Origin of the sequence: Butyricimonas sp. BSD2780061689_150309_C8, from assembly GCF_015560935.1 — a bacterium.
Taxonomy (GTDB): domain Bacteria; phylum Bacteroidota; class Bacteroidia; order Bacteroidales; family Marinifilaceae; genus Butyricimonas; species Butyricimonas paravirosa.
Window position 1 is genome coordinate 57672 of record NZ_JADMSV010000014.1, and the last position, 57671, is coordinate 115342.

General features: G+C 42.3%; 50 protein-coding genes, 1 tRNA gene and 1 pseudogene (1 of these 52 only partly in view). 26 read left to right on the top strand and 26 right to left on the bottom strand.

Features of this window, described 5'->3' with window-relative positions; genetic code table 11:
* The first annotated feature begins 49 nt into the window (after positions 1-49).
* Together I2I33_RS11765 and I2I33_RS11770 are read left to right on the top strand one after the other, a co-directional pair.
* Positions 50-358, top strand: coding sequence for a hypothetical protein (locus tag I2I33_RS11765; RefSeq protein WP_002560966.1), 309 nt, complete (start codon positions 50-52; stop codon positions 356-358).
* A 122-nt stretch (positions 359-480) separates the two neighbouring features.
* The gene (locus I2I33_RS11770) at positions 481-702 is read left to right on the top strand and encodes a hypothetical protein (protein WP_004356138.1); all 222 of its coding nucleotides are present in this window, start codon (positions 481-483) and stop codon (positions 700-702) included.
* A gap of 64 nt (positions 703-766) precedes the next feature.
* Here the strand turns inward: I2I33_RS11770 and I2I33_RS11775 are convergent, their stop codons facing one another.
* The gene (locus I2I33_RS11775; protein ID WP_002560968.1) at positions 767-2224 is read right to left on the bottom strand and encodes an ATP-dependent nuclease; all 1458 of its coding nucleotides are present in this window, start codon (positions 2222-2224) and stop codon (positions 767-769) included.
* Between the two features lie 161 nt (positions 2225-2385).
* Positions 2386-2595 (bottom strand): annotated as a pseudogene (locus I2I33_RS11780) (lysozyme); the annotation flags it as partial.
* A gap of 130 nt (positions 2596-2725) precedes the next feature.
* Here I2I33_RS11780 and I2I33_RS11785 point away from each other — a divergent pair.
* The 3 genes from I2I33_RS11785 to I2I33_RS11795 are packed head-to-tail and all read left to right on the top strand — an operon-like array spanning position 2726 to position 6286.
* Positions 2726-3940, top strand: coding sequence for a tyrosine-type recombinase/integrase (locus I2I33_RS11785; RefSeq protein ID WP_005642464.1), 1215 nt, complete (start codon positions 2726-2728; stop codon positions 3938-3940).
* Entirely contained in the window at positions 3937-5256 is a 1320-nt protein-coding gene (locus tag I2I33_RS11790) for a tyrosine-type recombinase/integrase (RefSeq protein ID WP_005642462.1), read from the top strand. The genes I2I33_RS11785 and I2I33_RS11790 overlap by 4 nt, the downstream gene beginning before the upstream one ends.
* Positions 5246-6286, top strand: a complete 1041-nt coding sequence (locus I2I33_RS11795; RefSeq protein ID WP_005642461.1) for a tyrosine-type recombinase/integrase — start codon at positions 5246-5248, stop codon at positions 6284-6286. Before I2I33_RS11790 ends, I2I33_RS11795 begins: the two co-directional genes overlap by 11 nt.
* A gap of 88 nt (positions 6287-6374) precedes the next feature.
* Here I2I33_RS11795 and I2I33_RS11800 read toward each other — a convergent pair whose 3' ends face one another.
* The 5 genes from I2I33_RS11800 to I2I33_RS11820 all read right to left on the bottom strand — a co-directional run bounded on the left by I2I33_RS11800 (position 6375) and on the right by I2I33_RS11820 (position 13446).
* Positions 6375-6599, bottom strand: a complete 225-nt coding sequence (locus tag I2I33_RS11800) for a VF530 family DNA-binding protein (protein WP_195666811.1) — start codon at positions 6597-6599, stop codon at positions 6375-6377.
* A gap of 151 nt (positions 6600-6750) precedes the next feature.
* On the bottom strand, positions 6751-7953 hold the full coding sequence (locus I2I33_RS20475) for a FecR family protein (protein ID WP_140402573.1): 1203 nt from the start codon (positions 7951-7953) through the stop codon (positions 6751-6753).
* Positions 7954-8011: 58 nt separating this feature from the next.
* Positions 8012-8608 (bottom strand): RNA polymerase sigma factor, encoded by a 597-nt coding sequence (locus I2I33_RS11810; protein WP_087420813.1) that lies wholly within the window; start codon positions 8606-8608, stop codon positions 8012-8014.
* A 57-nt stretch (positions 8609-8665) separates the two neighbouring features.
* Entirely contained in the window at positions 8666-11275 is a 2610-nt protein-coding gene (locus tag I2I33_RS11815; RefSeq protein ID WP_087420812.1) for a hypothetical protein, read from the bottom strand.
* A gap of 17 nt (positions 11276-11292) precedes the next feature.
* Positions 11293-13446, bottom strand: a complete 2154-nt coding sequence (locus I2I33_RS11820) for a cation:proton antiporter (protein ID WP_087420811.1) — start codon at positions 13444-13446, stop codon at positions 11293-11295.
* 118 nt (positions 13447-13564) lie between these two features.
* Between I2I33_RS11820 and I2I33_RS11825 the strand changes: the two genes are divergently transcribed.
* Positions 13565-15937, top strand: a complete 2373-nt coding sequence (locus I2I33_RS11825) for a GH92 family glycosyl hydrolase (RefSeq protein ID WP_087420810.1) — start codon at positions 13565-13567, stop codon at positions 15935-15937.
* Positions 15938-15992: 55 nt separating this feature from the next.
* Here I2I33_RS11825 and I2I33_RS11830 read toward each other — a convergent pair whose 3' ends face one another.
* Positions 15993-17009 carry a 2-oxoacid:ferredoxin oxidoreductase subunit beta gene (locus I2I33_RS11830; protein WP_087420809.1) on the bottom strand — a complete coding sequence of 339 codons (1017 nt, stop codon included), beginning with the start codon at positions 17007-17009 and terminating at the stop codon, positions 15993-15995.
* A 2-nt stretch (positions 17010-17011) separates the two neighbouring features.
* Complete coding sequence (locus I2I33_RS11835; protein ID WP_087420808.1) at positions 17012-18856, bottom strand: 2-oxoacid:acceptor oxidoreductase subunit alpha; 1845 nt, start codon at positions 18854-18856, stop codon at positions 17012-17014.
* Positions 18857-19249: 393 nt separating this feature from the next.
* Here I2I33_RS11835 and I2I33_RS20315 point away from each other — a divergent pair, with 393 nt between their 5' ends.
* Complete coding sequence (locus I2I33_RS20315) at positions 19250-20788, top strand: mechanosensitive ion channel family protein (RefSeq protein ID WP_204247536.1); 1539 nt, start codon at positions 19250-19252, stop codon at positions 20786-20788.
* A 60-nt stretch (positions 20789-20848) separates the two neighbouring features.
* Positions 20849-21910 (top strand): magnesium/cobalt transporter CorA, encoded by a 1062-nt coding sequence (gene corA / locus I2I33_RS11845; protein WP_087420807.1) that lies wholly within the window; start codon positions 20849-20851, stop codon positions 21908-21910.
* Positions 21911-21964: 54 nt separating this feature from the next.
* Here corA and I2I33_RS11850 read toward each other — a convergent pair whose 3' ends face one another.
* From I2I33_RS11850 to rpsU, 14 genes are all read right to left on the bottom strand, one after another.
* The gene (locus I2I33_RS11850; protein ID WP_087420806.1) at positions 21965-22279 is read right to left on the bottom strand and encodes a DUF3467 domain-containing protein; all 315 of its coding nucleotides are present in this window, start codon (positions 22277-22279) and stop codon (positions 21965-21967) included.
* 64 nt (positions 22280-22343) lie between these two features.
* On the bottom strand, positions 22344-26588 hold the full coding sequence (gene rpoC / locus I2I33_RS11855; RefSeq protein WP_087420805.1) for a DNA-directed RNA polymerase subunit beta': 4245 nt from the start codon (positions 26586-26588) through the stop codon (positions 22344-22346).
* A 90-nt stretch (positions 26589-26678) separates the two neighbouring features.
* Positions 26679-30491, bottom strand: coding sequence for a DNA-directed RNA polymerase subunit beta (gene rpoB, locus I2I33_RS11860; protein ID WP_087420804.1), 3813 nt, complete (start codon positions 30489-30491; stop codon positions 26679-26681).
* A gap of 93 nt (positions 30492-30584) precedes the next feature.
* The gene (gene rplL / locus I2I33_RS11865; RefSeq protein WP_087420803.1) at positions 30585-30962 is read right to left on the bottom strand and encodes a 50S ribosomal protein L7/L12; all 378 of its coding nucleotides are present in this window, start codon (positions 30960-30962) and stop codon (positions 30585-30587) included.
* 42 nt (positions 30963-31004) lie between these two features.
* Positions 31005-31523, bottom strand: a complete 519-nt coding sequence (rplJ, locus tag I2I33_RS11870; protein ID WP_087420802.1) for a 50S ribosomal protein L10 — start codon at positions 31521-31523, stop codon at positions 31005-31007.
* 29 nt (positions 31524-31552) lie between these two features.
* Positions 31553-32248 (bottom strand): 50S ribosomal protein L1, encoded by a 696-nt coding sequence (rplA, locus tag I2I33_RS11875; protein ID WP_027200808.1) that lies wholly within the window; start codon positions 32246-32248, stop codon positions 31553-31555.
* A 24-nt stretch (positions 32249-32272) separates the two neighbouring features.
* Complete coding sequence (rplK, locus tag I2I33_RS11880) at positions 32273-32710, bottom strand: 50S ribosomal protein L11 (protein WP_027200807.1); 438 nt, start codon at positions 32708-32710, stop codon at positions 32273-32275.
* A 23-nt stretch (positions 32711-32733) separates the two neighbouring features.
* Positions 32734-33282: a transcription termination/antitermination protein NusG gene (gene nusG / locus I2I33_RS11885; RefSeq protein WP_087420801.1), complete on the bottom strand. Its 549-nt coding sequence runs from the start codon at positions 33280-33282 to the stop codon at positions 32734-32736.
* Between the two features lie 18 nt (positions 33283-33300).
* Positions 33301-33492, bottom strand: coding sequence for a preprotein translocase subunit SecE (gene secE, locus I2I33_RS11890; RefSeq protein WP_027200805.1), 192 nt, complete (start codon positions 33490-33492; stop codon positions 33301-33303).
* Between the two features lie 19 nt (positions 33493-33511).
* Positions 33512-33584: transfer RNA gene (locus tag I2I33_RS11895), tRNA-Trp, on the bottom strand.
* A gap of 97 nt (positions 33585-33681) precedes the next feature.
* Positions 33682-34869: an elongation factor Tu gene (gene tuf / locus I2I33_RS11900; protein ID WP_087420800.1), complete on the bottom strand. Its 1188-nt coding sequence runs from the start codon at positions 34867-34869 to the stop codon at positions 33682-33684.
* A gap of 172 nt (positions 34870-35041) precedes the next feature.
* Positions 35042-35338, bottom strand: coding sequence for a ribosome hibernation-promoting factor, HPF/YfiA family (hpf, locus tag I2I33_RS11905; protein ID WP_027200803.1), 297 nt, complete (start codon positions 35336-35338; stop codon positions 35042-35044).
* Positions 35339-35356: 18 nt separating this feature from the next.
* The gene (locus tag I2I33_RS11910; protein WP_087420799.1) at positions 35357-36268 is read right to left on the bottom strand and encodes a tyrosine-type recombinase/integrase; all 912 of its coding nucleotides are present in this window, start codon (positions 36266-36268) and stop codon (positions 35357-35359) included.
* Positions 36269-36334: 66 nt separating this feature from the next.
* Positions 36335-36526 (bottom strand): 30S ribosomal protein S21, encoded by a 192-nt coding sequence (gene rpsU, locus I2I33_RS11915; protein WP_027200801.1) that lies wholly within the window; start codon positions 36524-36526, stop codon positions 36335-36337.
* Positions 36527-37469: 943 nt separating this feature from the next.
* Here rpsU and I2I33_RS11920 point away from each other — a divergent pair.
* A complete protein-coding gene (locus I2I33_RS11920; protein ID WP_087420798.1) occupies positions 37470-37796 on the top strand; it encodes a DNA-directed RNA polymerase subunit alpha C-terminal domain-containing protein in 327 nt (108 codons plus the stop codon).
* Positions 37797-38235: 439 nt separating this feature from the next.
* Here I2I33_RS11920 and I2I33_RS11925 read toward each other — a convergent pair whose 3' ends face one another.
* Together I2I33_RS11925 and I2I33_RS11930 are read right to left on the bottom strand one after the other, a co-directional pair.
* The gene (locus I2I33_RS11925) at positions 38236-38511 is read right to left on the bottom strand and encodes a tetratricopeptide repeat protein (RefSeq protein ID WP_087420797.1); all 276 of its coding nucleotides are present in this window, start codon (positions 38509-38511) and stop codon (positions 38236-38238) included.
* A gap of 8 nt (positions 38512-38519) precedes the next feature.
* On the bottom strand, positions 38520-40193 hold the full coding sequence (locus I2I33_RS11930; RefSeq protein WP_087420796.1) for a M23 family metallopeptidase: 1674 nt from the start codon (positions 40191-40193) through the stop codon (positions 38520-38522).
* Positions 40194-40281: 88 nt separating this feature from the next.
* Here I2I33_RS11930 and I2I33_RS11935 point away from each other — a divergent pair, with 88 nt between their 5' ends.
* The 8 genes from I2I33_RS11935 to I2I33_RS11970 all read left to right on the top strand — a co-directional run bounded on the left by I2I33_RS11935 (position 40282) and on the right by I2I33_RS11970 (position 48358).
* Entirely contained in the window at positions 40282-40572 is a 291-nt protein-coding gene (locus tag I2I33_RS11935) for a hypothetical protein (RefSeq protein ID WP_087420795.1), read from the top strand.
* 2 nt (positions 40573-40574) lie between these two features.
* Positions 40575-40862, top strand: a complete 288-nt coding sequence (locus tag I2I33_RS11940) for a cell division protein ZapA (protein WP_027200797.1) — start codon at positions 40575-40577, stop codon at positions 40860-40862.
* 272 nt (positions 40863-41134) lie between these two features.
* Complete coding sequence (rny, locus tag I2I33_RS11945) at positions 41135-42670, top strand: ribonuclease Y (protein ID WP_087420794.1); 1536 nt, start codon at positions 41135-41137, stop codon at positions 42668-42670.
* 195 nt (positions 42671-42865) lie between these two features.
* Positions 42866-43744: a nucleoside phosphorylase gene (locus tag I2I33_RS11950; protein WP_087420793.1), complete on the top strand. Its 879-nt coding sequence runs from the start codon at positions 42866-42868 to the stop codon at positions 43742-43744.
* Positions 43745-43757: 13 nt separating this feature from the next.
* Positions 43758-44219: a DUF4293 domain-containing protein gene (locus I2I33_RS11955; protein WP_087420792.1), complete on the top strand. Its 462-nt coding sequence runs from the start codon at positions 43758-43760 to the stop codon at positions 44217-44219.
* A gap of 32 nt (positions 44220-44251) precedes the next feature.
* Positions 44252-45949, top strand: coding sequence for a dipeptidase (locus I2I33_RS11960; RefSeq protein WP_087420791.1), 1698 nt, complete (start codon positions 44252-44254; stop codon positions 45947-45949).
* A 148-nt stretch (positions 45950-46097) separates the two neighbouring features.
* Positions 46098-46451 (top strand): 50S ribosomal protein L19, encoded by a 354-nt coding sequence (gene rplS, locus I2I33_RS11965; protein WP_027200792.1) that lies wholly within the window; start codon positions 46098-46100, stop codon positions 46449-46451.
* A 164-nt stretch (positions 46452-46615) separates the two neighbouring features.
* Positions 46616-48358, top strand: coding sequence for a phospho-sugar mutase (locus I2I33_RS11970; protein ID WP_087420790.1), 1743 nt, complete (start codon positions 46616-46618; stop codon positions 48356-48358).
* A 187-nt stretch (positions 48359-48545) separates the two neighbouring features.
* Here the strand turns inward: I2I33_RS11970 and I2I33_RS11975 are convergent, their stop codons facing one another.
* The gene (locus I2I33_RS11975; RefSeq protein WP_087420789.1) at positions 48546-49967 is read right to left on the bottom strand and encodes an ATP-dependent RecD-like DNA helicase; all 1422 of its coding nucleotides are present in this window, start codon (positions 49965-49967) and stop codon (positions 48546-48548) included.
* 184 nt (positions 49968-50151) lie between these two features.
* Here I2I33_RS11975 and I2I33_RS11980 point away from each other — a divergent pair, with 184 nt between their 5' ends.
* From I2I33_RS11980 to I2I33_RS12020, 9 genes are all read left to right on the top strand, one after another.
* Positions 50152-50796 (top strand): hypothetical protein, encoded by a 645-nt coding sequence (locus I2I33_RS11980; protein WP_087420788.1) that lies wholly within the window; start codon positions 50152-50154, stop codon positions 50794-50796.
* 26 nt (positions 50797-50822) lie between these two features.
* Positions 50823-51665, top strand: coding sequence for a DUF3822 family protein (locus tag I2I33_RS11985; protein ID WP_087420787.1), 843 nt, complete (start codon positions 50823-50825; stop codon positions 51663-51665).
* On the top strand, positions 51653-52192 hold the full coding sequence (locus I2I33_RS11990) for an RsmD family RNA methyltransferase (RefSeq protein WP_087420786.1): 540 nt from the start codon (positions 51653-51655) through the stop codon (positions 52190-52192). The genes I2I33_RS11985 and I2I33_RS11990 overlap by 13 nt, the downstream gene beginning before the upstream one ends.
* Positions 52193-52314: 122 nt before the next feature.
* A complete protein-coding gene (locus I2I33_RS11995) occupies positions 52315-53301 on the top strand; it encodes a porin (protein ID WP_087420785.1) in 987 nt (328 codons plus the stop codon).
* 99 nt (positions 53302-53400) lie between these two features.
* Positions 53401-54462: a phosphate ABC transporter substrate-binding protein PstS gene (gene pstS, locus I2I33_RS12000; protein WP_087420784.1), complete on the top strand. Its 1062-nt coding sequence runs from the start codon at positions 53401-53403 to the stop codon at positions 54460-54462.
* A gap of 82 nt (positions 54463-54544) precedes the next feature.
* Positions 54545-55396 (top strand): phosphate ABC transporter permease subunit PstC, encoded by an 852-nt coding sequence (gene pstC, locus I2I33_RS12005; protein ID WP_087420783.1) that lies wholly within the window; start codon positions 54545-54547, stop codon positions 55394-55396.
* An 8-nt stretch (positions 55397-55404) separates the two neighbouring features.
* Positions 55405-56268: a phosphate ABC transporter permease PstA gene (gene pstA, locus I2I33_RS12010; RefSeq protein ID WP_087420782.1), complete on the top strand. Its 864-nt coding sequence runs from the start codon at positions 55405-55407 to the stop codon at positions 56266-56268.
* A gap of 78 nt (positions 56269-56346) precedes the next feature.
* A complete protein-coding gene (gene pstB, locus I2I33_RS12015; protein WP_027200782.1) occupies positions 56347-57114 on the top strand; it encodes a phosphate ABC transporter ATP-binding protein PstB in 768 nt (255 codons plus the stop codon).
* Positions 57115-57204: 90 nt separating this feature from the next.
* On the top strand, positions 57205-57671 hold the 5' portion of the coding sequence (locus tag I2I33_RS12020) for a phosphate signaling complex PhoU family protein (RefSeq protein ID WP_087420781.1). It continues 211 nt past the right edge of the window; only the first 467 of its 678 coding nucleotides appear in the window; it begins with the start codon at positions 57205-57207; its stop codon lies off the right edge, out of view.

The following is a 57671-nucleotide window of genomic DNA, read 5'->3' on the forward strand; positions in this document are numbered from 1 at the left end:
GTTGGCGGTGTCCGCACCGCCAGCACTTAAAACCCTAAAAACAACGAATATGATAGCACAGACGATATTACAGCAGATAGGTGGAAAACGCTTTACCGCCATGACAGGTAGCCGAGATTACATCAATATGGGCAACGGCTTACGGATGAGCCTTGCAAGGAACAAGACAAGTGCCAACCGCCTTGACATCATCTATGATGCGGGGGCAGATCTCTACAATATGCGCTTCTACCGCAGGACATTCAGCAAAAAGACATTCGAGTGCAGGACGAAGGACATTGCCGTACACGAGGGTATCTATTTTGATATGCTGGAGGAAATGTTCACGATGGTGACGGGACTTTACACACGCTTTTAAGAAGAGGAACGGGCGGTAAAATCGCCGCCCGCTACTTTTGTCAGTGAGCAGTGGGCGGCACAAAAGTAGCAAAAAGCCCAAGTTCCAATCTGTGATACAATTTACAAAAACAAGTTTTAATCATGGAAGCAATCAGACAGAACGGAAAAATCATCTTGCACAGCAACGACGGCATAAGCATAAAGATGATTTTCAGAAACCTTACGGGAAGGAATTTTCAAGGTCAGGAGTATGCGGACTATATTAGCCACATCGCAATTGGGAGCATGGGGTTTACGCCCGGTAGCATTGAGCATTGCAGGGACGGTGGCGTGATAGACACGGGAACAATCCCGAATGTATGAAAAGCGGAAAATCCAATGAAGTTGGCGGCTTCATCGGATTTTTCCGAAATAATCATTAAGTATTTTAATTTTGAAATGTTTTTTGTAAGAATGTTAGTAGTTTAGACATATCTTCCTTTCGATATATCATTTCACAAACTTTTTGAACAAATACATTTTCTTCTATTCCTTGTTCTTTTAAGTTTTTAATGAGGTAATTATAAAACGCCTTGTCGTCATTCTTTTTGATTAAACTATCCACCACTTCTTTTAGTGATTTAACTTTGAAAAAACGGTCACCTATTTCCTTGAAAAAATCAGCATCTTTATTTACAATAATTTTTTCATGTAGGTATTTTTCCAAACTATGTATTGGCAGAAAATTTATTGTTAAATTAGTATATAATCCCTTTTGCTTATATAGTTGTTCAAAATCCGGTTTTACATCACCATCAAGAACACTTAATACTTTTGTTCCAACCCCTGCTAAATTTGACTTACAAATATCATCTTGCATTTTTAACACATTCTCCCAACCACCACTTGGTAGAATATTAATCAATTTACTTTTATACAAGGCATTTTCATCAATTATATTCTCCAATATATATTTAGCCAACACATCCTCTACTAAAATAAGAAAATCGTATCCCGAATGTTGATAAATATCTCGTGTTGCATATGATGGATAACATGGATTTACAATAGCGATATTATCCAACTCCTTTTGTAAATGAAAAATATTTGAAGGCTTTATTTTCCTAAGTAATTCTATTGAATGACTTGAAAAATATATAGCAAGATTATACTCTGTAGCCAATTTTTGCAAAAAATCAACTAACCTCATGATTGCAGATGGATGCAATGCTAATTCAATTTCATCTATCAATATAAGCCGTACATCTTCAGACTTTGCAGGGCGAACAATGACAACATTCAACATATGCAATAAGCTAATCAACATATTTTCTCCTGCACTCATACAAAACTGATTAACTATTCCATTAGTTCCTTCAATGAAATATGGAATTCCTTTGAACGCTTTAAGTTGTGCTAATGTTCTATTTTTAATGCGTTTAAGATTTGTATAGAAATCATAATTTCCATGCAAAATATAACTTAAATTGCGCGAAACAAACGAATCTGCATCAGTTAAAATTGTATTATTAACTCTTTCAGCTTTTAGTAATGTATCATAATTTGCATCTATAAAACGCATTCCATGTATTATGCTACCTTCATAAAAACCTTTTAGAGATATTATATCAGTTGAACTACAACTCCATCCTCTACTGGCTTTTGTCCAAGAATTTTCTTTTCCATCATAGGATATTGTGATTTTACTATTAGATGAATAATCATGAGGTTGAAAAACATTGAATGCAGAGTTACGTACAACCTTAGAAATGACTGTCATGATAGTACTTTTGCCTGTTCCATTAGCTCCAGTTATAGCATAAAGTCCTGTTTCTATTGGTAGATTTAACTCAATATTATTGATGTTCTTTAATTGTTCTATTTTTATATTTAATTTATTATTCATAATTGTTCTGTCTTTGGACGCAAAATTAGGCATTTTATACTGAATGACAAAATGTTATCATAAAATAATACAACTAAAGTAATATTGAGGTGATACATAATTACCCCTGCTCTTGAATTATAAAACAGAGGTAATTATTTTTTTTACGAATTTTGCATCAATCACGGGATATACAGCAGCGCAAACTCCACCTTTCTCCGTGTGAGCAGCATGGCATGGCGTTTTCCCTTGTAACTGCAAAAAGCAATATATTCATGGTAGATGTTCCTGTCGCCAGCCTCCAACTTCTTTATCAAGGTGCTTTTGGGGATTGTCTTGCTACCCAAAAGCCGGTATGGACCCACGTTGTAGGCAAGCGTGGCGAGTAAAAGTTATCCAAACCCCAGCATTATCCTAAAAATATAGTTTTTTATTCTGTAAATCATTCTGTTATAGGATGAATAGGTTTGGATAATACATTCCTATATCTTTGCTAATGGCACTAAAGCCAATAGGAAGAATATGAATATAGCACAGTTAAAATTAAGCCAGAAGAAGTTACTGGACAACCTCGTTTCCCGTGGTTATGACATTCAGTACATCAAAGGAGTAAAATTTGTTTTAAGACTTCTTTTTGAACATGAAGGATGTTTTCATTCGTATGAACAGTTTGCAGAAAAGTTTATCCGTACAAGGGGATATACAAAAGCGACATTGGATCTTAGGATGATGCATTTACGTACTATCCAAGCATATGATGAATTTGGGCACTACCCGGACAAGAAGTCCTTTGTTCCGTTATGCTATCCTTCCAGGTATAATATGCTTAACCCCAGTTTTCGGAAAGTTATAGACATTTATCGGAAGCGTGCCGCAGAACATAAAAAGAAGTCCACAGTAAAAATGGAAACCGATGCCGTTACAATGTTCCTTTTTGAGATGCAAAAGTTCCACGTCTCTTCATTGGATGAAATCAAAGAAGAACATGTTTTGTCCTTTTTCCTTAAAGAAGAACAGCAAAAGCGTTCAAGGACATATTGCGGTCACATAGCGTCAGCCCTTAAAGAGTTGGGGGATTTATACGACATGAAAAAAGTATTAGGTTATTTCCCTGATTTGAAATATGAAAGGAAAAACTTCAACTATCTTAAGGATGATGAAATCAATGTGATAAAAAATGCTTTGTCAGACTCTAACAATATTTTGACTTTCAGGGAAAAAGCTATAGTTTCATTGGCTTTATATACTGGCATAAGAGGATGTGACATTGCCAACTTGAAATTGACAGACATAGATTGGAAGAAGGAACGAGTCAGCTTCGTCCAGGAAAAGACCGGTAATCCGATAGTGTTGCCCCTTCTTCCCCATGTTGGAAACTCATTGTTTGATTACATACGGAATGAACGGGACAATGAGGCCGGATCCGTGTATCTGTTTCCCAACAAGAAGAATACGACAGAAAGGTTGGAGAACAAAAGTATCGGCACCATTGTCAATACAGTCTTTGAGAAACTAAACCTTAGAAAAGGTGAATCCGGGCGTGGAGTCAGCGTATTTCGGCACAACCTCGCCTCTAAATTACTTGGTAAAGGTACCGAGATTAGGGTCATCAGCCATATTTTAGGACATATCTGTTCTTCATCTATAGTCCCATATATAGATGCTGACATCCCTCATCTGAGAGAATGCGGAATCAATATTGAATGTTATCCAATAAGAAAGGAGTTGTTCGAATGAAAACAGATTCACATCTACCCCAATTTGCAGATTTGATGTCTGAATATGTCAATTTCATCTCCGGTATCGGAAAATGTGACTATATAACCCGCATATACCTGAACTCTTTCGCCAAGTACTGTATGAATCATGGCGGAGTGCTGTCGGATGATATTATCTCCGGATGGGCATCAAGGACAGATAAGGAAAGCTATTATACAAACCGTAACAGATGCATTATTTTGAGGCGCTTCATCCGTTATATCCGGTCGAAATATGGGGCACCGTTCAAATTGCCATCATATCCTCCGGATATAAAATACACACCTAAGCCAAAGCGTATTCCTGTTTCAGAACAGCCATACTCTTATTCCGCAATATCCCATATAGTCAAGAAATATGAACTTTACAAAAGAGCTTCTGGGAAATTCAGTAGGCGGACAATGGACAAGATTCGCCGTTTCAATGACTTCTGCGCTCAAAATTATCCGTCAGCCGAAGTTCTTACAGAAGAAATTGTCCTTGATTATTGCAAGAAGAAAAAAACGGAATCCGCAAAGTCATGCAATAACAGAATTGTAGGTGTCAGAGGATTTCTGAAATATGCGAATAGCCGTGGTTTTGTAAATATTCCTCTTCCATCCACCATTCCAAGAGTCAATGTCACATCATTCGAACCACATCCGTTTACTCCAGAAGAGCTTGCAAGATTCTTTAATGAAGCGGACAATCTCGAACCTCCAATAAATTGCCGTGACATGAGGGCTGCGCTTATGAAAGTGGAAGTTCCGGTCTTTTTCCGACTTTTGTACAGTACAGGGATGCGTACAACAGAAGCCCGTCTGCTCAGAGTAGAAGACGTAGACTTGCAATCCGGTGTTATAAATATAAGATACACAAAGAGCATAGATGAACATCGGGTTGCCTTGCACGAATCCATGTGGTCGCTATTGCAGATGTATAATGTCAAAATGGAAAATCTCATGCCCGGAAGAAAGACATTCTTTCCTAACGAGTATGACAAACCATATTCCGGAGAATGGGTAACGGCAAGTTTTAAGAAAGTATGGAAGAAAGTCAGTACGGCACACGCAAGAGCATATGATTTTCGCAGTCACTATGCGGTCGTGAACATAAACGGTTGGGATCACTGCGGCATTGAATGGATGGACAAACTCTTATATCTCAGCCGTTCCATGGGACACCGTTACATTCAAAACACATTATATTATTACAGGCTTGTACCGCTGTTTGCACACCAGTTGGAAAATCTGACAGGATGTGGGTATGAAGAACTTTTGCCTGATTTAAACGACTATTTTGAATATGAAGACTAAAGCAGAACATTCAATTATCGCCGATGCCATCCATGAGTGGCATACGGTCTATCTTCCGTGTATAAGGAATCTGAGCCATAACGCTTTAAAATCATACGGAGAGGGAATGGGAATCTATATAGACTTCCTTGAATCCTCAAAAGGAGTCACATCAAATACCCTTTGTGGGGAATGCTTCCGTAAGGACTGGATTGAAGAATGGATTGCGTGGCTGAAAGAAGTAAGAAAATGCAGCCCGCAAACATGCAATCATCGCCTCTCCATATTGAAAAATTTCCTCCGTTTCCTTGCGCACAAGAAAATCCAATTCATAAAATATGATTGTGATGCCGCTGAAATAAAAAGAATGCAGCAACCTAAAAAACAAGTGGAAGTAATCACAAAAGATACAATCAAACGGATTTTTGCAAGCATCAATACACGTACATTGATAGGTAAGAGGGATTTTGCCTTGTTCAATCTTCTATATAGTACCGGAACAAGAATAGATGAAATATTATCATTGAGGCTGTCGGCACTGCACCTGGATGAAACGAAAGGTTACATTCTTGTTTTGGGTAAAGGGAATAAACAACGTACCATTTATTTGTTGAACAGCATGGTAAGAATACTGAGACATTATGTGAAGTTGTTCCATCCGGCAAATCCGTTACCTTCTGATTTTGTATTTTTCCCCATATATGGCCATGCAAACAAAAAAATCACTTCAGAAGCGATTAGCAAGCGGTTGAAAATGTATGTTAGGATTGCGTCTCAGGGGCTACTTGAAATTCCTGTAGATTTTCATTGCCATAGTTTTCGGCATGCACGGGCTACCCATTGGTTGGAAGACGGTGTAAACTTGGCGCAGATACAAAAACTATTGGGGCATGAGAGCATTGAAACGACAATGAAATACGTAGGAGTTTCATCAGAACAAATGATACAAGCTTTATGCTCTATGGAAGACAATCTGACTTTAGGCGTTGAAAAGAAATATAAGAAAATCAGAAATAAAGATTCATTAGCAACAGTTCTTGGATTGAGATAATACTTAGTAATAAATGAGTGACTGTTCTTGAATAATGGAACAATCACTCTTTATTATCTGCTACCAAAATATAACAATTTACTGATATTCAATATAGTAAAAAGTCAAGTTGGGATAATATTTTGGTTTGGATAATTACCCCTTGCACATCTTGCTTGTTATACAAAATGTAATAACCGGATTGCACTTGCAATTCTTTTAACACCTGTTCCAGAGATACCCCTTGAACGTCCATCTTGATTTGTTTCTGACTATAAGCAGGTATTGCAAACGTAATAACAGGCAACAATACCATAAGTACCACAAATTTCATCACTAACATTTTTTTTCTACTCCATCGCCATAAATGGAAAATTAATTCATCTTTTTTCATATATTTGTTTAGTTATTATTTAATACTCGCATCAAACGCCAATCCGAGGCGAGTTTAAAAATTACAGCAGCCTGATAAGTCCTCGACAAACTTATCGGGCTTCTTTTATCACGATTCTCTTATTTTCAATGACATAATCTATATTTTGAGTTTTTTTCAGCATATCCAATATTTTCGAAATATTCTCATATTTACGAATTACCCCGTAAAACACTGATTTTCTCAATTTCGGAGATTCGATAACAATGTCCACATCATACCAACGTGCCAGCTTACGCATCATCGTCTCCATATTTTCATCATCAAACACGAAAAGTTTTTCCTTCCAACCGACAAAATTTGCCACGTTTACCTCATACATCTCCATCTTCCCTGTCAACGTATCCAATTGCACTTGATACCCAGGCTCCATTACGATCGACCCACCTGTCTCTCTTTCTGAGTTTACCTGCACCCGGCCGTTCACCAATGTCGTCTGTATGGCTGGCTCATCTCGATAAGCCATTATATTGAACGATGTTCCTAACACCTGCACGTCCATTCCCTTACAATGTACCTCAAACATTTTTCCCGTACGTGTCACCTCAAAATAAGCCTCTCCCTCTAGATACACTTCCCTTTTATCCCCGGAAAACGTTATCGGGTAACGTAAACGGGTCTGGGAATTCAACCACACTTGGGTCCCGTCAGCCAAGGTCAAACGATATTCCCCGCCCCGGGGAATAATAATGGTATTAAATTTCAACGAATCCGAGATCGCCCCCTGCACCCCCTCATAAGAAAGTACATTAGAATCATTCTTCAGCATTATACCTTCAATCTGTAAAGATTCAATTCCTCTGGCAGAACTTAAATCAACCCTTCGTCCATCAGCCATTTCCAATATGGCACATTCCTGCCCCGGCAAAATATCAGCCGTAGTAGGATTCTTAAATTCAACACCACTTTGCTCTCTCAACAACAACACACTACCAATAACCAAGGGGAGAATCAAAATAGCCGCAATTCTTCTCGACCAACGAATCACACGCATACGTTTTCCTTCTCTCCGAATAGAAGGTAACATCCGCTCCCGTATCGTATCCAGAGAATAATTCTTGTATTCATCCAAACGTTTTACGACATACTCCCGATCAACCATCCGTTCATAGAATTCCCGATGCGCCCCGCTTTCCGCAATCCAGTCCTCCAAAGCTTTTTCTTCTTCCGGCCGAATCTCGCCCTGCAAACGAGCCACTATCCATGAGGCTACTTTTATATTCTTTTCATCCAGCATACATTCAATTTCTTTCACACAAGAAACGACTGACCGGACAAAAAGAATGACAAGAAATACGTTTTTTTTGAAAAAATCAGATAAAAAAATCTGTCATCCCGAACATCACTAAAATAGTCCCTATCCCGAAACGCCGTTTCAACACGGACATTGCTCTTTGTTTTTGCGTCTTAACAGTATGAATGGATACAGATAACGTGTCTGCAATTTCCTGATTACTCAATCCTTCCAACCCCAATTTAAAAACACGGGCGCACTCTGTTGGTAGTTCTTCAATGGCTCGATAAAGTTGTCCCAACATCTCCTCTTCTATCATCTTTTCATCCAGAAAATCTTCACTAAGTTCCCGAACAATATCGGCCTCATACTTATGAACCACCTGTTCATGCTTTAATAGATCCAAACATTTATTTCGGGCCGTTTGATACAAGAAAACTCGAATAGGAAGTAATTGAACAAAATTTTTACGTCGTTCCCACAAACGAACAAAACTCTCTTGAACTATATCTTCAGCAAATGTGTCGTTCTTCAATATAGAATTACAGTAAAAATAAAGCGATTTCCCATAAGTATCCAACAAAAAAGCAAAAGCATTTTCGTCACTCTCCCGCAATCTCTTTACCAGATACTCCGGTTCCTCTCGAAATCTTTTATTTTGTACATGCAGATTCATTCGCACCGTATAATTCAACTTCCATACACGATGACAAATATGCGAATAAAAATTGAATTATTTCAATATCAGGGGAACACGTTTTCGACAAATCACTCCTCTTGAAGTTATTCCTTCCACGATAACAGAATATTTTCCGTACGTATCTGCCGTATAGAAAGACAATTTAGCCGGGGCATCTTTACTGATCTTGACAACCGGTTGCCAGTAAATTGTCGAGCGTTCGTCATAACGATTATCCCGACGCACGGAATCAATCTCGTATTTGGGCACGTAAAATTCGTCCGGAATCTGGTACCCCATAATTTTAAAAGGTAACACATTGGGACGTCCCAAATCCTTCGGTGTCCACCCCGGTTCTGCGGAGATAATTAATACTCCGTTAGCCCCCCGATCTCCGAAAAAGATTTTTCCTTGCATCTGATCTAGCAAAGATATATTCCGCAAAGCACCTACCGGAATCAAACGAATCTGGTCCATCGTTTCTTCAAAATCATTTACCAAAACATACAATTTCCGTCCGAATTGCTTGAAACAATCTTCCCCATCATCATCTTTTTCAAAAGTCACACCGGGCAGCTGTTGCACGATCCAAGTTATATCCAAGGCTGAATTTTCAGCAATACGGGCCGAATCCAACTGATAATTAGCGATATTATCGTAAAAAGAATAACTCTTTTTCTGTTTCCGACGGGACACAAGTACCTCATCTAGTACATATACTTTCTCCCCGTTCTCGTAATAGTAATCCTGCCCGAACTTCTTATAAAAATCATCCTCTTTTTTCTTTGCCTCCAACGTGTTAGGCAACGTATAATGCGGGGGTAAAAATTCATCCTGATCTATATTCACGGTTACACCCCGACGTCCTTTTGCACTCAATGCCTGAACCAAGAATGAAGTACTGTCATGGAAAGCCAAGCCATCAATTAAAAAATTCCCGGTCTCATCCGTTTCCGCCATCCGACATAACCCATAATTGGAAAGCAATACGATATTAGCTCCCTTCGACTTCTTTCCCCAGAAATTATTCACTCTCCCGGAAATCACCTGCCCGATCTCCAACGGGTATTTCAAATCATCAAACTCCCCCCTAGCCAACTTGGATACGTCAAAACGAGTCCATCCGTGTGTCATCATCACCAAATCCAAATTATCCGCAATCTCCGGTGTCGTATCATTGAAATAATAAGCCGGATTATCAATGTATCCCTTCAAATCCGAAGTTAATAACAAATTGGATAAAATATTGTCCTCCAAAGAATCCTGCACCACTTTTTGATCATCTGTCACAGATATTGAAAACGATCCATCTAACACGCCTTTATATGCCTCTTCAAAATCAATCTCCATTTCCACTAATTCTCTGGCAATATACGTCGGCTTATCTGTCGTAATTTTCAACTCTGGACGCTGATTGCGTTTCACGAAGAATAATCGTTGACTATACACGTTTCCCGCGGAGTCAAGTAACACAATATGCGAGATCCCTTCCGGCAAAATATTCAAATTCACACTTCCCCTTTGCAAACCATTTACCCGATTCATCCCGACAACGATACCCCGACAATGCACTACCGTGTACAATTCCTCCGGCAATATAGCATTCTCTCCTTTGATCACCCGATAACTCAAAATTGAATCCTTCCGGCTAACCGAAAGTCCCCATCCTGTCTCCGAAACTTCGGGCAAATCAAATCGTTTTTCAACCCCTTCCTCCGTTTTCATCACGGCATAAAACTTCTTTCCCGGATTCACGGGCAAACGGAATTTTCCCATTCCGTCATGCTGAGTATGAACCGTAGCAATCACGATCGAATCTTGATACACATCTCCCGAGGCCTCCACGGCTCTCCCGTCAGCCCCGATAGCCTTAAACGCCACTTGCTGAAAATTCCCCGATAACAAATTTCCTCCTTCCGGGAAAAACTGCACGTCAAAATCCTTTAATTGTGAGGGGATATAAATATAGCGTTTAAACGGGAAAGGTTGTCCATCCCGAAATTCCACTTCGATTGTTTTCATCGTGGTATCAATCTTCACTTCAAACTTCCCGTCTTTATCCGTTCGGGCCGGTTTCACCGAATACTGATCCTTCTTCACCCCGGCAATATAAGTTACCGATGTCCGGCTATATGGTTCTCCCTGCCCGTCTGACAAACGAATCGTTGCCGTGTAATTATTTTCCCGGTTCTTCGTGTATGTCACGTCTGTCCATACCCTTGAATCTTTCGGGTTAATCACCCGGATCTTCTTTTTGAAAAAATAATCCTCCCCTCCATTCTGCATATAATATGTAAAAGCCCGCAAAGAATAGTCCCCTTGCTGCAAATCCTTGGGGATCTCGATCTGCCCGAAAAAACACGAATCCCGTTCAGCAACTTTCACCCGCTGAATCACGGAATCCCGTCGATCGATCAAATCGACATAAATATAGTGACTATAAACCATGGGAAACACCGCTGCCGCATGTACTTGGTAAGCCCGAAACCACAACTTATCTCCCACCGTGTACACGCTTTTATCCGTGTGCAGGTACACTTTTTCCTGTTGCAACTCCCGGATCTGTGCCGTAAAATTAGTGATCAACTTCTTTTCAAAAGGAGAAAACTCGTTAAAAGCATATCCCAACAAAATAATACCCAAAAGAACGATCACTTTTTTCATAGGACAAACGAATTAAATCATTTATTTCTCTTGAACAACCCTCTCAGGACATCCGCCAGATCATCCAGGCTGTCATGAGAATCTGCATGAGGTATACTCTTTAACGCACCTAACTCCTGTTCGCCAATACCTATCTGCATCGGATAAACCAAAATACAACTATTTTTACAGAAATACTTGTTCAAATAAGTCGGGATCATCGTCATATTTCTCAAATAAGAGGGGTAATTCCTTCTACTCATCACGATCATCAAAGCATCATTTTCTTTTATATCACGGGATATGATCAGAAAATCATCCCAATTATTGAATTCATTAAACTCGACCTCGATATGATGTTTGGCATGTATATCCTGTAACACATTCAACACGGCAGTATCGGCATAAAACACGATCTTACTATTTGAATTCTTAGCCATATTCCACACCCGAATTACCCAGTAAGGGAAACCGATTTCTCTCTCTGCCCGGAACGGTACCACCACAACGTAACGTTTTATCGTGGATAAAGGCTGTGCCGGACGGTAAACTAATGTAGTCGTGGCACATTTTGATAACACCCGATCTGTCAGGTTCCCCAAAAAGGTATCAGAAATGACCCCTTCTTTGCGAAGTCCCAGTACTATATCAGTTATCTTATGCTCTTTCGTGGCATTTTTGATACCATTTACAATATCCTCATCATAACGCAAGGATGTCACCAACTCGTTATCTGTTGCCGCAGCAGCTTTCGTTGCCTTTTCCAGTAACAGATTCGCTTTCTTCTCCGCCATACTGTCTCCCTCGTCCGCTTGAATCACGTTCAAAGCTGTCATCACGGCTTTCGCCTTTTTGGATTTAATCGTTACAGCCAAACTAACCAACTCCTCCACATTCTCGATATTACTCAATGGAATCAAAATGCGATCTTCTACTTCTTCACTATCCACGCTCTCATCTTCTGCAAACTCGGCCAAAGCCACCTCCTGCGCTCCTTTTTGCGTGGCAAAAGAGGCAATAATACAGGTCACCAAAATCATCACGATCGTACCATTCAACACGCTTTCATTCAGTAAACGAATCGGTTCTCCTTCCGGAGTTGTCCCCAAAATAACGTTATACCCCACCAGAACTGCCGCCAAAGTAGCCGCCGCCTGAGCATTACTCAATCCAAAAATCAATGTCCTTTCAGAAGCTGTAAACCGGAAGTTTTTTTGTGCCAGCCAAGCCGGGATAAACTTCGATACGGTTGCCACCACACACATGATAACAGCCACCCATATCGTGGTCAAATCATACAAAAACACGTGAAAATTCACCAACATTCCGACCCCGATCAGGAAAAACGGAATAAACAAAGCATTCCCCACGAACTCAATCCGGTTCATCAATGCCGACGTATTCGGAATCAAACGATTTAATGCCAATCCCGCCAAGAATGCCCCGATAATAGCCTCCAACCCTGCCGCCTCTGCCAAGAAAGAGGCAAAGAAAACAAGGCCCAGAACAAATATAAACTGCCCCACGCGATCATCATATCGTTTGAAATACCAGCGTCCAACAAAAGGAAATCCCCAAAGCACGATAAAAGCAAACACGAGCGTTGATACACCCAAACGTATCCAGAACCCTTGAGTCAACTCTCCCGTGGACATTCCCACGATAACCGCCAACACGAGCAAGGCCAGCAAACAAGTCACCACGGTCCCGCCAATCGTCACGTTGACCGCCCGATTCTTTGTGATTCCATATTTACTCACGATCGGATAAGTCACCAACGTGTGAGAGGCAAACATACTCGCCAATAAAATGGAAGTAGGATAAGAGAAATCCAATAAATAAACCCCGGCAAATGTTCCCAAAATCATCGGGATAAAGAACGTGTAAAGACCGAATATCAAACTCCGTTTACTATTCTTTTTAAAATCCGCCATATCAATTTCCAGCCCTGCCACGAACATGATATACAATAAACCCACTGTCCCGAACAACACGATACTACTATCCCGATCCATGATATGCAAGCCGTAAGGCCCGATCAAAGCACCGGCAATAATCAGACCGACAATATCCGGAATCTTAAAACGATGTAATACAAGCGGGGCAAACAGAATAATAAAAAGAATTACAGAAAAGATTAACACGGGATTCGTTAATGGTAATGTAACACTTAGTATATTCAGATTCAACATAAAAGGAATATTTTAGCCGGGTTTCTACTCTTTACATTACAAATTTATTCTTTTTTAATGAATAAAGAAGTAAAAAAAGATAAATTTGTCAGCGAAATCACCTTAACCTAAAAATAAGATGCAAACTACAACCCGTCTCTTTAGCCTATGTTTATTAATTCTAGTTTTTTACTCGTGCCAATCTTCCCCGGGAAAGAAACAACCGGTAGATTGGGTAGATCCGCAAATCGGCTCGGTACATGGCCGTTGGTTTTTCTATACCCCGGCCGCACTCCCCATGGGAATGGCCAAACTGGCCCCGACCACGAATGCCTACGGTAGCTATGGTAGCTGGTTACCCTGTGGATATGATGATCGACATTCTTCCATTGAAGGATTCGCCCATTTTCACGAGTTCCAAATCGGGGGCGTTGTAACGATTCCCACCACCGGGGAACTAAAAACCTTACCGGGCACATTAGAAGATCCGGATTCCGGGTATCGTTCACGCATAGACAAGACAACAGAAGTTTCCACTCCCGGTTATTACGCCGTAACCCTCTCGGATTACAATATCAAAGCAGAAATCACGGCAACCACCCGGACGGGTTTTCACCGCTATACCTTTCCCCAATCCGCCACGTCAAGAATACTATTTGACATCGGACACAAACAAGGAGAAAGTGCCACCATCACGGATGCAGAAGTCACGTATCATCCGGAAACTAACGAAGTGACCGGATGGGTGGAAAACTACCCGATTTATGCCACATTCTGCCAGCCGGACGGGAAAATAAAAATCTACTTTGCTGCCAAACTGGACAAGCAACCACAAACAATAGGAACATTTATTGACGAGAAGGTACAAGAAAACTCCAACACGGTAAAAGGTCCCGGATGCGGGCTATATCTCACCTTCCCGACAAAAGCGCATGAACAGATACAAATGCAAGTCGGTCTATCCTATACCAGCATTGAAAACGCACGTAACAACCGAGATACAGAAGTTGCCGACAAAAGTTTCAATGACGTGAAAAATGCCGCCCGTCAAACCTGGAATGAAATGCTCGGTCGCATCCAAGTAGAAGGCGGAACCCCGGAAGATAAAACCAAATTTTATACCGGGCTCTACCATGCCCTACTCGGCAGGGGAATTGCCAATGACATAAACGGACAATACATTCGACATGATAAAACGATCGGCCAGATCCCTCTGGACAAAAACGGAATTCCCCTCTATTCCCATCACAATACTGACGGGATGTGGGGCGGTTTCTGGAACCTCACCCAAATATGGACATTAGCCTATCCTGAAATATATTCCAGCTACATAAAATCAAATCTGGACTTTTTCAAAAACTCCGGTTGGTTACACGACGGGGAGGCTGCCGGAGTATACACGAACGGAGTACAAACCAATTTCCAAGGATTAATCATATGTGCCGCCTATCAAGCCGGAATTCGTGATTTCAACATAGAAACAGCCTGGAGTGCCATCTGTAAAAACGAACTAGAATACAAAGGACGGGATATGGGGAACGGGAAATACGACAATGAATACTTTATCAAACAAGGCTTTGTTCCTTTGAAAGATTATCTGTATCCCAATAACTGGGTCTGCAACTTCGGGGCATCCCACACGCTGGAATACGCCTTCAGTTGTTACGCGGCGGCACAAATGGCCAAAGCTCTCGGGAAAACAGCCGCCTACAATACCCTTATACAGTACTCGTACGCCTATAAAAATCTATTCGACCCGGAAACAAAATATATGCGTCCCCGTGAAATGGATGGCAGTTTCATGAAAGACTTCGACCCTCTGAAAGGTTGGAAAGGATTCCAAGAAGGAAATGCCGCACAATACACCTGGTATGTTCCCCATGACATCCAAGGTTTGATAAACCTCATGGGAATCGATCTTTTCAACGAAAGACTGGAAAAAACATTTATCGAATCCCGGAAAACACAGTTTGGTGGAGGAAAAGAGATTGATAGTTTTTCCGGTGTCGAGAAATTATACAATCAAGGAAATCAACCCTGCCTACACGATGCTTGGCTATTCAACTATTCCGGCAAACCGTGGTTGACACAACTATACACCCGGTTAATCTGTGATGAGTTCTACGGTACCACACCGGAACACGGTTACGGCTACGGACAGGACGAAGACCAAGGACAATTGGGAGCCTGGTATGTCATGGCTGCCATGGGCTTATTCGACGTGCAGGGAGGAACCAACATCACCCCTTCTTACCAAATCGGTAGTCCTAAATTCCACAAAATCACGATCAAACTCGATCCCCGGTACTATTCCGGTAAAACACTCGTGATTGAAACAGAAAACAATGCTCCCGATCATTATTACGTGCAGTCCGCAACACTCAACGGGCAACCGTTAGAAGATTGCTGGTTCTATCGGCGGGAAATTATAAACGGCGGACACTTGAAACTACAAATGGATTCTACCCCTAATACCCGTTGGGGAATTGCATCCATGCCCCATTCCAAATAAACAAAACAAAAAAGTCCGAGCTTTAAACTCGGACTTTTCTACATATTAAAAACCATTATTTTACTTCCCAAACGTCTCCGCTGTTCAATAAATCTTCAACACAATGGATAGAAGATTTTGCCTTCACGTTCTCAATCTGGGCATCCAATGCATCATTATAAGTCGTACCTTCCACGTCACGGATCACACCTAAAGCCACGGGATATTCCGGAGCCTTCATGTGTACCAGCATCCAATGCATAGAAGGATTTTCGCTGTGAGCATCATGTACCATAATATCATCCAACGTGATACCATCCTTACCGATCTCAACAACTTTCAACTTACCGGCCTTCATATCAAACATGATACCTTTATCCTTGTTCTTTCCGAAAACCATCGGTTCGCCATGTCTCAAGATCAATTGACGCTCTTCCTTCATCTCTTTATCCGTGATAGCAGAGTGAACTCCGTCAGCAAAGATCACGCAATTCTGAAGAATTTCCACGACAGCAGTACCTTTATGACGCACACCGGCCTCGATAACTTCTGCACTCAAGTTGATATTCATATCCAACGTACGAGCGAAGAATCTTCCTTGCGCACCGATTACCAACTCTCCCGGGTTAAACGGAGTTTCGATTGTCCCGTAAGGAGAAGTTTTAGTTTTCGTACCCAACTTCGTGGTCGGAGAATATTGTCCTTTCGTTAGCCCGTAGATCTCGTTATTGAACACCAAAGTGGTAATATCGATATTACGACGAATAGCATGAATAAAGTGGTTACCACCAATAGCCAAAGCGTCACCGTCACCGGAAACTTGAAGGACATTCAATTTCGGATTAGCACTTTTAGCCCCGGATGCGATAGCAGCAGCCCGCCCATGAATCGTATGAAAACCATAAGTATTCATGTAATAGGGGAAACGGGAAGAACATCCGATTCCGGAAATAACTGCCCACGATTCTTTCGGGTACCCCAATTCAGCCATGGCTTTCTGTACGGAGTTAATGATACCATGGTCACCGCAACCCGGACACCAACGAATTTCCTGGTTGCTCTTAAAATCTTTCGGTGTATATTGTTCTGCCATGATTATTTTCCTAATAATTCGGTTATTTTTTCTTTCAGCTCAACTACCGTGAAAGGTAATCCGGCCACTTTGTTATATTGATAATACGTGTAATGCGGGAATTTAGCTCTCAAATACTGTGCAAACTGTCCCAAGTTCAACTCGCAAACGATAATCTTCTTGAATTTACCAAGAACCTCATCCGTGTTCTTCGGAAGCGGGTTGATAAAGTTGAAATGAGCCAAGCTCACGTCTTTACCTTCTTCTCTCAATTCACGAACGACCGAGTACAAGTGACCGTAAGTACCACCCCATCCAACAACAAGAACATCTCCACCATCTTGATTTCCGAAAATCTCCTGTTGAGGAATACTGTCAGCGATCTTAGCCACCTTAGCATCACGTAAATCCGTCATAATTTGATGGTTTTCCGGCACGTAACTAATCTCTCCCGTTACATTTACCTTCTCCAAACCACCGATACGGTGTTCCAAACCTTTCGTTCCCGGTAAAGCCCACATTCTGGCCAAAGTCTCCGGATCACGTGCATACGGTTTATAATCATCACCTTCTTTAGCCACTCTCGGGGTAATAGAAGGATAATCTTTCAATGAAGGAATCTTCCACGGTTGAGCGCCATTACCCAAGAACCCGTCTGTCAACAGGACAACCGGAGTCATGTGTTCTACAGCTATTTTAGCAGCCCAGAAAGCATAGTCGAAACAGTTACCCGGGGTACTTGCAGCTACAACAGGCATAGGGCTTTCACCATTACGTCCGTAAAGAGCCTGCAACAAGTCGGATTGTTCCGTTTTCGTGGGAAGACCGGTTGAAGGACCACCACGTTGTACGTCAACAATTACCAATGGTAACTCCGCCATTACGGCTAAACCGGCAGCCTCGCTCTTCAAGGCCAAACCGGGACCTGAAGTTGTCGTGATGGCCAGATTACCCACGTAACTTGCACCGATAGAAGTACAAATTCCAGCAATCTCGTCCTCTGCCTGATAGGTCTTCACGCCTAAATCACGTCTCAACGCCAACTCTTGTAAAATATCAGTTGCCGGAGTGATAGGATAAGAACCGCAGAACAAAGGTAAATTCGCTTTTTCAGCAGCAGCTAAGAATCCCCATGCCGTAGCCTTATTACCGGTAATCGTCCGGTAACGTCCTTTCTCGATCTGAGCGGGAGCCACGTTGAAGTGTACAGCCAAAGCATGAACGTTAGAAGCATAGTTAAAACCACTTTCCAACACTTTCACGTTAGCACTTGCAATCTCCGGTTTCTTGGCAAACTTCTGGTTAATAAAATCTCTCGTGTGATCCACCGTACGGTCGAACATCCAGTAAATCATACCAAGAGCGAACATATTCTTACATTTAACGATAGACTTCTGATCCAGACCACTGTCTTTCAAAGCCTCTTCCGTTAAAGTCGTGATTTTCACGGGGACCACGTTATAATCTTGCAAGACTACATCTTCCAGCGGGTTTTCTTTATACCCGGCCTTTTCAATGTTCTTGTCTGTAAATGCATCCAAGTTCACGATAATCGTTGCACCTTTTTTTGCCCAACGCAAGTTAGCCTTTAAAGCGGCAGGATTCATCGCCACGAGCACGTCTGCAAAATCACCCGGAGTTTTAATGGGATCATTCCCAATATGTACTTGGAACCCGGAAACACCACCAACCGTACCTTGCGGGGCGCGTATTTCAGCAGGATAATCCGGAAACGTTGATACACCGTTTCCAAATAAAGCAGCAGCATCCGAGAATTGCTGGCCGGTCAATTGCATTCCATCTCCCGAATCTCCCGAGAAACGAATTACAATGTCTTTTTTGTCGATAACTTCTGTCTTTTCACTCATGACTTAGTTACTTGTTCTTAAATATTAAATTATAAATTATATTCTATAATATCACGCAAATTTTATGTTGTAAAACATGCGTAAAGGTAGCCAATAGAAATATCTAAACAAGTTTGTATCAGTATTTTTTTCTTTTCAGATATTGCCTTGACAATCAAGTCAGAGCATGTCAAAAAACATATTTTTCGACACAAATAAAATAAAACAATTCTAAACAACACATCTTTTTCCGTCGTTTTTCGGTTACTTTCTTGTTACGATTGAAAATTCCAGCGATAAAATCTCTTTCAATATGGAACAAAATCAGTCTTTAAATTGTATAGATAATAAGTTTTGTATAATTTTATCAAGTAAACACCTACACGGCTATAAGTTATTTAAAATACACTTACTATGAAAAAACATTTGATTCTACTCTGCCTGCTACTTGTACTGATAAGTTGTGGAAAGAAATCATCTATCACCGATTTCATTGATAATCCGGATGATTCACGAAATCCTTACACCATCAGTTCTACCCATGTAGGAACAATTGCAAGAGGTACGAACATCCATCAGCTCTACTCTATATTCCCAGCGAAACAAATCAAACTCACCAAAAACAAAGGTGGGTTCTTCAATCAGGAATTTGATGACTATAATGTGTATGATGCAAACGGGAAACTATTATTCACGGCGACTCCGGAAGTTGCCGGAGATACCAGTTCATTCATTAATCGCATCATCATCCGGGACACGTCATTCAAAACACCGGAAGGAATCGGCCTAAACTCCAACCTGGGACAAATACGGGATGCTTATCACAACATCGACTATCTTCCTGCCTCGGGAGAGATTGTTGTTTCCGTTCCGAAAGTCAGCACCAGTTTCTTAATCAACAAAGCAACTTTGGATGATTCATGGTGGGACAACAACACGAACCAAATCATAGCAAAAAATATCCCGGACAGTGCAAAGATCGACGGGATTGTCGTATTTTGGAACACGAAAGAATCTCAGCAGATTCCAGCCGTCTTCACGGCAACATTCTGGAATGAAATGCTGACAAAACTAATTACTTGGTGTGTTATTCAACTTCCATCAATCGTGATTCTTATTATTTTATTCGTTTCATTACTCCGAGCCTTACGATTCACAACCCGAAAAATGAAAAAGCTCGCTATCAACAAAGCCTACAAAGCTGAAAATATTGACAACAACGAGGCAGAAAAACGAATTAACACACTCACAGGAATCATATATGGCATCGGAAGAATCTTCTTATGGGTAATCTTTTTGCTAATCCTACTCGGGAAATTCAATATCAACATAGCCCCTATTCTGGCCAGTGCCGGAATTGTCGGGTTAGCCGTCGGTTTCGGAGCCCAGGAATTAGTCAGGGATTTCATATCCGGTTTCTTTATTCTACTGGAAGATCAGCTACGCACCGGAGACTGGGCGGTAATTAACGGAACGGAAGGATTGGTTGAAAAAATAGAATTAAGAACCGTTACTCTACGAGATAGTTCTGGTACCGTACACATTTTCCAAAACGGGAAAATAGACACGCTCTCCAATATGACCAAAGAATGGTCTGCCATTGTCCTGCAAATCGGGATCGGTTACAAGGAAGACACGGATAATGCCGTCATGCTCATGCAACAAGTCGGAGACGAAATGTTCAATGACCCTGTTTACAAAGAAATGATGCTCGAACCTGTGGCCATCAGTGGGGTAAACGACTTTGCCGATAGTGCCGTGGTCATTCGCCTTGTTATCAAGACAAAACCCATGCAACAATGGGCAGTTGGCCGGGAATATCGCCGTCGTCTGAAAAAAGTATTTGACGCTAAAAACGTGGAATTCCCCTTCCCGTACCGTACACTAACCTGGGGTGACAGTTCTAACCCTATAAAACTGAAAATAGAACCGGCAGACTCGGACTCGAAATAACTTTTACCTTTTAGTTATTAACTTTTATCTTTTAGTTTTTAACTTTTAATTCGCACGCACATGGCCCGTTTCCTCAAAGACCGCACGAAATCACAAGGAGCCGCACCCGGCTCCCTGATTTTCATCGGCAAACAAAAAATGACGAAAAACTCCATTCAGGTGATTCAATACACTTCAGAAGGAATTAAAGAGTTCTTTCCCGAAACCATGGAAAACATTGTAAATGTAGTATCCAACGACCACATGACCTGGATCAACATTTCCGGTCTGCAAAACACGAAACTAATTGCAGACATGGGAAAGGCTTTCGATATATCTTCCTTGTTTCTGGAAGACATTCTAAACACGGATCAACGCCCCCGGTTCAGTGAAGAATCCGACCATTTATATATTATTGCCAAATCCTTCTATTTCGGTAAAGACGACGGGATTGTTCACATGGAACAACTCTCTTTTATTGTCGGTTCCCATTACCTGATCACCATTCAGGAGACAGATGCCAATTATTTCAAGGATGTAAAAAAACGCCTATACGACGGGAAAACCCGCATACGCTCTTTCGGAACGGATTATCTCTGTTATGCACTACTGGATACGCTGGTAGATAGCTACATCATTAACCTGGAAATACTAGGAGCTGCCATAGAAGAACGCGGTAAAACAATTTTAGAGGCGGACGTTAAAGTCGTAGAAGACCTTTACCACTATAAAACAGAACTTTCATACATCCGAAAAAATGTACGCCCGTTCAAAGAAGTCACAACTCGTTTCACAAATTGTGATTCACCCTTGATAAACCAAAACACGTACACTTATTTACATGATTTGGACGATCTGGTTGTACAAGCCCAAGAAGCCATCGAGATATACTATTCCATGGTCTCCGATCAAATAAATCTCTATCAAACTAATATTGGAAACCGACAAAATGATGTTATGAAAGTGTTGACAATCTTTTCAACCATTTTCATCCCACTTACTTTCATCGCCGGTATCTACGGAATGAACTTCGAATATATCCCAGAACTAAAACACCACTACGCCTATTTTATCCTCTGGGGCATCATGGTGGTCATCACCATCACCATGCTCCTCTACTTCAAAAGAAAAAAATGGCTCTAAAATTTCAAATTTTAGATTTTAGATTTTTATCACACAATCTAAAATCTAAAATTATCAAGCTTGTCCCTGCGGTTCCAAATCCACCGGGAACATGGGAGCCATAGGGCCGCCTTCCGGTAAATTGATTTTCCCGAAATCAATCTCGAATCTCCGAACATTATCTTGTAATGCCAGTAACAAACGTTTCGCGTGTTCCGGGGTCAAAATAATACGGCTTTTCACTTCAGCCTTGGGCATCCCCGGCATAATACGGATAAAGTCAATAATAAACTCGGAGGAAGAATGAGAAATAATTGACAGATTCGAATAAGTTCCTTGTGCGACATCTCGATTTAATTCAATATCAAATTGTTGTTTTTTCTCTTCCATAATAGTCCTTGGTTAATAGCTTATACAAACAATAAAGGCACCTTGCGGCGCCTCTATCTATTCTTTATTTTTCCATCCTTTCGAGGTCAGCCTTAGAACCTACAATCAGACTTCTAAATTCTTTCATACCTGTTCCCACCGGTATCAAGTGACCGCAAATCACGTTTTCTTTCAAGCCTTCCAATGGATCGACTTTACCATAAATTGCAGCTTCATTCAATACTTTCGTGGTTTCCTGGAATGATGCGGCAGAAATAAAGCTTGCCGTCTGCAATGCAGCACGGGTAATACCCTGTAATACCTGAGCAGAAGTTGCGGGTACAGCATCTCTAGCCTCTACCACTTTCAAGTCTCTACGTTTCAATTGTGAGTTAATATCTCTCAACATACGTACAGAGATAATCTGTCCCGGTTTCACCCGATCCGAATCCCCGGCTTCCAGTACGACCTTCTTACCGTAAATTGCATCGTTTTCTTCCATGAACTCACTCTTATCCACCACTTGATTCTCTAAGAATCTCGTATCTCCGGCATCTTGGATCAATACCTTACGCATCATCTGGTGTACAATGATCTCGAAATGCTTATCGTTGATCTTCACACCCTGCATCCGGTATACATCCTGTACCTCGTTCACGATATACTCCTGAACCTTAATCGGTCCCTCGATATTCAAAATATCAGTCGGGGTAATTGCACCGTCAGATAGCGGGGTTCCAGCACGTACATAATCGTTCTCCTGCACCAAAATCTGTTTTGATAAAGAAACCAGATATTTCTTCACCTCTCCGGCTTTTGATGTCACGATAATTTCACGATTACCGCGTTTGATCTTACCGTAAGTTACCTCACCGTCAATTTCCGATACAACGGCCGGATTCGACGGGTTACGAGCCTCGAACAACTCGGTAACACGCGGAAGACCTCCCGTGATATCGCCTGCTTTACCAACAGCTCTCGGAATCTTGGCAATGGTACTACCGGCAACAACCTCAGCTCCTTCCTTCACTACAATGTGGGCGCCTACCGGCAAGTTGTAACTCTTCACCGTGTTTCCTTCCGCATCATTGATACACAAAGCAGGCGCTTTCATCTTGTCACGGAACTCGATAATGATCATCTCCCTAAATCCGGTGGTTTCATCGGATTCTTCCTTATAGGTTTCACCCTCGATCAAGTTTTCCAACCCAACCGTACCGGAGAATTCGGTAATGATCAAAGCATTGAACGGGTCCCATTCGCAAAGCAATTCACCCTTGCTGATCTCCTGTCCATCCTTCACGAACAATTTAGCACCGTAAGGGATAGCATGAGAAATCAATATAATATTCGTGTTCTTATCCAATATACGCAACTCCGTCAAACGTCCTACAACCACGTCACAGGTCGTTCCGTTATCTTGCGTGTACTCAACAGAACGTAATTCTTCATACTCAACATAACCATCATACTTCGCTTTCAAAGAGTTTTCGCTGGAAATATTTCCCGCAGTACCTCCCACGTGGAAGGTTCTCAATGTCAACTGAGTACCCGGCTCACCGATAGACTGTGCAGCGATAACCCCGACAGCCTCACCTTTCTCAACCATGCGGCTGGTAGCCAAGTTACGCCCGTAACATTTAGCACAAACGCCCTTCTTCGCCTCGCAAGTCAATACAGAACGAACTTCAACACGCTCGATCGGGGAGTTCTCGATAATATCGGCAACTACCTCCGTGATCTCATCTCCTGAAGCTACGATCAATTCACCCGTATTCGGATGATAAATATCATGCACGGAAACACGTCCTAAAATTCTCTCTGACAAAGAAGACACGATCTCCTCGTTATTCTTGATAGCCGAAATGGTAATACCTCTCAACGTACCGCAATCTTCCTCGGTAATCGTGATATCGTTAGCCACGTCAACCAACCGACGAGTCAAATATCCGGCATCTGCAGTCTTCAATGCGGTATCGGCCAAACCTTTACGGGCTCCGTGGGTTGAAATAAAGTACTCCAACACCGAAAGTCCCTCTTTAAAGTTTGCCAAGATCGGGTTCTCGATAATCTGTCCCCCGGTAGCACCTGATTTCTGCGGTTTTGCCATCAATCCACGCATACCTCCCAACTGACGAATCTGCTCACGAGATCCACGGGCTCCGGAATCCAACATCATGTAGATAGAATTGAATCCTTGGTCGTCCGCAGCCAATTGTTTCATCAACGTGGCGGTCAGGTTCGCATTCACGTGTGTCCAAATATCAATAATCTGGTTATATCTTTCATTATTGGTAATGAATCCCATGTTATAGTTCGCCATTACCTCTTCAACTTGGTCATATCCTTCTTGTAACAAATCTTGTTTGTTCTCCGGAACGATAACGTCTCCCAAGTTGAAAGACAAACCTCCCTCAAATGCCTTACGATAACCCAAATCCTTAATATCATCCAAGAATTTAGCCGTCACGTCCACACCGCAACGTTTGAACACGTCACCGATAATGTCACGCAACGCTTTTTTCGTAATCAACGTATTGATATAAGGATAATTTTTCGGGGTGAACTGGTTCAAAATCACACGACCAACCGTTGTTTTGATCATATGCCTGATCGGTTGACCGTCCTTGTCCACGTTATCAATCTTCACCTCGATTTCAGCATGCAAGTCTACGGCTCTCTCGTTGAAAGCGATAATCACTTCCTCTGGAGAATAGAACTTCAATCCTTCACCCTTCACGCCCTTTCTCGGTTTCGTGATATAGTACAAACCGAGTACCATATCCTGAGAAGGCACAGTGATAGGCGCACCGTTAGCTGGGTTCAAAATGTTATGAGAACACAACATTAAAATCTGAGCTTCCAGCACGGCCTCATTACCTAATGGTAAGTGTACGGCCATCTGGTCACCGTCGAAGTCGGCGTTGAATCCGGTACAAGCCAACGGGTGCAAACGGATTGCCTTACCCTCGATCAATTTCGGTTGGAATGCCTGAATACCCAAACGGTGCAGGGTCGGGGCACGGTTTAACAATACCGGGTGACCTTTCAACACGTTTTCAAGAATATCCCAAACGATCGGATCACGACGATCCACGATCTTCTTGGCACTCTTCACCGTCTTCACGATACCGCGCTCGATCAGCTTACGGATAATAAACGGCATATACAATTCAGCCGCCATATCTTTCGGAAGACCACACTCGTGCATCTTCAAGTCCGGACCTACAACGATTACCGAACGTGCAGAGTAGTCAACACGCTTACCTAACAAGTTCTGACGGAAACGCCCTTGTTTACCTTTCAAACTGTCGGAAAGAGACTTTAACGGTCTGTTATTTTCAATCTTAACCGCGTTGGATTTACGAGAATTATCGAATAATGAATCTACGGCCTCCTGTAACATACGTTTTTCATTACGCAAGATTACATCCGGAGCCTTGATTTCGATCAATCTCTTCAAACGATTATTACGGATAATCACCCGTCTATACAAATCGTTCAAATCGGAAGTAGCAAAACGACCTCCGTCCAACGGAACCAACGGACGCAATTCAGGCGGTATCACAGACAACACCTTCACGATCATCCATTCCGGCTTATTAATTTCTTTACTTTCACGGAAAGCCTCTACGACTTGGAGACGTTTCAACGCCTCGTTCTTTCTCTGTTGAGAAGTCTCCGTGTTTGCTTTATTTCTTAAATCGTATGAAAGATCATCCAAATTCAAACGTTCCAACAACATGGAAATAGCTTCCGCTCCCATCTTGGCAATAAACTTGTTTGGATCATCATCATCCAGATATTGATTATCCGTCGGAAGCTTATCCAGAATATCCAAATACTCTTCTTCCGTCAGGAAATCCATCGTTTTGATACCGGAATCCCCCATGATACCCGGGTTTACAACCACGTATCTCTCGTAGTAAATAACGGTATCCAGTTTCTTGGAAGGTAACCCTAACAAGTAACCGATTTTATTTGGTAACGACTTGAAATACCAGATATGAGCCACCGGAACCACCAACTGGATATGTCCCATACGCTCACGTCTAACCTTCTTCTCCGTAACCTCAACACCACAACGGTCACAAACGATACCCTTATAACGAATACGTTTATATTTACCGCAATGACATTCATAATCCTTCACCGGACCGAAGATACGTTCGCAGAACAAACCGTCGCGTTCGGGTTTGTAAGTACGATAGTTAATCGTCTCCGGTTTTAATACAGCACCACTGGACCGTTCCAGAATTTCTTCCGGGGAAGCCAATCCAATAGCGATTTTAGTAAAATTTTTTACTTTATTGTCTTTTCTGAAGGCCATATTTTATCTGTTAATTGAAAATTGAAAATTGAGAATTGAAAATTAATTCTTCCGGTTCTCCATTTTCAATTTTCCATTTTCAATTTTGCATTATATAAGATTAACGCTCAATCCCAACCCACGAAGTTCATGCAACAACACGTTGAATGATTCCGGAATTCCGGGTGTCGGAAGAGGTTCACCTTTCACGATATGCTCGTAAGTTTTGGTTCTACCCATCACGTCGTCAGACTTCACGGTCAAGATTTCCTGCAAGATGTGTGATGCTCCGAAAGCCTCAAGAGCCCAAACCTCCATCTCTCCGAAACGCTGACCTCCGAACTGAGCTTTACCTCCAAGAGGTTGCTGCGTGATCAACGAGTAGGGTCCGATAGAACGAGCATGCATCTTGTCATCAACCATGTGTCCCAGTTTCAGCATGTAGATCACACCCACGGTTGCCGGCTGGTCGAAACGTTCTCCCGTTCCTCCATCATACAGATAGGTGGTTCCGAATCTAGGCACACCTGCCTCGTCCGTGTATTTGTTGATATCGTCCAAAGAGGCACCATCAAAAATAGGAGTTGCAAACTTCAATCCCAAATTCTTTCCGGCCCAACCCAACACGGTTTCGAATACCTGTCCCAAGTTCATACGGGAAGGCACACCCAGCGGATTCAAACAAATATCAACCGGAGTTCCGTCAGACAAGAACGGCATATCCTCTACCCTTACCACGCGGGATACAATACCCTTGTTACCGTGACGTCCTGCCATCTTATCACCGATTTGCAATTTACGTTTCTTAGCCACGTAAACCTTAGCCATCTTGATAATTCCGGAAGGAAGCTCGTCACCGACGGTAGCGTTATACTTCTTACGTTTAATTTGTCCTTCGATCTCCTTGTACTTGATGATATAATTATGCAACAAGTCACGGATCATATCATTTCTTTGCTTATCGGTCGTCCACTTGTTCGGGTTGATTTGCAAGAAGTCCATGTTCTGCAACATCTTGTAAGAGAACTTCACTCCCTTCGGAACAATATCCTCGTTCAAGTAATTCTTCACGCCTTGCGAAGTCTTACCATTTACCAACTCGAATAATTTGTCGATCAATAAAGTAGTCAAATCTCCGACTTTACGTTGGAATTGTTCATCCAGTTCGGCCAAAATGTTCTTGCCGGCAGCTTTCGTTTTCCGATCACTTACCGTACGCTGGAACAACTTCTTATCAATAATAACACCTTTCAATGAAGGAGAAGCTTTCAATGAAGCATCTTTCACATCACCGGCTTTATCACCGAAGATTGCTCTCAGCAATTTTTCCTCCGGACTAGGATCAGACTCTCCTTTCGGGGTAATCTTACCAATCAGGATATCTCCCGGTTGAACACGAGCCCCCACGCGAATGATTCCGTTTTCATCCAAATCCTTCGTGGCCTCCTCACTTACGTTTGGAATATCAGCCGTCAACTCTTCCAATCCACGTTTCGTTTCACGAACTTCCAGAGAATACTCGTCCACGTGAACAGATGTAAAGACATCATTCCGCACGATATTCTCGGAGATCACGATAGCATCCTCGTAGTTGTATCCTTTCCACGGCATGAATGCCACTTTCAAGTTCCGTCCGAGTGCCAATTCTCCCTTTTCTGAAGAGTATCCTTCCGTCAATATCTGCCCTTCTTCCACACGTTGACCTTTTCTCACGATCGGTTTCAACGTGATCGTCGTACTCTGGTTTGTACGTTGGTATTTCGGCAGGTAATATTCTTTCGTATCGGGTTCAAAGCTTACAAAAGCCTCTTCTTCCGTACGGTCATATTTAACAACAATTTTGCGTCCGTCAACAAAAGCGATCACTCCCGGGCCCTCTGCAACAACCTGTGTTCTGGAATCCTTGATCAAATTGGCCTCCAAACCGGTTCCCACGATCGGGGATTGCGGGGAAATAATCGGAACTGCCTGACGCATCATGTTCGATCCCATCAACGCACGGTTGGCATCGTCATGCTCCAAGAACGGGATCAAAGAAGCCGCGATAGAAGCAATCTGGTTCGGGGCAACATCAATCAAATCGACATCCTCTCCGGCTGCCAACGGGAAGTCCGCATCTTTTCTGGCTTTTACCCATTTATTCGTAAACTTGCCATCTTCATCGATCGCAGAGCTTGCCTGGGCAATCACCAATTCCTCCTCTTCCTCTGCCGAATAGTAGCGTACCCCTTCCTCGGAAAGATCCACGATACCATTATTCACCTTACGGTAAGGAGTTTCGATAAATCCTAGATCGTTGATCTTAGCGTACACGCAAAGAGAAGAAATCAAACCGATATTCGGTCCCTCCGGCGTCTCGATCGGACACAAACGACCATAGTGAGTATAGTGTACGTCACGCACCTCGAATCCGGCACGATCTCTGGAAAGACCACCGGGTCCCAAGGCTGACATACGTCTCTTGTGAGTAATCTCGGCCAATGGATTCGTCTGATCCATGAACTGAGATAACGCATTCGTTCCGAAGAACGAATTGATCACGGAAGACAAAATCTTCGAGTTGATCAAATCAACCGGGGTGAATACCTCGTTGTCACGCACGTTCATTCTTTCACGAATCGTACGGGCCATACGGGCCAATCCCACTCCGAATTGATTATATAATTGTTCACCGACAGTACGTACACGACGATTACTCAAGTGATCAATATCGTCCACGTCAGTCTTAGCGTTCAACAAGCGAATCAAATATTTGATGATCTCGATAATATCCTCTTTCGTCAAGACACGGATATCCGGATCTGTTGCAAGTCCCAATTTCTTGTTTAACTTGTAACGTCCCACGTCACCCAAATCGTAACGTTTATCAGAGAAGAACAACTTGTCGATCACATCGCGGGCAGTAGCCTCGTCAGGCGGCTCCGAACTACGCAATTGCCTGTAAATATGTAATACAGCCTCTTTCTCCGAGTTACAGGGGTCTTTTTGTAACGTGTTATATATAATGGCATAATCTGCCAGATTTTGCATCTCCTTGTGAAGAAGGATCGTCTTCGCACCTGACTCGACAATCGCATCAATATGCTCAGGCTCCAGTACTGTTTCACGGTCAACGATAATCTCGTTACGCTCGATAGAAACAACTTCACCGGTATCTTCATCAACGAAATCTTCAATCCAAGATTTCAAAACACGAGCAGCCAACCGTCTACCAACGACTTTCTTCAACCCCGTACGGGAAACATTCACTTCATCAGCCAGACCGAATATTTCAAGAATATCCTTATCCGTTTCAAAACCGATAGCTCGTAAAAGAGTAGTTACCGGTAATTTTTTCTTCCGGTCGATATACGCGTACATCACGTTATTGATGTCCGTGGCAAACTCGATCCAGGAACCCTTGAACGGAATAATTCTAGCGGAATAAAGCTTCGTACCATTCGCATGAATACTCTGCCCGAAGAAAACACCGGGAGACCTGTGTAACTGAGAAACGACCACTCGCTCTGCTCCATTGATCACGAAAGTACCTTTCGGGGTCATGTAAGGAACATTTCCTAAATATACATCCTCGATAACGGTATCAAAATCTTCATGTTCCGGATCTGTACAGTACAACTTCAGTTTCGCCTTCAAGGGTGCGCCATAAGTCAATCCCTGACCCAGACACTCCTCGATAGTGTAGCGAGGCGGATCTATAAAATAGTCCAAAAATTCCAAAACAAAGTTGTTCCGAGTATCAGTAATAGGAAAATTCTCCTTGAAAACCGTGTAAAGGCCTTCATTCTTTCTGTTCTCAGGCGTGGTACCTAATTGAAAAAAGTCCTTGAAAGACTTTAATTGCACTTCAAGAAAATCAGGGTATTCCAGCTGATTCTTTATCGATGCAAAGCTTATTCTATTGTTTGAATTATATGAAGACATCTATTATTTTTTTTGAACCTAAACAATCATAACAACAAAATGGTTTAGAGTCCACATGAGACTCTAAACCTGGAAAAACCAACCGGTTTTATTTTATTTAAGTTCAACTTCAGCTCCTGCTTCTTCTAATTGAGTCTTCAACGAGTTAGCCTCTTCTTTAGAAACTTTTTCTTTCAATGGAGCCGGAGCCTTGTCAACTACTTCTTTAGCCTCTTTCAATCCAAGACCGGTCAATTCTTTCACTAACTTAACAACAGCTAATTTAGCAGCACCAGCTGATTTAAGAATCACATCGAATTCAGTTTGCTCTGCTTCAGCAGCAGCACCACCACCAGCTGCAGGAGCAGCAACAGCTACAGCAGCAGCTGCAGGTTCGATTCCGTACTCTTCTTTTAAAATGTCAGCTAATTCTTTTACGTCTTTTACGGTAAGGTTTACTAGCTCTTCTGCAAGTTTTTTCAAATCTGCCATTTCTATACTATTTAAAATTGTTTGTTTACTAAACTATAAAAATTATTCTTTTTCAGAAAGTGTTTTAACAACACCAGCGATGGTATTTTGTCCGGATTGCAATGCGGAAATAACATTCTGCATCGGTGCCTGCAACATTGCGATAATGTCTGCAATCAACTCCTCCTTAGACTTGATACTGATCAACGATTCAAGCTGATCCTCGCCAACATAAGCACATTCTTCTACGAATGCGGCCTTGAATACCGGTTTGTCTTTAGTCTTACGGAATTCTTTAATCAGTTTTGCAGGACCGTTTCCGGTGTCGCTCAACATGATCGCACTATCGCCTTTCAACGCGGAAAAAATTTCCTCGTAGTTGTTGGTAGCGTTTTCCAAAGCCTTTTTCAACAACGTGTTCTTCACTTGCACCAGTTTGATGTTAGCATCAAAGCAAGCCCGACGCAAAGCCTGAGTGTCTACTGCGTCAAGACCGGAAATGTCACTAACATACAAGTGCTTGTAAGAATTCACTTGCTCCGTCAAGGTTTCTATTACGACTTTTTTATCTTCTTTTTTCATACTACTGAAGTCCTTTTTAGATTACTACATTAATCAAGTAAAGTCTTTTGGTCTACTTGAATACCGGGACTCATCGTACTTGACAGATACACGCTCTTGATATAAGTACCTTTAGCGGCAGCCGGTTTCAATTTATTGATCACGTTCAAGAATTCTCTAGCGTTCTCCATAATCTTGTTCGGCTCGAATGTAACTTTACCAATAGAAGCGTGAATAATACCGAATTTGTCAACTTTAAAGTCGATCTTACCAGCCTTCACCTCGGTTACTGCTTTCCCGATTTCCGGGGTTACAGTACCACTCTTCGGGTTTGGCATCAATCCACGAGGACCCAAAATTCTACCAAGAGCACCTACTTTACCCATTACAGAAGGCATCGTGATGATAATATCGATGTCGGTCCAGCCGCCTTTCAATTTTTCGATATATTCATCCAATCCAACGTAATCGGCTCCGGCAGCCTTAGCTTCTTCCACCTTGTCAGGCGTACACAAAACCAAAACTCTTACTTGTTTACCGGTTCCATGAGGTAAAGTACATACACCGCGTACCATTTGATTGGCTTTACGCGGGTCTACACCCAGTCGAACGTCCATGTCAACTGACGCATCAAACTTCGTGAAAGTGATTTCCTTCACAAGCTGTGCGGCCTCGTCGATAGAATATACTTTTCCACCTTCGATCTTCGCTAAAGCTAACTTCTTATTTTTTGTCAGTTTACTCATTACGTTTGAAGTGTTACAAGTTCATTAAAAAGGTCTGTCACCGGTTACGGTTATACCCATACTTCTGGCGGTACCAGCTACCATACTCATTGCTTTCTCGATTTCAAAAGCGTTCAAATCTTTCATCTTGTCCGTAGCGATTGCTCTCACTTGATCCCAAGTGATAGAGGCCACTTTCTTACGATTGGGCTCTGCGGAACCGGATTTGATTTTAGCAACTTCCAAAAGTTGAATAGCAACAGGAGGTTGTTTTGTAATAAAATCAAACGATTTATCACCATACACCTGTATAATTACCGGGATGATCTTTCCTGCCTGCTCTTGAGTTCTAGCGTTAAATTGCTTACAGAAGTCCATGATATTGACTCCCTTAGAACCTAACGCCGGTCCTACTGGAGGCGAAGGATTAGCAGCTCCGGCTTTAATTTGCAGCTTGATAATAGCTTCAACTTGTTTTGCCATGATTGTTTTTAATCAAATAATTGTTATTCTTTTTCTACCTGCATGAAACTTAATTCGAGTGGTGTTTTCCGTCCGAAAATCTTGACAATTACTTTCAAGCGTTTCTTGTCCGTATTCACCTCCTCTATCACACCGGTAAAACCATTAAACGGTCCGTCAGTCACTTTAACTGACTCGCCAACGAAATAAGGGATACTTATTTCTTCTGGTTGTTCCGCAAGTTCATCTACTGTACCCAAGATCCGGTTTACCTCTGCTTGTCGCATCGGTACAGGGTCTCCTCCTTTGGTTTCCCCCAGGAAGCCGATCACATTCGTGATGTCACGAAGTATGTGAGGGATTTCTCCAACGAGTGCGGCCTCGATCAACACGTAACCCGGATAAAGATTTCGCTCACTGCTATACTTTTTCCCGTTACGCACCTGATACACCTTCTCTGCAGGTACTAAAACCTGTGAAACGTAATCCTGAAGCCCTAAACTGGCGATTTCGTTCTCGATGTACTCCTTTACCTTCTTCTCTTTTCCTCCAATGGTCCGAAGTACATACCATCTTTTTTTCATTTCAGCCATGTTAGACCTCCAAGATTTTTAGTAAAACAAATTATATATACCGGTCACGATATGTCTGAACGAAAAATCCATTGCAAAAATGCACAACGCTATGATAACGGAAGCAATCATCACAATTGTTGCACTACTCTGGAGCTCAGACCACGTGGGCCAAGTTACTTTATTCACCAGCTCGTTATAAACATCTGATATATAACTTTTAATCTTCATTTGTTCTATATTTAATTTGCACGGGAGGAGAGGTTCGAACTCCCGACCCTCGGTTTTGGAGACCGATGCTCTACCAACTGAGCCACTCCCGTGTGTGAGCCGACCGAAGCCGGCTCATTATTTTAAATTTTAAATTTTAAATTTTAAATTGCGAATCTACAATCTAAAATCATTAAATCTAAAATTGTATTAGTCTAAGATCTCAGTGATCTGACCAGCACCTACAGTTCTACCACCTTCACGGATAGCGAAACGCAAACCTACGTTACAAGCAACCGGAGTGATCAACTCAACAGTGATTGTCAAGTTATCACCAGGCATTACCATCTCACGTCCTTCCGGAAGAGTGATTTCACCGGTAACGTCCAAGGTACGGATATAGAATTGAGGTCTGTATCTGTTGTGGAACGGAGTGTGACGACCACCTTCTTCTTTCTTCAAGATATAAACCTCAGCTTTGAATTTATCGTGCGGTTTAACAGAACCCGGTTTTGCCAATACCATACCACGTTTGATCTCGTCTTTGTCGATACCACGAAGTAACAAACCAACGTTATCACCAGCCTGACCTTCGTCAAGAATCTTACGGAACATCTCAACTCCGGTACATACGGTTTTCTTACCATCAGCACCCAAACCGATAATTTCCAACTCATCACTCGTGTGAACGATACCAGTTTCGATACGACCGGTAGCAACAGTTCCACGACCAGTGATAGAGAATACGTCCTCAACAGGCATCAAGAACGGTTTATCAACGGCACGTTGCGGTAACTCAATCCAGTTGTCAACTGCATCCATCAACTCCATTACTTTCTCTTCCCATTTTGCTTCTCCGTTCAAAGCACCAAGAGCAGAACCTAAGATAACCGGAGTATTATCTCCATCATATTGATAGAATGACAACAACTCACGAACTTCCATCTCAACCAACTCCAACATTTCCGGGTCGTCCACCATATCTACTTTGTTCAAGAACACAACGATTCTCGGAACGTTTACCTGACGAGCCAAAAGGATGTGCTCACGAGTCTGAGGCATCGGACCATCAGTAGCGGCACAAACTAAGATAGCACCGTCCATCTGAGCAGCACCAGTTACCATGTTCTTTACATAGTCGGCGTGTCCCGGACAGTCAACGTGTGCATAGTGACGATTTGCAGTCTGGTATTCAACGTGAGAAGTGTTAATGGTGATACCTCTCTCTTTTTCTTCCGGAGCGTTATCGATAGAATCGAATGAACGTAATTCAGAAAGACCTTTTTTTGCCAATACCGTAGTGATAGCAGCCGTCAAAGTAGTTTTACCGTGGTCAACGTGACCGATAGTACCAATATTTACGTGTGGTTTGGACCTGTCAAAATGTTCTTTAGCCATAACTCTAAAACAATTTTTATTATTAAACAATTTATCTCAATAACTCAATTTCATGCAAGTAACTCGCTGTTTACCTGAAAATTACCCAGACAAGTGCGAGAAAACCCATTTAATTTGGCTTGCAAATGTACAAATTAAAAATCATATCTCACAATAAATGAGATCATTTTTCTTAATTTTCTCTTTTTTCTTTCGCTTTAACAAGTTGTCTCTTTAATACATCGTACAACTCGTCCACTGTTTCTTCAAAAGTTTTCGCGTTCTTTTTAGCAAACACGTCTTGCCCTTTGACATCAACATGCACCTCGGTCAACTTATTTTCCAGATGATCGTCTTTTTCCAATTTCAACGTAACATCTATACTCATAATTCCGTCGTGATACTTCTCCAATTTCGAGAATTTCTTATTAATGAACTCCTCCAGCACTGGATTTACTGAAAAACCTACAGGATTAATTCTAATGTCCATATCGTTTCCTCCTATAATTTATGCTCGCGGGTGAGCTTGTTTAAAAATCTTCAACATCTTCTCCACAGAGTTGTGAGTGTACACCTGGGTTGCAGCCAGACTGGAATGTCCCAACAATTCTTTAATTCCCTGAATCGGCGCACCGTTATCCAACAGATGCGTGGCAAAAGAATGTCGCAATACGTGCGGGCTGCGTTTTGCTAAAGAAGTATGTGATTCCAGTTCTTTCGTCACCAAACGATAAACGAAATTAGCGTAAAGCGGCTTTCCCTTATCGGTCACGAAAAATAGATCATGCTCCCCTTCCACCACGCGGCTCCGAGCATCCAAATAACATTCAATGTCCTGTATCAACTCGGTCATGATCGGGATTTCTCGCCATTTTCCACCTTTCCCGAAAACACGAATACAACGCCGTGAAAGATCAACATTCCCTACCTTCAATCCAACAATTTCAGAACGCCTCATCCCCGTATCATAAGCCATCAACAAGATCAAGAAATCTCTTAATCCGGAAAAACCTTTCTTTTTCTCCGCATCATCCAGCGTACATTCCATCTCCTCTTCCCTCACGAAAACCGGCAATCGCTTCGGCAATTTCGGCCCGCTGATATTTTCAGCGGGATTCACCTCTATCACTTTCTCTTTTACAAGGAAACGAAAAAACGCCTTTATACTGCTCAACTTACGCTTACCGGAAGCAGCACTTAACTTCCCTCTGGTACCGTTCACCCTCAAGTCTCCCCTCATCTCTGCCACGACCCATTCTCTAACGAGCTTGGTCGTCACTCGAGAAAAATCCTCATTATTCCCTTCCAATCCACAAAATTCGTAGAACTGATACAAATCCGCCTTATACGCAATGATCGTATTTTCCGAATAACGTTTCACGCTACTCAAATACTTCAAGAACAATTCTATCTGCATCATTTCTACTATTTTAATAACGTAAGCAAGTTACGTTTTTTGTTTGGAAAAACAAAGAAAGTGATCGATTTATTCTTCCGCTTGTTGCAAAGATTGACGATAGGCAGCCTTCATCCGGGCCATTCTATTTCTAATAGACGGCTTGGTGAAAGCCTGACGATCTCTCAGCTCTTTAATCACGCCGGTTTTTTCGAATTTTCTTTTGAATTTTTTCAGTGCTCTCTCGATATTTTCGCCTTCTTTTAATGGTACAATTATCATGATTTATAATTTAAAAAAATGAATACTTATTTTATAATAAAAAAATCCGGCAACACCATAATGTGCTGCTTACTAATTAAATATATGTATATTTTTTACTATCTCAAAAATAATTGACCACCCCCTTTCAAGCGGATTGAAGTTCATATTTAACAATTCGAAAACTGGGCGCAAAGATAAATCAATTAATCGAGATATAAAAATAAAATTTCGTTTTTAGCGTTCTGAAGTACAAGCGAGAAGAAATGAAACCGCCTCTTTTCCTTGAGGCGGTTTCAGGGATGGACTTAAAACGAGAAGGAGTTAACAGATTCTCTCGCCGTTAAGTATCCAACCTATCAATTCTATTTTTAAAGAAAACAGCCGGGTGGGATTCAAACTACTAATGTGAGAAGATGAATGTGGCTCCCCTGTGCGTTTCCGGCTGCTTTCTTGTTAGCACCGGAATTAAAAAAATCCGGCGCTATATTTTAGCAATCCGGAAGATTTATAAAATCGGACCGGGCTGCTCTTCGTAACGGAGGTCTAGCAAACCAATGGACACGAAAAGCAAACCTCGACCCGACTATGATATATTACTATACGTAATCAGGTTCGAAGGCGTTGCAATCACCGTGGCCCATATAGAAGTTGCTAGTTTCCGTTCACAGTGCATAATTGCACGCTATCAATAAAAACCGAACGTGTTGCGTTCTGTCAGCGCAAAGATGATAAATAATTATCTCATAAACAAAAAAAGCACTAAATTATTTTTCAAGTTTTCGACAAAATAGTACAATCTTCGCTTATTACTTTATAATAACAGTGAAAGCTGGATCAATTATATAACCATAATCTTTATTCTCAACTTTCACTAATTCAAATTACAAGGCAAAAATAAAGCTATCAAGGATATTTTTCACCACAAATAAATTATCTCTGCATCCAATAAATACACAACATCATGGAAAAGGATAAAATCAACAGACTTATCGAGATTCTAAACGAGGCTAAAGAAATAATTGCAGAATTGGAAGGATACGCGACCAAAAAGGAGAAACAAGCCAAAACAATAGAACAAATACTGGCAACAAGCATTCGGAAGTTTGAATTTAGCACAAGGAGTACCAACGTTTTACTGGGTGCAGATATAGATATAGTAGAAGACATAACAAAATACACGAAAAATCAAATACTAAAATTCCACAACTGTGGTCCTATAGCAGCAAACGAGATTGAAGCGAAGCTAAACGCAGTAGGAATAAAATTGGCACAAGAAGAAGAGGATTAATCCAATCTATACCATCACAAGATGGGAGAGGGAACTCGCTCGCCGCTGCCCCCCCTTCTCATAGACTTCCCCCTCCTTACCTGCCCAACAAGTCTATTTTTCCAGATAGCTAATATACTACACCACACACTCAAATTACAAATACAATCGTCTCAAAAATCAATTTTATCGAAGATGAATGCAAGAAGAATGCAGGATGAATGCTCCGTGGTCTAAATGAACTATCAGCAAACAATCAAGAGAAGCATAGATTGACATAGTTTAAAGACAGTGTAATACCAGACTTTTACCAAAGTAATAATCTCCTCACGCCCTTCCAACTCCCTTCCATCGCCCTTTCATAACCCATTCCCAATAAGCGAGCAACGGAGCGAAAAGTTGGATGAAAGAATCATGCGAGATTATTACTTCGGTATTTCAAGAGAATTACGGAGGTACATCAGGGATTCAACAAGTCCTTACAATAATAATCAAGAATCCCGTTAATCATATCCAGATAGGCCTTCGCCTTTGTATTTTCAGGATTTATACGCATCACCTCATTCAGATGGTTTATCGCTTGCGTTGTCTCCCCCATGGCATTATACACCACTCCCAGTTCCAACAGCACGAGTTCCCGTTCTCCTTCATTCTGTTCTAACATTTGCCGGAGCATGGTAATCGCTCCTTCCCGATCGCCTTGTTTTGCCAGTTGTTTTGCGTCTTCTATATTCATTGTTATTTCTACTTTTTATAAATATCCGTCTCAAAGGTAGCAATATTTTTCACGGCATCCTCCACCTTCAAGACAAGCCTGTTTTTTCCTTTCACGAAAACGGGTTCATTTATGTTACCTTCCAACAGGCGATTTTTCGCGTCATATGTGAACAAACACCATTTTCCATTCACCTCCACCCGATAAGAAGAGATACCAGACAAGTCGTCAATCATCCGAAACCGGATTTTCTGCCCGGCCCTCCCCGTGTAAAAAATAACCGGGGCAATCGTGTCCTGACGAACCGTGTATTCACCCAACACCCGGGGGAATGCCTCAAGCCCCTCTTCCGTCCATTGGGTTTTCAAGGCAGAAAAACGATTATTTTTCTCCAGCAAACAGATCACGGACTTTTCCGGGAACTTCCCGCCAACCACCAACCGGGCATTTTTCATCAACGGGTATATTTGTTTCCCGGTAGAAAACACCTCGATCGTCTCGACACTATCTCTCAAGCGGGAAGACACCTCCGGCTTGCACACGATCGGATAGGATAAAGCATCTGCCTCCAACCACAGGGTATATTTTCCTTTTCTCAAGCTATCGTTTTGGTGATTCGTCAATAATTTTTCCCCATCTGCCAATACCAATTTCCGCAAGGGAGATTTACCCCATAACTGGAACACGATCCTAGAACGATTCCCATTAATATCCGATAAATCAACCGTAACATCCACCACGCTATCTTTCTCAACCGGGATAAATCCCCCGTTCTGATTACTAACGGACAACAATTGCTCCTGATAGTTCCCGAAAGTCAAGTAAACCAAGCGGTTTTCCCTGTAATGATGAAAATCCTTCAACTCGTTAACCAAAAACGTCTGGTCAAAAGAAAGCTCATTCATGGTCATTTTAAAGACCTCCTGTCCGTTGGTACTCACGCTCAAATCATACACGCCCAATTTATTCCAAGAATCTTTCATGTAGTCATCAGATTGTATCCCGATCCCGACCATTCCGGCAGGCACCCCGATCTTTCCTCCCCGGAATACCCGGTTACCCGTATTTTTCACCTCCACCCGACGTGCAGCATTCCGCACCCCCTCGCTTGAAATCGGATACACGTAAACCCCTCGCACGCTCGGTCCCGTTTGATCCTTCACCGAAAGAAAACGCAAAGGATTTAAAGCACGCTCGCTTTTCGTGTCTCGCACCTCAAAATGCAAATGAGGACCACCCGAAGAGCCGGTATTCCCGCTATAAGCAATCGTGTCACCCGCACGAAAACGGAGTTCATAGCCCGACATATTCTCGTCCACCTCGAATGACTCCTTATTATATTGTATATTTCTCACGATTTTCGTAATTCGGGGTACAAAACGGCTCAAATGACCATACACCGTGGTTATTCCCCCCTCGTGTTCCAGATACAGGGCATTCCCGTACCCCGTGGCAGAAACCTTTACACGTGCCACGACACCGTCTTTCACGCAAATCACCGGTAGTCCTTCCCGTCCTCCGGTTTTAAAATCCAACCCGGTATGCAGGTGCGTCGCTCTCAATTCTCCGAAATTCCCACTCAGTAGCGGAACATTTTTCAACGGGTAAAGCAACGTGTCAGTTTGCGCGCAAACATTTGATGATAAAAGAAGTAACATCAACAACAAAGCTCCAATCCCTCTCCACATTATTTTGTTTGTCATAAAAAAACCATTAAATCCATTGCAAAATTAATAACACTATTGATATTTAAAAGAAATTATTCTATCTTTGTGGTGTAAAGATTATGTTATGACAGCAAAACAAGATGCCGTTATTAACGAGCTAAACACAAAAGTTGAACGACTGATAAAACTATATATATCCTCACTGGACAAAAACAGAGAGATGGATTCAGAGATGAAAGAACTCAGGATTCAAATCGAGCGGATGAAAAGTGAGAACATGAAATTACATGAAGAAATCAAGACATTGAAGGTGGCTGCTGCTATCTCGACCGGAGAAGGAAGTTCCGAGGCCAAAAATAGAATAAGCCAACTTGTGCGGGAGATTGATAAATGTATTGCTCTTTTGAATAATTAAATATGAATGATAAACTTACTATTACGCTAAATATAGCCGGTAGGCCCTGCGTTCTGACCATAGAGAGAGAGGAAGAAGAGGAGATCAGAAAAGCTGCACAGCTGATTAATAGTAAGATTGCAAAATATAGGGAAAAGTACGCAACTGCTGATCCCGTTGATTTTCTAGCTGTTACCGCGTTACAATTCACGGTAAAGATGCTGGAGGCTGAAAGGCGAAACGACGTGGAGCCGGTATTGGACGAGGTGAAGAAGATTAGTAGCAGGCTCGACGAAGTTGTGAAAGAGTAAAAAAGAAAGAGTTCTTTGAAAAGGAAATAGATATACCCGCATTATTTCGTATTTAACTGGAAAACTCAACACTTAACCAATTAGAGTGAAGCTTAGTTAGCCAAAGACAGGCCTCAACCCTTCGGGGTTCCTTCGGGACGGTGGAAGTTTGAATCTGACGGCAGCTCTACCCGTGTCTAACAGGGGTTTTTTAAAGAAGAAATGATGCGGGTTTTTTGTATAAACAAAAAACACCAAAATATATTATATAACTATAAATTCAAGTTACGAATATGATAACAATAATAATTACCGGTGTTATTGCTCTGATAGTGGGATTCGTTCTAGGATACCTGCTAATCAACATGACCTTGAAATACAGGAGCAAAAACATCATCAAGGAAGCGGAAGCAGAGGCGGAAGTAATTAAAAAAGACAAGATTTTGCAAGCAAAGGAGAAATTCCTGCAGATAAAGGCCGAACACGAAAAACAAGTGAATGCCCGCAATAGCAAAATCCTTCTCGCGGAAAATAAGCTAAAACAAAAAGATGCCGAATTGGCTCGTAAAATGGAAGAATGTCAACGCAAGATCAAAGACGCGGAGACACAACAGGAGACGCTAGAGGCCCAAAAAGAATTACTGGAAAAGAAACACGCCGAACTGGATAAATTCAAAAAACAACAGATCGAGCAATTGGAAGCCATTTCCGGGATGTCTGCCGATCAGGCAAAGGAAAAACTCATCAGTTCTTTGAAAGACGAGGCCGAAACCGAAGCGATGTCATACGTGAACGAGATTATGGAAGAGGCAAAAATGACGGCAAACATGGAAGCGAAAAAGATCGTGGTAAAAACCATCCAACGGGTGGCCACGGAAACCGCTACCGAAAATGCCGTATCTATATTCCATATAGATTCGGATGAAATCAAGGGACGTATCATCGGACGGGAAGGACGTAACATCCGGGCGCTGGAAGCAGCCACTGGCGTTGAAATCATCGTGGACGACACCCCGGAGGCAATTGTTCTCTCCGGATTTGACCCGGTAAGACGAGAAATCGCTCGCCTTTCACTTCACCAATTAGTTACCGACGGACGTATTCACCCGGCACGGATTGAGGAAGTCGTAAACAAGGTGAAAAAACAAATCGAGGAAGAGATCGTCGAGACTGGAAAACGCACCACCATCGACTTGGGTATTCACGGGTTGCACCCGGAATTAATCCGGTTGGTCGGCAAAATGAAATACCGTTCTTCTTACGGGCAGAACTTGTTACAACACGCTCGCGAAACAGCCAACCTCTGTGCCATCATGGCCGCAGAATTAGGCTTGAACGTGAAGAAAGCAAAACGTGCCGGATTATTGCATGACATAGGTAAAGTGCCCGATGACGAACCGGAATTACCGCACGCAATCCTCGGTATGCGCCTAGCAGAAAAATACAAGGAGAAACCGGATATTTGCAACGCTATCGGTGCTCACCACGAAGAAATTGAAATGACAACGATGATCGCCCCGATCGTTCAGGCTTGTGATGCCATCTCAGGCGCACGTCCGGGAGCAAGACGGGAAGTAGTTGAGTCATACATCAAACGACTGAAAGAGATGGAAGACCTTGCACTTTCTTATAATGGAGTGGTCAAGACCTACGCCATCCAAGCAGGCCGCGAATTACGGGTAGTCGTTGGTAGTGAAAAGGTATCTGACACGGAGGCAGAGAAAATTTCATACGAGATCGCTAAAAAGATTCAGGATGAAATGACCTACCCCGGACAGGTGAAAGTCACGGTGATTCGAGAAACACGCGCTATAAACTACGCAAAATAATTAAAAGTCCGGCCGAGATAGCCGGACTTTTAAGTTACAGGTTACAAGTTAGCAGGTTACAGGTTTAAAGTCGAAGACTTAACTTGTAACCTGTAACTTTTTACTCCAGCCGGAGCGGCAGGATTAAAAACCCCCAAACATTTGTCCGGTATTATTTGTTTTACTAAATTTGGTTGCTCAAAAAGTAAACAGTATATGGAGCCAATAAAATCATCAGAATTAATCACAAACGATGACGGGAGTGTCTTTCACCTCCACCTTCATCCCGAAGATCTGGCAAAACAAGTGATCCTCGTGGGTGACCCTTCCCGAGTAGAAATGATTGCCTCGTATTTCGAGAAAATAGAAGTCAGGAAAAGCGACCGGGAGTTCTGTACCATCACCGGATATTACAAGGGACACCGCCTGTCAGTTATCTCTACCGGAATCGGTGCGGATAACATCGACATCGTGATGAATGAACTGGACGCTTTGGTCAATATCAACTTGCACACCAAAGAAATAAACGCAGAAAAGAAAACATTAAATATAGTACGAATCGGGACTTCCGGTTCCGTGCAGGCAGATGTACCCGTACATTCATTCGTGATCTCGGAAATGAGCCTCGGCATAGACGGGGTATTGCGTTTCTACCGGGATAACGAAATGGTATGTGATGCCGCTTTCGAGGAGGCCTTTATCAAGGAGTGTCACTGGACACCCTTAGCAGCCCGCCCGTACGCGGTAAAAGCATCTGACGAACTGGTGGACAAATTACACACGGAAGGCGTTACCGTGAAAGGCGTCACGTTGACGGCAAACGGATTCTACGGGCCACAAGGACGAGTGCTTCGCTTACCGATCGAGATGCCGACAGTGAATGATGAAATTGCCCGTTTCGAATTCGGGAATTACAAAATTGTCAATTACGAGATGGAAAGTGCCGCCATTGCTGGGCTGGCCGCTCTTATGGGCCATCGGGCCACCACGATTTGCCTGATCATTGCCAACCGGGCCAACGGGGATGCCTCGGCCGATTACAAACCGCACATGAAGAAACTTATTGAATATACATTAAATTCTCTCATACGTTAATCACTTATTAATTATGATTCAAAGGATTCAAACTATTTACTTGCTCGTGGTAGCTATCATCATGACGATTCCGTTGTACGTGCCGATCGCCCAATTGCTTATTCCGAATGACGCGAGCTATAACTTTTTTACTTATGGCGTGGTTCTCATTGGAGAAAATAGCGTGCTACAAGCCCACTACTGGGCCTTGTTAATCATGAATATTTTCACGATCGGAGTTCCCTTAGTGAACGTGTTCTTGTTTAAAAAACGTTTCCTCCAATTGCGTTTATGTATCGTGGAAATCATCTTATTGATCGGTGCCATTATCTTGATGTGGTATCACATCAATCAATTCGCGGACAAAATGAACGCCGAGATTCTTTATAAATTCAGCCTTATATTGCCCGTGATCTGTATTATTTTCACATACCTGGCCATAAGGGGAATACTTAAAGACATCAAATTGCTCAAATCTTTTGACAGAATTCGATAATTATCAAAATAATCATAAACCAATAACTAAAAATGAGAAAAGCACATTTACTGGTTACACTAGCGTTTGTTTGCTGCACCACGTACACGATGGCCTGCACGAACTTTTTATTCACGAAAGGAGCAACGAAAGACGGGTCGACAATGGTCACTTATTCTGCCGACTCCCACGTTTTATACGGAGAATTGTATCACTGGCCCGCACAAGACTGGCCTGCCGGAAGTATGCTCGATGTCTACGAGTGGGACACCGGTAAATTTATGGGTAAAATCCCGCAAGTAGCCCACACGTACAACGTGGTAGGAAACATGAACGAGCATCAGCTCGCTATTTCCGAAACCACTTTCGGGGGACGTAAAGAACTGGAATCCCAAACGGGAGCTATTATAGATTATGGTAGCGCCATATATATCACGTTACAACGTGCGAAAAATGCCCGTGAGGCCATTGTGGTAATGACCGACTTGATTGAAAAATACGGTTGGGCAAGTAGTGGAGAGTCGATCTCTATCATTGACCCGAACGAAGTATGGATTATCGAAATCATCGGTAAGGGAGAAGGAGAAAAAGGAGCTGTTTGGGTAGCACGTATGGTACCGGACGGGTATGTTTCCGCCCACGCGAACCAAGCTCGTATCACGACTTTCCCGCTAGAAGGTAAAACTTCTATCTCTTCTGACAAAATGAACAAGATTTACGATCCGAATATCACCACCGTGTATTCCAAGGACGTGATCTCTTTCGCAAAAGAAAAAGGATTCTATCCTCAAGACGGGAAAAATAAAGATTTCAGTTTCTCTGATACTTACGCTCCGGTTGACTTCAGCGGGGCTCGTGCCTGTGAAATCCGTGTTTGGGCATTCTTCAATGCCGTGAACCCGGACATGGCTCAATACTGGGATTACGCCACGGGAAGAAACATTCAACGGGATAGCAAAGGTTACGCAACCAACCGTATGCCGTTATGGATTAAACCCAGCGAGAAAGTAGACGTGATGCAAGTGATGGATTTCATGCGCGATCACCTAGAAGGAACAGAACTGGATATGAGCAAGGATATGGGAGCCGGCCCGTACGAATGTCCGTACAGATGGCGTCCGATGAGTTTCAAAGTAGACGGGAAAGAATATGTTCACGAAAGAGCAACAGCAACCCAACAAACCGGATTCACATTTGTAGCACAATGTAGAAGTTGGTTACCCGATGAAATCGGAGGAATCCTTTGGTTTGGTGTTGATGATGCAGCCAGTTCCGTGTATTTTCCGATGTATTCAGCAGCCACGGAAGTACCTTTTGCTTTCGCAGTTGGTAACGGCAGCATGATGGAATTCACCAATAAAGCAGCCTTCTGGGTATTCAACCAAGTAACGAACTTCGCGTACACACGCTATAACTTGATTCACCCGGAAATTCGTGCAAAACAAGTTGCGCTGGAACAACAATACGTGAATTTCGTCCAAATGATCGATGCCGGAGCAAAAGAGATGTTAGCTCAAGACAAAGAATCAGCGATTAAATTTATCACGGACTTCTCCTGTCGCACGGGAAATCAGCTGGTGGACACGTGGAGAGATTTTTACGGTTACCTGTTCTGCAAATTCATGGATGGTAACGTGAAAACCGCAATCCCGGGAGAGAAAAACCCGAAAGTGGAGCAACCCGCTTTACCGGAATGGTATCTCCGAATGATTATCGAACAGACGGGTAAAAAACTTGAGGTGGTAGAATAAACACTACAAAATAAATATTCCGATGCTTGCATCGGAATATTTATTTTTCTACCTTTGCCACTCGATTTTGAAACGTACGTAGTCTCTTACATAAAAGACAAAAGTCGTAATACTGCGTTCGATAAATAAACTTTTTAAAATAAAGACAATGGACTTAATTAAAATTGCGGAACAGGCTTTTGCTCAAGAAAACGCTATCGAAATTCCTTCATTCAACACGGGTGATACCATTAGCGTACACTACAAAATTAAAGAAGGAAACAAAGAACGTATTCAGATTTTCAAAGGTGTTGTTATCCAAATTAAGGGAACAGGAACTACCAAGACTTTTACGGTTAGAAAAATGTCTGGTAACGTGGGCGTAGAACGTATCATTCCTTTCAATTCTCCTTACATTCATGCAATCGAGGTGAATAAGAGAGGTGTTGTTCGTAGATCCAGAATTTTCTACTTCCGTGAGCTTACCGGAAAGAAAGCAAAAATTAAAGAGAAGAAATTTTAATTTAAGCTTTAGCCATATAAAAAAGCCTCGTTTGAAACGAGGCTTTTTTATTTAAACATTTTCTCAAAATTTCTTCGTTGAAACGTAACAATTTAATTCCAAAATCCATACTATTCATTTAAGAAAATCCTAACTTTGCAAGAAGGTAAATAAAATGAGTACTTATGGAAAATAATGACATCATAAAAATAGCCAAAGCCAAAGCCGAAAAATGGTTGGACAAGGCATACGATGAAAAAACACGCGAAGAAGTAAAACGCATGTTGGAAAACACGGACACGACAGAATTGATTGAATCGTTTTACAACGATCTGGAATTCGGAACCGGTGGTTTACGGGGAATCATGGGAGTGGGAACCAACCGCATGAACATTTACACGGTAGGCGCTGCCACACAAGGTTTTTCAAACTACATCAACAAGATGTTCCCGAATGAAAAAAAAGCCGTATGTATCGGTCATGACTGCCGTCATAACTCCCGGCTCTTTTCAGAAACAGCCGCCAATATTTTCTCGGCCAACGGAATACACGTTTACCTGTTCGAAGATTTGCGCCCCACGCCCGAAATGTCATTTGCTATCCGGGACTTAGGCTGTAAAGGTGGTGTTATTCTTACCGCCTCTCACAACCCGAAAGAATATAATGGTTATAAAGCATACTGGGATGACGGATCGCAACTCGTTCCCCCGCATGATAAGAACGTGATCGATGAAGTAAAAAAAGTACAAGTCTCGGATATTAAATTCGAAGGAGTACCGGAAATGATCACCATTTTAGGAAAAGATTTTGACAAAAAATACCTGGATAAAGTGAAAACGTTAAGTCTTTCACCGGAAGCCATACAAAAAGAACACGATTTAAAAATCGTCTTTACCCCACTACATGGAACTACCTACGAACTTGTTCCTGCCTCTTTACGTAACTGGGGATTCACGAACATTCATACCGTACCGGAGCAAAGTATTCCCGACGGGGATTTCCCGACCGTGGCATCTGCAAACCCGGAGGAACCGGCAGCTTTCAAAATGGCTCTAGACTTGGCTCGCAAAATTGATGCAGATTTGGCTATGGCTTGTGACCCGGATGGGGACCGTATTGGTATCGCCGTAAAAAATGATGCGGGAGAATGGACGCTATTGAACGGAAACCAGACCAATATTATTTTCACGGAATACATCATCCGCAGAAAAAAAGAACTGAACCAACTTAAAGGTGGTGAATATACGGTAAAAACCATCGTCACTACCGAGTTGATTAAAGATATTGCAGAAAAGAATCATATCATCTGTTATGACGTGTACACCGGATTCAAATGGATTGCCGACGTGATCCGCAAAGAAGGCGGGGAGAAATTCATCGGTGGTGGGGAAGAATCCTTTGGCTATATGCCGGGAGCATTTACCCGGGACAAAGACGGGGTTTCTGCCACGTCATTAATGGCCGAAATCGCCGCTTGGGTAAAGATGCAAAATAAAACACTGTACTCTTTCCTCAAGGAAATCTACGCCAAATACGGATTCTCACAAGAGAGGATGATTTATATCGTGCGCAAAGGTTTAAGCGGGGCGCAAGAGATCAAAGCCATGATGGAAGAGTTCCGCCACAACACCCCGAAGGAGATCAATCATAGTCCGGTTGTGTTGAAAAAAGACTACCTCTCTTTGGAAGCGACCAATTTACAAACCGGAGAAAAAACGCACCTCAATTTCGAGACGAAAAGTGACGTTTTGCAATTCTTCTTGGCCGATGGTAGTAAGATTTCCGTTCGTCCTTCCGGTACCGAACCTAAGATTAAATTTTACTTTGAAGGTCGGGCCCAGATGAAAGATATAAATGACTATGAACGGGCGCAACAGGATGCGAACGCCCGTATTGATGCTATTATCAAGGATTTGAAACTTCAATAAAAAGCATAAAGGTGTCAAAAGTCATTTTTCAAACTCCCTCCCGGCTTCGCCGTACTCCCTCTATAAACAGAGGGAGAGCTGAAATACTCCCTGTCTTCGGGAGGAGTCACCAGCTCCTCCTCTGTTTATAGAGGAGGTGGCACGAAGTGACGGAGGAGTTTAATAAATGACTTTTGACACCTCTCTTTTATCCCTCCATTTCGATCATCTCATCCTTGAAATTAATCAGGTATAATTTTTTGCGGGCCCGGGTAAATGCCGTGTATAGCCAACGCCAATACTCATCGTCATAAGAATCCTCTCCCTGCCATCCCGGATCAACAAATACCGCATCCCATTGTCCCCCTTGGGCTTTATGACACGTGACTGCATAGGCAAATTTAATTTGCAGGGCATTATAATATTCGTTCTCTTGAATTTTCTTAAACCGTTTTTGCTTGGAAGCAATATCCATATAATCCTCTTCCACGGCCATATACAACCGCCGATAATCTTCATAACTCAATGCAGGTTGTTCCGTGGTCAAGGTATCCAACATGACCCATGCCGTGATCTCTTCCTCGTAACCGTAAATACTTAGACGAGTGTTGACAAAATGGAATCCGTATAAATCCTTATATTTCCCGACCTTCTCCACAGTGGCAATATCCCCGTTCGCGATAAAATCCACCTTATCGTACTCCGCTCCCCAGAAATAATTATTCTTCACGATCATAACTTTATCCCCACTACTGAAAGCATCTTCCCGGTAAAGGATTCTGGCCCGTATCCCCTCATTAAAACGATTGGCCCGTTTATTCGACCGACAAATCACCATCGTTTCGTCCATCCCAAAAGAGCTATAACATTGATCTAACTCTTCCAGTAGTTCACTCCCACTTACCCGTACAATATCCGGAAAACCCGCTACCCGAAGCAAGAGTTTGGCAAAAGGTCCCGCCCCGATCATTTCTCGTACCCGAGTAGCATTGTACAGGATTCCGGATTGTTCCGACTGCCGCATGATATCGGTCAAATTTGCCTCATATATTTCCATCCCATAACTCACTTGTAGAAAATCAGCCTCCAAGGCCGGGCTGACATCCACGCCAATCGGGGGTAACTGGGCTGTATCCCCGATTAACACCAAGCGGTTATTCCTCCCGTTGTACACGAACTCAATCAGGTCATCCAGCAAAGACCCCGTCCCAAAATTCGAATCTTGAGAACCCATTGAGATCATGGATGCCTCATCCACGAAAAAAAGCGTGTTGGCATTCCCGTTAAATCCCAAGTTGAATATTCCGACTCCCTCCTGTGCATTTTTCTGCCGGTAAATCTTTTTATGTATCGTAAAAGCAGGCTGATGAGAATAACCGGAAAACACTTTCGCCGCTCTTCCCGTCGGAGCCAACAAAACAACCTGTTGTTCAAATTGCAGTAATGTATTCACGATGGCCGCCACCAAAGAAGTTTTCCCCGTTCCGGCATATCCTTTCAATAAAAACAAACTTTCAGGATGACGATCAAAGAGAAAAGCTAAAAAATTCTTCATTGCCGCCTGTTGCGTGGGCGAAAAATCGAATCCAAACTTCTCTTTTACAATACGTTCAAAATGTTCATTTATCATCACTAAATTTAATAGACAAAAGTGTGCTGTGATCTTTTTTTTTTTTATATTTGCCGACACGACAATCCATTAAGGATTTGTTCACGGTATCGTCAAAAAATACCGTGTAAAGATAGGAAAAAACAGCTTAAATAATAACGAGAACTAACTTGTTTAATACATAATAAATATACTGACGAAAAAGATGAAAAAAATTATTATTCAAATTCTTTTAGCAGCTGCCGCTCTCTATCTGGGATACATGTGCTACGAAAGCGTGCAGAATCCTATTCAATTTCAGAAGTTGAAAAAACAGAGATATGATAGGGTTATCCAAAAACTGAAAGATATCAGAACAGCTCAAGATGCTTTCAAGAGTATTCATGGAACATACACCAGTAGTTTCGATTCATTAATCAATTTCGTGAAATACGATTCATTGAAAACCGTACGTTCTATCGGAGAACTTACTGATGATCAACTTGAAGAAGGTATGACGGAACAAGAGGCTCTGAAAAAAGGGTTGATTATTCGTGACACGATCAGAGTTGCCGCATTGGGACAATTATTCGGGGAGAACTATCCGATTGATGATCTTCGGTATGTTCCTTTTACTAAAAAGAAACATGAATTCTTGATGGGGACTAACATGATCTGGACGGATTCCGGTATTGAAGTACCTGTTTTCGAGGCTCGTATTTCAAACATGGTCATTTTTGAAGACTTGTTTGATGAATACGAAGATGCCATTTTGGAGGAAAACGGTGAAAGAATAAGATTAAACAAATACCCGGGCTTAAAAGTGGGTAGCGTACAAGAGGCAAACAATAACGTGGGTAACTGGGAGTAATTTCCGGTTCGTAAACGAATAAATACATGCAGAGCATTTATTTTGTTGACTCCAATTTTACTTACGAATCATCTAAGAAATCGATATTATCCATCCGTTATGCAACGGATGGATTTTCATTTTGCGTGCATGATGAAACGGAAAAGCTAGTCGTGTTTGTACACGAACCCTATGCAGCGGATTCCAGAGAGGCCGCCGTGGCCAGGTTAAAAAATTACGTGGTGAATGATGCGATCTTGAACCTTCGTTTCAAGAAAGTATATATCATGCCGTGTTTCAAGGAAAAACTACTGGTTCCGGGAGCCTTTTTCGACAAGGCCAATATTGCCACCCTTTACACTGTCAACCAAGAAGTAGCACCGGATGACACGATCCTCTACCACCACATAGAGGGGATAGAAGCCTATCTCGTGGAGACGGTTATTTCATCATTTCATGATTTTGTACGAGAACATTTTCCCGTGGTTCAAATCGTGAACGGGGCATACCCTTTTATACTAGGTGCCATGGCCAAGGCACTACGAGACACGGAGCAAATCTTCCTAGACATTCAGGACAATTATTTTGATCTGTTATTTATCCGAGACTCCGGTATTCAGCTATTTAACACGTTTAGCTACAAAGCGATGACTGACATCGTGTACTTTTTATTAAATTGTATCAAAGAGTGCGGAATCAACCAAGAGAAAGCGCATCTTTCGATATGCGGCCCGGCGCTCAAAGATAATAAACTGAAAGAGTTACTTTCGCTCTATCTCCCGAATCCCTATTTTGCTAAAGAACCCCTGTTAAACGGTATTCTTCACGATAAAGAATTCAACAGTTCTCATTTTACTCACTTGTTAAATCTTCATCGATGCGGATTATAAGCGGTACACACAAAGGTAAAATCATCACACCCGACAAAAATTTCAAAGCACGTCCGACAACGGATTTTGCCAAAGAGAATTTATTTAATGTCCTCAACAATTATATAGATATTGAGGATGCCTCCGTACTGGATCTTTTTGCAGGAACGGGAAGTATCAGTTACGAATTCGCATCCCGGGGTGCAGGAAAAATAGTTTCTATCGAACTGAACTATAACCATTACGCCTTTATAAAAAAGACGGCCGCCCAACTGGGATTCAAGAATATGACCATTTTCAAAACAGACGTATTTATCGCCTGTAAAAAACTGAACGGAACGACCTTTGACATCATTTTCGCAGACCCTCCTTACAACCTGGAAAAAATCAACGAGATTCCGGCTGCCATTTTCAATAACGATCTACTGGCCCCAGACGGAATCGCCATTATCGAACACCCCAGCACCGTGGACTTCTCCTCGGAACCCAACTTTTTCGAACACCGCCGGTACGGTAGTGTTAATTTCTCGATCTTCAAAAGACAATAAACAAACCTAATAAATGTAACATTGATGTAACGGAATCGTATTATTTAGGAAACCTTTTCAGTCTACTTTAGCTGCCGAAAACAAGAGGTATTTAATTTTAATATTAACTAAAAGTTTGACAAATGAAAAGGATTTTAATTAGTGTGGTTTTAGCTGCTATTTGTTTAAGTAGTTTCGGTCAGAAACAAGAAGAAAAGAAGAAATTCCAAATCAAGGGACAACCGATTGTTACCGTTTTCGCGAACTATCATGCCGGGATTGGAAATGCAAATAAAGAATCCGGATTCGCTCTTGATCGTGCTTATCTTGGATACCAATTCTCCTTGACAGAAAAATTAAGCGGAAAAGTTGTTTTTGACATGGGTTCCACCAAAGTTTCAGGTTCCGACCTCGAAAGAGTGGCGTATATCAAAAATGCCATGTTAAGCTGGAAGACGGGTAATTTCACGCTGGATTTCGGTTTGATCGGTTTGGAGCAATTCAACGTACAGGAAAAATTCTGGGGATACCGTTATATCATGAAATCCTTCCAAGACGAGTATAAATTCGGTTCCAGCGCAGATATGGGTATCTTGGGTAAATACAAATTTACAAAATGGCTCTCTGCCGACATCACGATCAGCAACGGGGAAGGTTACAAAAAATTGAACGGTGACAACAAATACAGGTATGCCGTGGGAGCAACAATTCTTCCCGTTAAAAATTTGACTCTTCGCGCTTATTACGATCTTGCCAGTAAGAACATTGAAGGAGACGAGACGAAAGATCAACAGAATTTAGCCTTCTTTGCCGGTTACAAACACGAGTTATTCTCCATCGGAGCTGAATACAACCAAATGTATAACACCAAGTTCAAGGAAGACAACGACCAATCCGGATTCTCCGTTTATTCTACTATCAAGCTGGAAGATCAATTCAACCTCTTCGGAAGATATGATAACCTAGGTTCAAAAGATGATTGGAGCAGTGCTGACGGACAACGAATCTTAGTAGGTGTTCAATATGCCCCGATCAAACAACTAAAAATCGCCCCGAATTTCTCCACTTGGAACCCAAGAGACGGAAAATCAAGCTCTTTCGTCTATCTAAACATCGAATTCAAGTTGTAACATTAATGTAACAAATGCGCAACATTCGTGTAACAAGATTCATCTAAACTTGCAGTATAATAAATGAATCAGAAGACATTGAAATTAATACTATCAGAAATGAAAAATTTATTTATCCTTATTTTAGCTATCGCTATTGCATCTTGCGGGAACTCGAAGAAGAACAAAGAGTCCGAGAGCAAAAAAATGAACATCGCTGCAGCCGGGGCTACTTTCCCCTTACCATTCTACAACCTGGCATTCAAGACCTACCAAGAGAAAACGGGTAACGCCGTGACTTACGGGGGTATTGGTAGTGGTGGTGGTATCAGAAGCCTGAAAGACAAGATTGTTGATTTCGGGGGATCGGATGCCTACCTGTCTGATGCTGAGATGCAAGAGATGCCCTACGCAACGGTACACATCCCGACTTGTATGGGAGCCGTGGTTATGGCTTACAATTTACCGGAAGTGAAAGAATTAAAACTTTCCGGAGAAGTTGTTGCCGACATCTATCTGGGCAAAATCACCAAATGGAATGATGCTAAAATTCAGGAATTAAATCCCGGAGTAACTCTTCCGGACAAAGAATTAACCCCGGTATACCGTTCAGACGGTAGCGGAACCACCTTCGTTTTCAGTGATTACTTGACGAAAGTAAGCAATGATTGGAAAGAAAACGTGGGTACAGGTAAATCATTGAAATGGCCGGCAGGCTTGGCAGCTAAAGGTAATCCCGGAGTAGCCGGAACAATCAGCCAAACCCCCGGAGCGATCGGATACGTGGGATCAGAGTACGCATTTTCTCTGAACATCCCGATGGCCCAGATGAAGAACTCTTCCGGTAATTTCATCACACCGAACACGGAAAGTATTTCCGCGGCAGCAAAAGGTGAAATGCCGGCAGATACTCGTACCATGATCACGAACTCTTCCGCACCGGACGCTTACCCCATCAGTTGTTTCACCTGGATTATCCTTTACAAGGAACAAGCTTATGCAAACAGAACCCTAGCACAAGCACAAGCAACCGTGAAATTACTCGATTGGATGTTAAGCCCGGAAGCACAAGCATTGACTACAAAAGTTCATTACTCACCCCTTCCTCAATCAGCCGTGGCTAACGCCAAAACACTATTAAACTCTATAAGTTTCGAGGGCAAAAAAGTTCTCAACAATTAGGCGATTTACGATTTAATGATTAAGTGATTTTTTTCGATAATCACTTAATCATTAATCATACAATCACTCAATGAATTAAATTATGCGTGATCTTATTTTTAAACGGCTACTCTCTATTTGTTGTATCCTGATTCTACTGATTAGTGCCGGCATGATCTATTCACTGGTCAGCGGCTCGATCCCGGCTCTCAGCCATTACGGATTCTTCCAGTTTATCGGATCAACAGAATGGGATCCCCATCCGGACAGAGAAACTTATGGAGCCCTTTCCTTTATCGTGGGAACCCTCCTAACCTCTTTTCTGGCACTTATATTCTGTATCCCATTTTCTCTGCCCGTGGCACTTTTCACGGGTGAATTCTTTCGAGGTAAAAAAATTGCCACGTTCATCAGTTCCATTATAGATTTACTCGCGGGAATTCCCTCGATCGTGTACGGATTATGGGGATTTTATACCTTCCGCCCGATCATCATCGAGATGGGGGTCAATTCACAAGGATTCGGAGTATTGACCTCATCCATTATTCTGGCAATCATGATCATCCCCTATGCATCCTCCCTCAGCGGCGAGTTCATATCCATGGTTCCCAACGAACTGAAAGAGGCTGCATATAGTTTGGGAGCCACCCGCTACGAGGTGATCAGAACAGTCACTTTTCCCTCTGCCGGTTCCGGAGTATTTGCCAGCTATATCCTAGCCCTGGGACGGGCTCTTGGAGAAACCATGGCAGTAACCATGCTTATCGGCAACACGAATAACCTGCCCACCTCACTGGCAGACACGGGTAACACGATGGCCAGTATCATCGCAAACCAGTTCGGAGAGGCAGACGGGTTAAAATTAAGCTCCTTGATTGCCATCGGGTTACTATTATTCCTGATCACGGCAATCATCAATCTAGTAGCAAAACTCATCATCAAGAAACTTAATTGATTGCAACAATGAGTAGTTTAAGATATAGAACGATAAAAAACAAGGTCTTTTTCTACACGACCTGTTTTCTGGCCTCTCTGACGGTAATCCCGTTATTCGCCATCATCTGGGAATTGATCAAAAAAGGCTACAAACAGATTAATTGGAACTTTTTCACGGAGAGCGCTCCAAGTACTTTGGACGCCATGCTGGCCAGAGGTACGGGAGACATTATTCCGGGCGGAATTGCAAACGGAATTACCGGAACATTACTCATGGTTGTCCTAGCCGCAATTATTGCTATCCCTATTGGAATCATGGTCGGCATTCACCTCTCGGAACACCCGAAGACCAAATTTTCGAACATCACTCGTTTCTTGACAGATCTGATTCAAGGTAGCCCTTCCATCGTAATCGGTATTATCGCTTATGCCTGGGTCGTGAAACCCCTAGGTAGTTATTCTGCCCTCGCAGGAAGTGTCGCCCTTAGTATCATGATGCTCCCGTTAATCGTGCGTTCCACGGAAGAGACGTTAAAGATGCTCCCGGGAAGTTTGAAAGAGGCCGGACTTGCATTAGGAGCCTCCTACACCAGTGTCATTCTGAAAGTATTGTTACCCGCAGCCTTCGGGGGATTGTTCACGGGTATCTTGCTGGCTATTTCCCGGGTTATGGGAGAAACCGCTCCCCTGATGTTAACAGCCTTGGGTAGCACCGCCATCAACTGGGACGTGTTGAAACCCACGAGTGCGGTTCCCTTGTTGATCTGGGAGTTTTACAATGACCCGAACCTGATCGACATGATCTGGAGTTCCTCCCTCTTCCTGTTAATGTTAATTCTGACCCTCAATATTATAGCAAAACAAATTGCAAAAAAATGGAGAGTTCAATAATTGTAAATTTTAAATTTTAAATTGCATTACAAACAGACTTTCAATCTAAAATTTAAAATCTAAAATCTAAAATTAATCATGGTTATCACAAATCCTATATTACAACTTAAAAAAGTTTCCATTTCGTACACCCCGGGAAAAAACGCGGTAGAAGAAGTTAGCGCGGATATTGCAGAAAAGAAAATCACGGCTATCATGGGCCCCTCCGGATGTGGAAAGAGTACCTTGTTACGGGCGATCAACCGGATGCACGAATTGTACCCGGACATCAAGACCACGGGAGAGATTCTCCTGAACGGGAAAAATATATTAAAGACAAACCCCATGGAAGTACGACGCATGGCGGGAATGGTATTCCAACGCCCGAACCCGTTCCCCACGATGAGCATTTATGACAACGTGATTGCCGGGTATAAATTGAACGGGATTTCTCTTCCCAAGCAGGAAAAAGACCAGTTAGTAGAGGAAAGCCTTAAAAACGTGGGGTTATGGGACGAAGTGAAAGACTCCCTATTCAAGAAAGGGACCTTCCTTTCCGGTGGTCAGCAGCAACGGCTATGCATTGCCCGGGCTCTTTCACTAAAACCGAAGGTTTTACTAATGGATGAACCGACCTCAGCCTTGGACCCGATTGCCACCAATCGAATCGAAGAGTTGTTGCTGGATCTGAAAAATGAATTCACAATCTTGATTGTCACACATAATATGTCACAAGCTGCCCGTATATCGGATTACTCGATGTTCATGTACCTCGGTCATTTAATCGAATACGACGAAACCCAAAAGATGTTCACAAACCCAAGTGACAAACGCACGGAAGAGTACTTGACGGGGCAATTCGGATAAAATAATTTTTGATTTATGAGCTTAGATCGAACTCTCTCTATAAACACATTCCTTATTAACTTTTAGCTTATAACTTTTAGCTTACACCACATGACTACCATAAGAGAAAAATACCTGGAAAAGATTAAAGAAGACTTTGAAGTCTTATCCACCATCGTACTACAACAGATGGAACTCGTTATCACCGCAACCCACGACAACAAAGACGGTGAATTATACACGAAGATCGAACATAATGAAGTTATCATTGACAGTCTGGAAGTAAAAATCAGGGATGAAGTCATCAACTCCATCGTACTTTACTGCCCCAGAGCCAGTGATTGCCGAAAGATCATGTCCTATCATGATATGACAGCCTATCTGGAACGCATCGGTGACCTGTTGCTCAATATTGCCGACTTCCTCCGGGAGGTTGAATTACAGGGTTCCCTTTACGCATCTTTCCACCCGACCATTTTATTACAATTGGAAACGGTAAAAAAAATGACACAAAATGCTATCTTTGCCTTTACGTGTGAAGACGAGAATTTGGCAAAAGAGATTATCCGGACGGATGA

Coding starts and splice junctions, on each gene's coding strand:
- pstC (WP_087420783.1), top strand. CDS start 54,545: ATGCGTGATCTTATTTTTAAACGGCTACTCTCTATTTGTTGTATCCTG.
- I2I33_RS11980 (WP_087420788.1), top strand. CDS start 50,152: ATGAAAAAAATTATTATTCAAATTCTTTTAGCAGCTGCCGCTCTCTAT.
- I2I33_RS11940 (WP_027200797.1), top strand. CDS start 40,575: ATGAATGATAAACTTACTATTACGCTAAATATAGCCGGTAGGCCCTGC.
- I2I33_RS11830 (WP_087420809.1), bottom strand. CDS start 17,009: ATGGCAGAACAATATACACCGAAAGATTTTAAGAGCAACCAGGAAATT.
- I2I33_RS11820 (WP_087420811.1), bottom strand. CDS start 13,446: ATGTTGAATCTGAATATACTAAGTGTTACATTACCATTAACGAATCCC.
- I2I33_RS11975 (WP_087420789.1), bottom strand. CDS start 49,967: ATGATAAATGAACATTTTGAACGTATTGTAAAAGAGAAGTTTGGATTC.
- rplA (WP_027200808.1), bottom strand. CDS start 32,248: ATGAGTAAACTGACAAAAAATAAGAAGTTAGCTTTAGCGAAGATCGAA.
- I2I33_RS20315 (WP_204247536.1), top strand. CDS start 19,250: ATGAAAAAACATTTGATTCTACTCTGCCTGCTACTTGTACTGATAAGT.
- I2I33_RS11985 (WP_087420787.1), top strand. CDS start 50,823: ATGCAGAGCATTTATTTTGTTGACTCCAATTTTACTTACGAATCATCT.
- rplJ (WP_087420802.1), bottom strand. CDS start 31,523: ATGAAAAAAGAAGATAAAAAAGTCGTAATAGAAACCTTGACGGAGCAA.
- I2I33_RS11850 (WP_087420806.1), bottom strand. CDS start 22,279: ATGGAAGAGAAAAAACAACAATTTGATATTGAATTAAATCGAGATGTC.
- I2I33_RS11775 (WP_002560968.1), bottom strand. CDS start 2,224: ATGAATAATAAATTAAATATAAAAATAGAACAATTAAAGAACATCAAT.
- pstB (WP_027200782.1), top strand. CDS start 56,347: ATGGTTATCACAAATCCTATATTACAACTTAAAAAAGTTTCCATTTCG.
- I2I33_RS11770 (WP_004356138.1), top strand. CDS start 481: ATGGAAGCAATCAGACAGAACGGAAAAATCATCTTGCACAGCAACGAC.
- rpsU (WP_027200801.1), bottom strand. CDS start 36,526: ATGATAATTGTACCATTAAAAGAAGGCGAAAATATCGAGAGAGCACTG.
- I2I33_RS11790 (WP_005642462.1), top strand. CDS start 3,937: ATGAAAACAGATTCACATCTACCCCAATTTGCAGATTTGATGTCTGAA.
- I2I33_RS11825 (WP_087420810.1), top strand. CDS start 13,565: ATGCAAACTACAACCCGTCTCTTTAGCCTATGTTTATTAATTCTAGTT.
- rplS (WP_027200792.1), top strand. CDS start 46,098: ATGGACTTAATTAAAATTGCGGAACAGGCTTTTGCTCAAGAAAACGCT.
- rplL (WP_087420803.1), bottom strand. CDS start 30,962: ATGGCAGATTTGAAAAAACTTGCAGAAGAGCTAGTAAACCTTACCGTA.
- I2I33_RS11910 (WP_087420799.1), bottom strand. CDS start 36,268: ATGATGCAGATAGAATTGTTCTTGAAGTATTTGAGTAGCGTGAAACGT.
- rpoB (WP_087420804.1), bottom strand. CDS start 30,491: ATGTCTTCATATAATTCAAACAATAGAATAAGCTTTGCATCGATAAAG.
- pstS (WP_087420784.1), top strand. CDS start 53,401: ATGAAAAATTTATTTATCCTTATTTTAGCTATCGCTATTGCATCTTGC.
- I2I33_RS11955 (WP_087420792.1), top strand. CDS start 43,758: ATGATTCAAAGGATTCAAACTATTTACTTGCTCGTGGTAGCTATCATC.
- I2I33_RS11835 (WP_087420808.1), bottom strand. CDS start 18,856: ATGAGTGAAAAGACAGAAGTTATCGACAAAAAAGACATTGTAATTCGT.
- I2I33_RS11785 (WP_005642464.1), top strand. CDS start 2,726: ATGAATATAGCACAGTTAAAATTAAGCCAGAAGAAGTTACTGGACAAC.
- I2I33_RS11950 (WP_087420793.1), top strand. CDS start 42,866: ATGGAGCCAATAAAATCATCAGAATTAATCACAAACGATGACGGGAGT.
- I2I33_RS11970 (WP_087420790.1), top strand. CDS start 46,616: ATGGAAAATAATGACATCATAAAAATAGCCAAAGCCAAAGCCGAAAAA.
- secE (WP_027200805.1), bottom strand. CDS start 33,492: ATGAAGATTAAAAGTTATATATCAGATGTTTATAACGAGCTGGTGAAT.
- I2I33_RS11935 (WP_087420795.1), top strand. CDS start 40,282: ATGACAGCAAAACAAGATGCCGTTATTAACGAGCTAAACACAAAAGTT.
- corA (WP_087420807.1), top strand. CDS start 20,849: ATGGCCCGTTTCCTCAAAGACCGCACGAAATCACAAGGAGCCGCACCC.
- rplK (WP_027200807.1), bottom strand. CDS start 32,710: ATGGCAAAACAAGTTGAAGCTATTATCAAGCTGCAAATTAAAGCCGGA.
- rpoC (WP_087420805.1), bottom strand. CDS start 26,588: ATGGCCTTCAGAAAAGACAATAAAGTAAAAAATTTTACTAAAATCGCT.
- I2I33_RS11765 (WP_002560966.1), top strand. CDS start 50: ATGATAGCACAGACGATATTACAGCAGATAGGTGGAAAACGCTTTACC.
- I2I33_RS11925 (WP_087420797.1), bottom strand. CDS start 38,511: ATGAATATAGAAGACGCAAAACAACTGGCAAAACAAGGCGATCGGGAA.
- I2I33_RS11815 (WP_087420812.1), bottom strand. CDS start 11,275: ATGAAAAAAGTGATCGTTCTTTTGGGTATTATTTTGTTGGGATATGCT.
- I2I33_RS11810 (WP_087420813.1), bottom strand. CDS start 8,608: ATGAATCTGCATGTACAAAATAAAAGATTTCGAGAGGAACCGGAGTAT.
- rny (WP_087420794.1), top strand. CDS start 41,135: ATGATAACAATAATAATTACCGGTGTTATTGCTCTGATAGTGGGATTC.
- hpf (WP_027200803.1), bottom strand. CDS start 35,338: ATGGACATTAGAATTAATCCTGTAGGTTTTTCAGTAAATCCAGTGCTG.
- pstA (WP_087420782.1), top strand. CDS start 55,405: ATGAGTAGTTTAAGATATAGAACGATAAAAAACAAGGTCTTTTTCTAC.
- I2I33_RS11990 (WP_087420786.1), top strand. CDS start 51,653: ATGCGGATTATAAGCGGTACACACAAAGGTAAAATCATCACACCCGAC.
- I2I33_RS11920 (WP_087420798.1), top strand. CDS start 37,470: ATGGAAAAGGATAAAATCAACAGACTTATCGAGATTCTAAACGAGGCT.
- I2I33_RS11995 (WP_087420785.1), top strand. CDS start 52,315: ATGAAAAGGATTTTAATTAGTGTGGTTTTAGCTGCTATTTGTTTAAGT.
- tuf (WP_087420800.1), bottom strand. CDS start 34,869: ATGGCTAAAGAACATTTTGACAGGTCCAAACCACACGTAAATATTGGT.
- nusG (WP_087420801.1), bottom strand. CDS start 33,282: ATGGCTGAAATGAAAAAAAGATGGTATGTACTTCGGACCATTGGAGGA.
- I2I33_RS11795 (WP_005642461.1), top strand. CDS start 5,246: ATGAAGACTAAAGCAGAACATTCAATTATCGCCGATGCCATCCATGAG.
- I2I33_RS11960 (WP_087420791.1), top strand. CDS start 44,252: ATGAGAAAAGCACATTTACTGGTTACACTAGCGTTTGTTTGCTGCACC.
- I2I33_RS11800 (WP_195666811.1), bottom strand. CDS start 6,599: ATGAAATTTGTGGTACTTATGGTATTGTTGCCTGTTATTACGTTTGCA.
- I2I33_RS11930 (WP_087420796.1), bottom strand. CDS start 40,193: ATGACAAACAAAATAATGTGGAGAGGGATTGGAGCTTTGTTGTTGATG.